The sequence below is a fragment of the Shouchella miscanthi genome (assembly GCF_007725405.1).
In the GTDB taxonomy this organism is placed as follows: domain Bacteria; phylum Bacillota; class Bacilli; order Bacillales; family Bacillaceae_D; genus Shouchella; species Shouchella hunanensis.
Genome location: NZ_CP042163.1, coordinates 1,493,251 through 1,550,921 on the forward strand (window position 1 = coordinate 1,493,251; position 57,671 = coordinate 1,550,921).

Here is a 57,671-nt window from a genome sequence, read left to right on the forward strand (position 1 = left end):
CCTCTAAATATACCACTGAGAGCTATATGAATCGCCTCTAGAACAGTAGATTTCCCAGCTTCATTATTTCCCACTAAAATATTAATACCTTCTTTAAAGTCTAGAGTGAAGGAACCATTAATACATTTGAAATTTTCAATATGAATACTTTTAATCATTAAATCTCTCCTAATAAATGTAATTATAGTACATTATCACTTATTTGAATGGAAAATACAAATTAGATTAGAACTACATCAAGTTTGGGAATAAATTAAACCTTTGAACTATTAATGATTTCTCGTATTGATTTCATAAACTCAGTATAAACTTTATATAAGCTTCGAATGGAAATAATTTAAAAGTTGCGTAAGAATACATTGACAAGCATTATATTAAGTGTTAAATTTTCACTTACTAGGTGGCGCACTATTCACACGCGCAATAATTAATCTTTTTTTTAAACCTCACGTTTTATACTAAATTTAACGAGATCTTGCGCGTATAAAAAGATCTTGTGTATACTCTATAATAGAAAAACAGCATCATATCAACGTTGTTATGCCGGTGTGGCGGAATTGGCAGACGCGCACGACTCAAAATCGTGTTCCTTTGGAGTGTCGGTTCGACCCCGACCACCGGTATCGTGATTTTAGTAGAAAATGCTTGATCTATCAGTCTTTCTAGTAATTACTAGAGGCTGATTTTTTTGTTTATGCTCACAATCACGCCTGAAAAAGCGTATGCGACGAATCGTGCGTTTGGAAATAAGCATACAAGGAATGGCACTTTTATGACGTACTTTTCAAAAGATAACCTAATTTTTCGTTCTTCCTACGACAAGCGGCATAAATTTTAAAATTACAAAAAATTATTAACAATCTGCTTACAATGAGACAAAACTATGATAGACTGCATGTGATAGGGATAATTACGTAGTCAGAAAGAATGGTGACTTGTTTGAGGGGTTGTTTTGGATGAAGAAATTTATCATTTTCCTTTCTATAGTAGGTGTGATGGGACTTATTGGTTTTGGAGGCTTTTATTTTGGGCAGAATGCTCTTGAGCGTATGGCTTCATCAGAGGAGCAACAGGGCAGCGATAGTGGGGACGACACGAATAATCATTCAGGTGAAAGTGACGTTCAAACAGAAGAACTCGTGCTTACTGCTTCTATTGATGAAGATTTACATGATTTATTTCCTAAAGATCTGTCAGAGCGAGCGATGCAAGAGGCGATTCATTACATGTCCCACGGACTTGTAGAAGCAGAGCAAAAGTGGGGAAAAATCCAGCTGACAGAAGAGCGAATTGAATGGTTGCTCGACATTGCTACTGTAAGAGCAGATGAGTTTACCCATGGTAGCCGCTATGAGCAAATTTTATTAAGGTGGCATGAAGGGGATTTTAGTCAAGCTGTTGAAGACCATAACTTCGTTTGGGGACTATGGGGAGGAACGATTGGAAAAGCAACACGTTTGCTTACGCCAGCAGAGGTAGACACATATAATGATAAACATTTTTAATTTAATAAGCCACTGCACATACAAATGTGCGGTGGTTTTTGATTTTTTTTAATTGGCTTCTCTTTATAGTGTTGTTCAAAGGTTTTTTGTAAGAACAATGATGTAATGGAGGGATCAATATGTTTTTTTTACTTGCTTTAATTTGTCAAATGACGTTATTCTTTTTTATCACATTAGGTGCATTGGTTAATAAAATTGAAAACAAAATAGCATTCTATATTTTATGGATTGTTACGGCTATACCGACATTTTATCTAGTTTTTCAATAGGTAAAGGGAGAGACAAACATGAAAAAGGTAAGTCGAGAAGCGGTTACAATTCGATTAGAAGAACAATATGGAATGCTGTCATCTGCAAAACAAGTACAACATTTGTTAAGAGATATCCATTCTCTTCAATCAAGGGTACTACACGATGATTTTGCAGCTTGTGACATCTTTATTGATCTACAAGATGCTATAGAACAAGCCGATTTAACAAAGCGTCAGCGTGACGCGCTATACTATGTTTATATGTGTGATTACACCCAAGTCGAGACGGCAGAGAAAATGGGGATCGCTCAACAAAACGTCAGAGAGTTACTAAAACGTTCGACAGAAAGAATAGCAGATATTTTTTACTACTGGACTCATCATGATTTAGGGTATAGAGGAGGCATTTAGAATGACAGAACAATACCTTCTAGATCGTATGGAAGATTTAAAGATACACGCAAAGACAGGGGCGATGTCTAGACCGGGAAGGTTTAAAGAGATTGAGAAGTTGATTGAAGCTTATTACGACCAACATGAGAAAGTGCCTCCTAGTTATATGCTAGAGAAATTGGCTTCTCTTTGTTTACATGAAGAGCTTAGTAATCGTAATAGTCATAAAATGGCTCACGAGTGTTTTCCGATCCTAACTGATCATCAGCATGCTCGTAGAAATAAGCGGGAGAAAGTGTATCATCAGATTGAATTTAGGCGCTCGCCTATTACAGGCAGCCGATCGGTCTCCTATGTAAGTGAGGACAATAGCCATACAAAAGGAAAACAAGTGTTTTATGTAAGCTAAAAAATTTTTTTGCTAAAATAAGAACGTATGATCGTGTTTTTTGGTTGGGTTCATGCCTTATAAGTGAGGAAGAGGAGAATTCCTTAGAGAATAAGAGAGGAGGCATACAAGTGAATCGAAATAACGTACAAACACAAACATTACAAAAAGGGGAGATTTCAATGTCAGAACAACGTTTACCATTTAACTTACAATTTTTCGCGAAGGAATACAAAGGGGAAGAATTTATTTTTGCAGTGAAGGATAGTCAAGGATTATTACGTCCTTTTAACCAAACAGGAGGTTCTTTTAATCGTTCGTTTGATGAAATTGAACTAGATACAAAAGATAAAACAGGCAGTGATTATGGGAAAGAATCAGTAGAAGTGTCGCTTGAAGGTGTTGTAACAGAAGGCGACCCGTTTATTGACTATATGGACGAAAAGCTTGATAACAAGGAATTTATCGAAATTTATCGTGTGAATAGCCGAAAGAAAACAGCAAAATCGGGTCTATATATGATTACATCTTGGGAGCAAAGTTACAGTAATGGAGAACACGCAACATATACATTAAGCGCTAAGCTAAACGGAAAGCTGAAAAACGAAGATATGGTGGAAACAGAAGCACCGGCTGAAGACGATCAAGAATAGTTTTTAGGTATTTACTAGCAGCTGAAGGTATCTTTTTAGATACCTTCATCAATTCAAAAAAGGGGCGATGGCATCATGTCAACAATTGTACTTCAAGGAAAAGAATATGAATTAAAGTTAACGATGGAAAGTGTGAAATATTTAAATCGTGTGATTCAGGGCGGACCAATGGGGATCATTGGAAAAGCGATGATGGGCGATTTAGAGGCATTTCCACAAATTGTACACGCAGGCTTATTTCATCATGGCAAGGATTTTTCATTAAAAGATGTTGAAGCTGAAATTGAACAAGCGATGATGAGTGAGCAGCTTGATTCTGATGACATTTATAAAATTAGTAATAAGGTTGTGACGGAGAGTTTTTTCTTTCGCAATCAAGCGAAGAAACTAGTAGCGGACAATCCGGAAGCGGCGAAAGCATTGGAGATGTTAAGAGCTTAACGCAATTAAATGGACTGACTTATGTAGAACGCCAACTCGTTACCTGTTGGCGTTATTTGCGGTTAGAGCCCTCTGTTTTTTACGCTTTAACTCCAAGAGAGTTCGTCTTGTTAATGGATGCTGAATTAGAATCGATACATGATGCAATGGAGCGAGAAGCACAAATTGCGTTAATGCATGAACAAGCTAGTCGCAGCAAGCGTCCTAAAGTAGCTGATTTATATAAACGTCCAACTTCAGCAACGAAAGACGATAATTCTATTCAGGCATCAGTCAAAAAAGCAGAAAAAGCTAAAAATTGGCTACAACAATTTACATTTAGAGAAAGGAGGGAAAGGGTTGAATGAGTTAAATAAAGTGATACAGTCTATGAATTCGGAAATTGTTGATTTTACTAATAAGATTACATCCATTGATGGATCCATTACGTCTTTTACTGAATCCATTTCAGACATTGGAAAAGGATTTCAGCAAACCTCTGCAACGCTCCAAAAAAGTGGTGGAGAAGTGACAAGTAGTGTAGGAGAACTTTTTACAGCTGCTAATCAATTAGGTGGTGGCATTTGGGGTGATTCAAGCCCACTTGATGATATTGAACAGAAGGTATCAAGCGTTGCGTACGCCCTAGACCAGGCTAGCAAATTATCCATTCCATTTTCGGACAAACTATCTACTTCTTTTTCAGAAGTGACGGCAGAAGCTTCTCGAATGGTGACAAGTGTACTGCAGTCGACTACAACAACCATTACTTTAATCAATCAACTGGTTGTCAGTTTCACTGCACTAAAAGCAGCAGCAATAAATGTAACAGCCACTCTAATGAAAATAAAACCATTAGCTGCAGTATTTGGGTTCCTTATATCGCCAATCGGCATTGTTGTTGGGTTAATAGCAGCATTAGCAGTTGGTTTTTTGTATTTACAAAATGCAAATGGGTCATTAGGTTCAAGTTTACAAGCAGTATGGGAAAAAATTTCGTCCATCGGAAGCGAGGTTTTTTCAGTAGCCTCATCTATTTTTGATGGATTTATGACTGGAATTGTTGCAAGGTTGCCAGAACTAGTGCAGTCTGGAGCAGCGCTTTTGCAAAGACTCGTTGAGGGAGTAACAACGATGTTGCCTGCTTTGGCTGAAACAGCTATACAGGTAGTTAGCAATATCGTTGAAGGCATTACATCTGCCTTACCAATGTTGATGGAGGCAGGCGTACAAATCATTTCATTATTGATTAGTAATGCTTCAAGGAATCTACCACTTATGTTGGAATTAGGGATTGGAATTTTGACAAGTTTGCTAGACGGAATGGACTCAATGATTGGTACATTAGTTGAAGTGGTTATACAAGTTGTAACTCAACTAGTAGAAGCTATTACAACACAACTGCCATTATTAATTGAATTAGGTATGCAAGTGTTGATGAACTTAGTAGATGGCATTATGAGTTTTGTACCAACGCTACTAGAGACAGTAACCGGCATTATTACTATGCTCGTTGAAATGATCGTTGAACAGCTTCCTCTTATATTGGAATTAGGTATTCAATTACTAACCAACTTAATAGACGGTATTGTATCTTTGTTACCAATGATCATAGAAGTAGCTTTAGGCGTGATCTCTCTTCTTATTGAGACCATTACACAGCAACTTCCACTGCTGATTGAAATGGGCATAAACCTATTGATGAGCTTAGTAGATGGGATTATGACAATGATACCAACGATCATTGAAACCGCCTTGAATCTTGTTCAGACTCTTATTACGACATTAGCTGAACAACTCCCATTACTTTTAACGATGGGGATTGAGATGTTAATGAGTCTCATTGATGGCGTGATCTCCATTTTGCCAATGCTCGTAGCAACTGCTGTAGAAATTATTACAATGGTTTTGACAACTCTTACCCAGCAGCTACCTCTTATTATTCAGATGGGTATTCAGTTACTTGAGAGCTTAATCAAAGGGATTGTCACTATTCTGCCGATGATCATTGAAACGGCATTAGATGTTATTGCTTTAATTATTGAGAGCTTAACACACCAGCTTCCACTGATAATTAATGCTGGAATCACGTTACTGGAAAGTCTTATCAAAGGGATTATGGATCATGTACCGGCTCTCTTACAATCTGTCGTTCAAATTATTATATCTATTATTAGTACACTCGCATCGAACTTCCCTTTAATTTTACAAAGCGGAATTTCTCTTATCGGATCTTTAATTGGCGGATTAACAACAGCCATGCCGATGGTTCTTAGTGCAATTGGAACCATTCTTTCAAGTGTGTTTCAAGCAATCGTAAATGGGTTCCCTCGTATTATGCAGCTTGGAACTCAGCTCGTATCGCGACTTGCTGGTAGTATTTCAACAGCGGTTAGACGTGTTGTAACGGTGGGATCTGATTTAATTCGTGGCCTTTGGAGAGGGATGAATAACGTAAAAGATTGGATTATTGGAAAAATCAGTGGGTTTATGGACAGTGTGGTTGGAAGTCTAAAATCATTTTTTGGAATTAATTCGCCATCAAAATTGTTCAGAGACGAGATTGGTCGTTTTCTTCCTCAAGGTTTAGCGGTTGGAATTGAAGGTGATCTAGGATCAGTGAATCGTGCGATGAATGCAATGACGTCTCTTGTACCTTCTGAAATTGATCCTCCTCACATGGCACCGCTAGAACCCGTTCATCCAAACATGAGTCATTCTTATTCAAATCAGGTGCGTTTCTTTGAGAAAAAGAACAATGGTCGTTCGGTCGAGAACTTGTTAACAGAAGTAGTTGATACGTTACGAGAACAGAAGCAGCTGACGGTTCAAATGGATTCTACTGTTGTTGGTTCACTCGTTGAACCACATATTACAAATGCTCAAGAGAGAAAATCAATGCGGAAAAATAGGTTTTACACATAAGATGGAGGTGAATCGTTACTATGCAATTTACGTTTAATGGGATCAGAAAAAAGTATATTACTGTATTAAGTCATCTGCAGCGACCCGTTCTACCGTCTATCTCTTATACAACGACAGAGCGAGTAGAAGCAGGTGAGCGGGTAACTGGTATGAAAATGGACTCCATTATTCTAGACGTGCCTGTTGTCATCTATCATCGTGATAAAACCATGCAAGAGCTAAAGCTTGAATTGTCTTCATGGTTATATAGTGAGGATGAACAAAAACTCGTGTTCTCCGATACACCTAGCCAATTTTATTTGGCTAGGTTTTTATCCGTAGAACTTGAAGAGTATGAGCACTTCTCGAAAGGAATTATCCAATTTTTGTGTCCAACGCCATACCAATATGCAGGAGAAATTGTTGTTCCAATAACGGAAGAACAAAGAGATATTCATGTTGTAGGGCAAGTACCGGTGTTTTGGACATTACATGCTCGTATTGAAACAAGAACATTTCAGTTTGAAATTCGTAACCAAAATGGTGAAAAATTAATTTTACAGCACCAATTTTTAGAAAATGATGTTATTGAAATTGATGCAGGTAAACGTGCCATTTATTTAAATCGTGACGCACGTATGTCGTTACTGTCATTTGAAAGTAGATGGTTTCCGTTAAGACCAGGTGTAAATACCCTTTCTGTATCGGCCCCATCTACCATTACGTATCAAAATATCTATTTTTAATAAAAGGAGGTGTGAAACATGAAGGACATGTATGTATTAGACCAAAACGATTCTTTGCTTACTACTATTGGCGAGGATAATGGCTTAATTTCCGCTCTTTTTCGAGAAGAATTAAACCAACTGCCTGATCAGCCATTACGTTTAATCGTGGATTCGGCGAGCAGTTCGGCACAGTTTGTTAAGGAAGAAAACCAAGTGGTTTTTCGAGATAAAGAGGGAGAACTTAGGCTCTATGTGATTAAAGAAGTAGATGATCATTTTAGTGGGACTGAGCGCCAGACCTACGCCTTATGTGAACCTGCTTTTATGGAGCTAAAGGAGCACTTCGTAAAAGAGCGCTCTTTTAAAAATGCCAATGCGTCGGTCGTGCTTAATTACGTGTTGAGTGGTACACGCTGGCGTGGTCAAGTCGATATTGATTTAGGGGTTGGATCTATCCCACTTTCTTTCGAGTCATCGGTTGATGCCATCTGGTCTATTTTAAGGTTGTGGGGTGGAGAGTTTAAAGATATTGTCACTTTTTCTGGTAATCAAATTACATCGAGAACAATTAAAATTCTTTCTCGTCGTGGGCAGTATGTAGGGAAGCGTTTTGAAGTTGATCACGATATTCAAGAAATCCAGCGAACGGTTCTTTCTTATCCTGTAACGGCTCTTTATGGACAGGGTGCATCATCAGATGATCAGACAACTGACTTTTCCGAAGTAACCTGGCAAGTAAAAGATGGAGATCCGGCAAATAAGCCAAAAGGACAAGCTTGGATTGGTGATGAACACGCATTAACTAGATACGGTCGTCCTTACGATGGAAAGCTGTTACATCGTGAAGGTATTTATACAAATAGCGATATTGAAGATCCTGAAACGCTTTTGCATGCGACATGGGAACATTTACAACGTGTGAAGCAGCCGGAAGTTCATTATCAGCTCACCGTTCAATTACTTGAGCAACTGAGTGGCTATGAACATGAAAAAGTAAGTCTTGGCGACACGGCGCTAGCCTTTGATCGGATGTTTACTCGACCAATTGAAATCCAAGCACGTGTGATTGCGATTGAGTATGATTTAATGGATGTCAATCGATCTGCAACAGTTGAAATGGGGCAATTTTTGTCTGCCCATAGCTATGACGATCGATTAGACCAAGTCATTCGTGAGATTAATGATAACCGAGGAAAGTGGAATCAAGGAAACAAACCGATCTCACCTGATCGCTTTCCCGATATATTACCAGATGTGCCTGCAAACGTAGAGGCAACAGGTGGATTTCAGACAGTGCAGATATTCTGGGCTTTTAACATCGAGGCTTTTTATGTGCAAGCCTATGAATTATTTGCTAGTGAAGTAAAAGGTTTTCTTCCTTCGCCGGAAACGCTTGTTTATCGAGGCTCGTTAAATGGGTTTAACTTTATCGGAGAAACAAATAAGACGTATTACTTTCGAGTCCGTGCAGTCAATTACCATGGGCGCGCTTCAAATTATTCAGCAGAAGTAGAGGCTTCAACTGCTCGAGTTGTAACCGATGATATTCTTTTTGGTCCCGAACTGGCTAGGAAATTAAGGGAGTTAAATAAAGAAGCTGATATCATTGGAAAGGATGGTATACAGTTTGAGCAAATTGCGAATGATGCATTAGAGCTTATTCAACAAAGAGCAAAGGACTATAGCGATCAGGAAATTGCAGACGTTTATTCCATTCTTACTGAAGAGCTTGAGAAACGAATTGACAGTGCTCAATTTGATCAAGAAGTTCGTCGCATTCATCAAGCAATTAAAGATGGTGAAGATGCCCTAGAAGAAAAAGAAACACAGCTTAAAGAAGAAATCAATCAATTGGGTGAAGAACTAACCTCAATTGAGAAGCATGTTACAACGGAGTTTGAGAAAGTGGATGGACGCCTATCTGCCACTCTGTCAAGAGGTGAGGTCGACGAATTACTGACAGATAAAGTTGACTACACAACGTACAATCAAAAAATGACAACGATAAATGCGTCTCTTGAGGGCATCGATTTCCTTGTAGGTGAAACGAGCGGACAAGTGGACCAATTGACTGGTGAAGTAACAGATTTACGAGATATTAGCTCAGAGTTAAGCTTAAGTGCTGAAGGGTTCTCTACATCGATTCGCCAGTTGCAAAGTGAAAAACGTCCCACCACAAACCTTGCTATCGGCACGTATAAGCCGTTCGTGCACTCGAATTGGACGAATGTCAACAACCAAGTTGTAAGGGTTTATGATGTATCGGATCGTGTTCTTGGAAAAGAAGTAACGATCTCTTGCAAAATAAAGATTAAGGATATAAAGGGCGGTAGTGAGGATTCCTCGAGGCTCACGCTACAGTGGTTTGAAAACAATCCAAACGCTTGGCATACAATCCAATCGATTACGAATTTAAGCGAAAATAGAGAGATTGAGGTTACTCAAACTAGACAAGTAAACGCAAATACAACAACTATACGCCTTCAATTAAGTGCGGATTTTATTGCATCAGGTACTGTTGAAATAGCAGAATTAATGGTTACAGAAGGTAAACGAGCGGCTGCGTGGTCGCCAGCATTTGAAGATCTAATAGATGCAGAATCATACTCTGAGAGGCAAACCTCACTTGACTCTACTTTAGAAGGTATTACTGGGAAAGTAGAGGAAACGACAAGTGATGTAGGAACACTCACACATACAGTGGGTCAGTTCAAACAAGACTTAGAAGGGTTTTCTACATCTATAGGTCAAGTTAGCAAAGATTTAGATGGTAAAGTAGACACTTCTATCTACGAACAACGCGAAACAGCTCTTAATGTTACATTAGACGAGATTACAGGAAAAGTGGAATCAACGAGTAGTGGTCTAGGAACATTGACAAATACAGTGAGTGAATTTAGACAGGATTTAAACGGGTTTTCGACGTCTGTGCGAGAATTGCAAGCACAAGAAATTGGAGGAGAAAACCTTTGGAATAACCCAAACGATTTTAGTTCACTACGTGCTTGGGAAGGCTCCTCGTTAACACTTAACAATCAAAATCAACAGATTAGTGCTTGGAATACTACCGAAGCGACAAGAGTTAGGTCCAGTGGAGGAAATACAGCTCTTAAAGCAGTGATGACAATTCTAAACGCTAACGAAAAAATACCAAACGTACCCTATACAATGTCTGTGTGGATTAGAAATAACGGAAACGCAGTAGTCAATGTCAATTCAAATCAAGGTGGAGTCGATATAGAGCCTAGTGGAGAAAGAAGAGTTTCTTATACTTGGATTGCTAATAGCACTAGCCATATTCAATTTCAGCTCCGTTCATCCGCTAATCTTGATGTTCATATTTGGCGGGGACAATTAGAAAGAGGGAACAAACTAACAGGTTGGAAGCAACCGGCTTCTTTCTTTGTAAATACTGAACGTTATAATCAGCGGCAAACTTCTTTAGATGCAACGTTGGAAGGTATCAGTGGCCGGGTTTCGTCAACTGAAAGTGGCTTAGGTTCCGTTACAACAAGAGTTGGGGAACTTGAGTTGACCGATACAAAATTTCAAACACGCGTTGGTACCATTGAAAAAGAGCAAGATAGTCAAGGGGGGCGTATTTCATCTGCTGAAACAGCCATTCAGCAAAACTCAACAGCTATCGGTCTTCGTGCAACGACGAGCACTGTTAACGGTATTAATGGTCGTTTGACAACTGCAGAAGGTACCATTCGAGTCATGTCTGATCAAATCGATCTACGCGTTAAAAGAGATGGCATCATTTCCGCAATTAATTTATCGCCTGAAAGAGTTAAAATTGATACGCAGTTACTACAAGTTGGTGATTTTACTAACTTAGTAGATAATGGTGACTTTGAAGATGATGTCATTGGTTCTACACCAGCAGGTTGGATCGGCGGTGGTGCAACAGTCTATAACATGAGAAGTTGGAGTATTGATAATGGCTCAACACAAACGATGGGCGCTAAGACTGGCAACACTGGAAACATTGATATCCAACAAGAGCGCCTTATTAAAGTAGTGGCAGGAGATAGCCTTTACGTTGAGTTCGAATCTCGTTTTCACAGTAGTTCAGCTGGAAGAAGACATGCTGGGATTGGGTTTCGCAGGTATGATGCGGGAAAAAATCATTTAGGCTGGACTCAAGTCGCTCAGGCTACTGGCGGTACAACACAATGGCGAAAACTTTCAGGAACATATACGGTTCCAGCAGGAACTGCTTATATACGAATTTGGGTCACAAATAACCGAAATGAATCAACCGATAATATCATGTATGCTGACAACATTGTTGTCAGAAGAATGACCAATACTCAGTTGCTTGTAAATGGTTCTATTACTGCCAATCATATGTCAGCAAATAGTATTACCGCTGCTAATGGTGCGCTTGCTAATGCGTCTATTACAAGAGCGAACTTGCAAAATGCAATTATCCAAAATGCACACATTCAAGATGGAACAATTACTAGTGCTAAGATAGCTAGTTTAGCAGCGGATAAGATTAGCGCAGGTACGGTTACTTCAATAAATATTCGTAGTGCTAATATTCAGGGAAGTACTATTATTTCTCATCAAGGCAATAGAAGTACATCGATAGAAGGTGGAGAACTTCAGGCACGTGGTCGATATACAAGAACATGGTTTGGGAATACAAATTCATCTTGGGTAAACCTTCAATTAAAAGATGGTTATTTTATGGCTCATAATGAGACAAGGCAGAGGAGACTGTATTATTCGGATTTTGGCATTTCAACTTATCTTGAAGGGTTTAACGATGAAGATTCGAATACCGAATACCACGGATCTGGTGTAATAGAATTCTTCTCTCATATGTACAACGGAGGAGAATGGGGCGCTGATAATGTCCGCGGTCTTACCGCATTTAGTAATAGGGGAAATATTGCATTAAAAACAAATACAAGAGATGTCATACTTGATGCAGATCGTGATGTGAAAGTTATAGCGAATCGAGGTACGATTGTTCTGCGACCGAGAGACGGCAACCGTTCAGGGAATAATCATTTTGTTTTTAATGTGAAAAATAACTCTAGCGCTAGCGATACAGATGGTTGGATTGCCTATGGCTCTCCACAGACGAATACGCCATATGCATCCGGACTACGCTTTAAGAAAACTCAATCAGGTAGACCGACTATATGGGCAACGAATGGTAACGGTGATTATAATTCAGGTGTCTTTGAAGCGGATTCTTTTATTGGTGATTTTGAAGCAAGGGAGTCAAGCTCCAATGCATATATGAAAGTAGATGGCTCTCTTCGAGTAACTGATCGCAGAGGTTATAACGGTGGTAATATAAGCTATCGTCCTATTCAAGTACAAGATGTAATTGCCAACTCTATTCGAGTAAATTTAGCTACAGGTGCAAATCGTGATTTGTATCTGGGTTGTTCAACAAATGAAGTTCGTGTTACAAATAATTCAATGTACAACAATAACAATATCGGGTATCGCCCAATTCGTGCCTCTAACTTTCACCAAGGTTCTTCTAGAACGTATAAAGATGATATTCAGAAGTTCAATGAAAGTGGACTTGATCATGTTAAACAACTAGATATAATGACCTTCTTGTTAAAGTCAGATCTAGAAGCAGAGGCTTTTCCTAAAAGAAGAGTTGGTATTATTGCGGAAGACAGTCCTAATGTTGTCACTAAGGATGGCATGGGTGTTGAGAATGATCGGATTGTTTACTACTCAGTACATGCCATCCAAGAACTCGATAAAAAAGTAGAAGACACCCTGGATCGAGTGTCTTTTTTAGAGATTGAAAATCAATTGTTAAAACGAGAAATACATGAATTAAAGGAGCGGTTGCTGTGATTAAGTTTATGAAGAAAGAATTGGATAAAGTAGCGAAGTTTCTACTAGATATAGAGCTTACGGGTGTTGAGAATATTCATAGGATGCGTGTTGTGAATCAGTTGAAAAAACAACATGAAGAAATGGTTTCTGAAGAAATTGAGTTGTTAAAAGCACATGCAGAATTAGATACAAATGGTGAGTTAGTTCGAACGGAAGCTGGTGGCTTTCAATTAAAAGACCAGGACGCGGCAATTGAATTTCGAACGCAGCAAGAAAAGCTATTAAATGAACAATTTGTTATGGCTGATTCTAATCTAAACCAAGCATTGGAAACATTGGAACACGTTGTTATGAATCTTGATAAAAAGCTATCTAATGAAGAGGCGGAAACACACTTTATGATTGCTGAGGCTTTTGAGGAAGCAAAACTGAATCAAAACAAACAAGGAGATGTTGAATAATGGGACAGGTAGAAAAATTAGATGTGCGTGTATCTGGTGTTGATTTCACCTATAATTTTGAGGAAGAGGTTGACGAAGTTCGTCTTCGCTTTAATGTAACGGATCCAACAGGTGATATTAACGCAAATGGTCGGGTAGTGGTATCAATGGATGAATATGTTCAAGATCCACGTTTGCTTGCTTTAGCCGACTTAGCACGAGTAAAACTAATTAAGCGTTTAGAACCGAAAGAAGAGTCGCAGACAGATTAAGTCAGGGGCTTTTTTATACTGCTAAGAAGGAGGGGTTGGCGAAGATGACTGAGCCATCTGCATATGATCTCCTCCGTAAATTAACCGAAGTTGAGATTGCACTTGCGAAAGTAACGCAACAATTAGAAAGTCAGACGAGTGTGTTAGAAGAAGTGCGTAAGGAACTTTCAATGACGAGAGAGAAAGCCGATGCTGCTGAAGAAAAAGCAGAAATTGCATATAGAAAAGCGAAGCAGGCACTAGGGGAGATCAAACAGACTCGAGAAGAAACCTTACGAACGCAAAACGAGCGGAAAGTAGATAGACGTTGGTTTATAGGAACGGTGTTGACGGTAGTAAGCTTAATTATGCCAATTATCATCACGTTCTATTTTCAATAAAAAAGCAATTTTAGACAGACAGGGCTTAGAGCCTTGTCTGTTTCTTTTTTTTGAATCTTTTTTTGCCTAATCCCGTATATAAAGTGAGTGGAGGCGATTCGATGGATTTTTTCATTAAACAGCGGGTTTTTTCATTTCGGGATCAGTTTACAGTGTTCAATAGGGAAAAAAAGCCCGTTTACAAAGTAGACGGGAAGTTTTTCTCTATTGGGGATCAGCTGGCGATTACGACTAGTGAAGGTGTGCCGGTGCTTCAAATTAAGCAGCATGTCTTTTCGCTTATGCCGCGTTATTCGATTGCGAATGATGAAAAAGAATTATGTGTTGTCTCTAAAAAGATGAGTTTCCTTCGTGCGCGCTATGAAATTGAACCACTTGGATGGACGATCGAGGGAAGTCTATTTGATCATCATTATGCGGTTAAAGATGGGACTACAACCATTATGACGGTTGAGAAAGAGTGGTTAAGTTGGGGTGATACATATCATTTGCATGTGGGTGAACCAAGGCATGAAACGATAAGTGTTGCGCTGATGATTGTGCTAGATATGGTCCATCATCAAAAAAGTAAAAACCAATCTGCCCCTTAACTAATAAAAAAACTGGATTACTGACGATTTGAATTATGAATGACCTCTAGCCGCGTTCTTCTTCTATAATAAAGAGGAAGGAGTGATGAGCATGCTTACTGTAAGGATGAATGAGCAAGCGGGTATAGTCGTGGAAGAAATGAATAAACCAGAACCTAAAGGCTTTGAGGTAAGAGTGAACGTCGTAATGTCGAGCTTAAATTTTGCTGATCTAAAAGTCGTTTCTGCAAGTAAGCCAGGTCAGTTAGGAATCGATCTTGTTGGGGTTGTTGACCAAGTAGGGGAACATGTAACGAAGGTACGTGTCGGTGATCGCGTTATAGCGTTTCCGAAGACGAGTGGTCATGCGGAGTATGCGATTGCCAATGAACAGTTAGTATACCGTATTCCAGCTACACTATCATGGGAGCAAGCTGCGGCATCGCCAATTGTTGTGTTTTTAAGCTATTTTCTTACTAAAGAGATTGTACCACTATCGCATGAGGATTCTATTATTGTACATGCGGCATCTGGCGGCGTCGGTACAACGCTTATTCAATTAGCAAAGCGTACAGGATTAAAAACGATTATTGGTACGGTTGGGTCTTTGGATAAAGCGGAAGCAGCTTACCGAGCGGGAGCTAGTCATGTGTGTACCTATCAGTCATTTAAGAATGATACATGGGCTATCACAGAAGGCAAAGGCGTCTCCGTTATCTTTGATAGTATTGCAGGGCATGTAACAGAGGATAGTTTACACGTGCTCGCTCATTTCGGGACGTTGATTCAGTTCGGGAATGCAAGTGGTCAAAAAAGTTATGTATCAAACGAAGATTTACATAAAAGCTGTCGTTCAATAAAAGGATTTAGTTTTGGAACCATGAGAGCGTTTAAACCTGATAGAGTAGAGAAAGCTGCGAGTAAAGTGCTAGATCTTCTTGCAGAAGGTACAGTAAAGACAGAGATTGATCGAGTCTTTTCCCTGACTGAAGCGAAGAATGCATATCGTTATTTTCAAACTCGTAAACACCAAGGAAAGATACTTCTTAAGATGAACCACTAAAAAAACAAGGCACCATAGAAGGATGCCTTGCTCTTATTCGTTGAGCGCTTTTTCTAGCGCATTAACGTTTTGGTACATTAAAGAAAAATAATCTTCCCCATTCTCTTTATCCTCTTCTGTTAGCGACTCTAAAGGATGGATGAGTAGGGCTTCCGCTTCTAAATGATCTTGGACGATCTCTGCTACTCGCGGTGTAATGTTTGGTTCAAAGAAGACGTAGGTGAGTCCAAGTTCTTGAGCTGCTTCAACGGTTTGGATTAATTCGGTTTGTGATGGTTCGCTTGTTGGTGAAATTCCTGCAATGCCAATTTGCTTCAAACCGTAGCGTTGCTGCCAATATCCGTAACCAGCGTGTGATACGATAAAGCTATCTCCCTGTGCAGTTTCAACTAGATCGATAAACGCTTCATCCAGTTCATGAAACTGAGCTTCTAGCGTTTGAAAGTTCTCATTAAAGTATTCTTCTTGCTCTGGTAAAAGCTCAGTTAATGTATCGCGAATGCTTTGAGCAATCTCAATGGATCGAATGGGATCTAACCATACGTGAGGATCTTGATCGCCATGGTGATGGTCATCATGATCATCAATTAGAATGAGAACAGTGTCGCTAGTTGAGATAATCGTATCTTCTTCATCATATTGGATCGCTTTTACTTGCAAGTTATCTTGATCTGCTGTTAGGGTGAATTCAGTGGTAGGCTCTTCTGATGCTTGTTCCCAGTCTTCGTCATCTGTACGTGTATACCAAACCCATTCACCGTCCTCTTCCACTGATAAAGTGAGTGAATCCCCACTGTGATAATGATCTTGAAGGCCATTTAGTTTAGTATCGCCTTCCTCAGCAATCGGAGATGCGTCCGTATGCTCACTGTGATCATGATCGCTATCAATTAAATGGGTTTGAGCACTTCCTTCTAAAACGTGTACAGATTGATTTTCTATAGCAGATAAAATGCTATCTGCAAAGGGCTCCAACTCTGCGCCATTGTAAATAAAGAGGTCTGCTTCTGCTACTTCAATCATTTCTTGTGGCGTTGGTTCATAGGTGTGTGCATCGGCTCCAGCAGGAACGATGTTTTCCACGTTTACAAAATCGCCGCCAATGGCTTTTGTCCAATCTTCATAAGGGAAAATCGATGTCTTTATATGCAATTGATCGCTATCTTCATCCGCTCCTTGATTACTATTGCAAGCAGCTACCATCACTAGTGCTACTAATCCAAGAGAGCGTAAATATGTTTTCTTCATTATATGCTCCTAACCGTAATAATTACGTTTTGTGTAACTTAAAGAATTATATCGCAATCATAATTATTTGTGAAGAGATAAGGCTAAATTCGGCCAAAGGGGGACAGTAAATGAATCGAATTATTGCCCATCGAGGGTTTTCTAGTCTTTATCCTGAAAACACGATGCGTGCGTTTGAAGAGGCCTTCAATAGTGGTTGTCGAATGATTGAATTGGATGTCCAATTAAGTTTGGACAATGTTCCAGTTGTTATACATGATGAGAAAGTAAACCGGGTAACAAATGGCAACGGTTTTGTACATACACTTACCCTTGCGGAATTACGAGAATTGAAAGTGATGGGAACAGAATCCATTCCAACGCTTAAAGAAGTGCTCAAACATTTTAAAGGGAAAGTTCAATTAATCATTGAACTGAAAAATCAAAAGCAGCTGGAAACAAAGATTGAAGAAAGAGTGTTAGCTGATATTATGGAAGTTGGAAGCTTGAAGGATGTGCAGGTAATTTCATTTGATCACGATTGTATTGACCGCCTGAAAAAAGTAGCACCACCTAAGCTGGAGGTTGGCTATATTCAGCGCAAGCCTACGAAAAGACTATTTAAACGAATGGAAAATCAACGTATTTCATCGGTGACGATGAACTATCTATTTTTCTCAAAGCGAGTGGTGAGAAAATGCCAAAGAGAAGGCTATCGACTCGTATTTTACAATGTAACAAAAGTAAAACAGATTCAAAGGTGTTTGCGCTATCCTCACGTTTATGTAACAGTGAAGGCGCTTAACAATTTGCCTCGTCTGTTTAAAGTAACGGACTAAAGGGTATATAGACAAAGATTATTATTGTGGAGGGTATTAACTTGAAAAAAATGACATGGTTGATCGTTGCACCTGCTAGTACACTGATGCTTGTAGCTTGTGGTGGTGACGAAACAGGTGGAGAAGAAAACAGTTCAACAGGAACAAATTCAAATGAAGAGGTTCAGCAAGGGGAATCCTTATCAGTTGAAGAGGTTTTAACAAATACCGAAGAAGCGATGAACAATGTAGATAGCTTTAGAACAGAAATGAGTATGACATACGATATTCGTATGTCAGCGGAAGAAGCAGATGAAACGATGGAATTTGCTGTTGATACAATAATGGACGCTATTTCTGAGCCACTTAGTTTTAAAATGAACACCATGATGACTGCTTCAGAGCTTGGGATGGATGTTAGCACGGATCAGTACTTCGAAGATGGCATCTTTTATATGGAAAATCCATTAGGTGAAGGCTGGTTAATGATGGATATTAGTGATGAGATGGAGTTAGAAGATGAGCTTCAAGTCGATTCACAAGAGCAAATTAATATGTTGAAAGACATGATGACACATATTGAGATGTCAGAGGAAGAGGATTCCTATGTTATTTCTATGGAAGGCGATAATGAAGACTTCCAACAGTTTATCCATTGGTTTATGGAAATGGGTGGCCAAAATGAAGCGGCTATCCCTCAAGAAGAATTAGATACGATGTTCGAGAATATGGAAGTCGAGAATATGACTTACAGCCTTGTTGTAGACAAAGATACATTCTATCAACAGTCAGTCGCTATGAGTGTTGATATGTTAATGGAGGAAGAAGGGGAAACGGCTAATTTTACGATGGACGTTGCTGGAACCTATTCCATGTACAATGAAATTGATTCAATTGATATACCGGATGAAGTCATTGAAAACAGTGTTGATATTGAAGAAATGTTCGGTGGGCTAGAGTTTGATGAAACAGAGGATGACATGTAAGGTCATTATGAGTGTCTAGTGAGCTATAGCTCACTAGACTTTTTTTTATTCTGCATCAGTCGAGCACGTGATAGTGACAGGAGAGTATTCACCAATGACTGTTTGTCCGTGAACAGATACACTACCTTCGTTCGTAAGATCTTTTTCTGTCATAATACCAAGTGCAATTGTGAATTGGTTTAATTTTACTGGTATATTAGTCTCCCGTCTTACTTCTTGCCCGTTTACATAAAAAAGGGCTTCGTCCCTCTGCCGATCGTATCGAATGGTAAATGTATTAAATTCATGAGGTTTAAAATGATCTGTTGCTTCTTTAAATAAGCAGAAGTATTTGGTTTTTCCAGTGTCAGGCACTGTCACACCAGGAAACGGTAAAATGCCATAAACCGATGCGTATTGATCGTCTGTTGCAAAGAAATCAAGTGCTGCACCTGTAGTGAAATCAAGCAAATTAAATGAAACATATCCATCGTATAGATCTCCAGGCTTCGTATCTTTTGTTCGTGCTTTTATCTCTACCTCAATTTCGATCTGTCCTTCTTCAGGAATTTCAACAGGTTCAGCTGAATAATACATATGCTTCGCATTGTCTAAAATCTGAATAGAGTCATGATGGTTGGATAGAGGAGCACGTACATAGAGTGTCCCGTTGCGCACAATGACAACAGCTTCAGGCTCTTGGTATTTCCAGAAAGAGCCGTCTGGTAATGGGAACCCACCTATTTTCCATGTATCCTCGCTGGATAAAATTGTATCAAAATTACCTAAAACCTTTTTCACACAGCATCACTCCTTCTCTAAATTAGCCCGTAAATCAATAACGATCCTATAATAACGATACCGGTTCGCGTGGTTGCTTTTAAGGATGCGCCCATTAATTGTCCGTAGACCGGGCTTTTGTTTGTTGGACCGAGTTTCCTATAGACACTAGCAAGCGGAATGGCAGCGAATAAGGCAACAATTGCGTACCAAGGTAAAACACGAATAACGCTTAAAAGTGGAATGGAGAGAAAAGCGAGTGCAGCCAAACTTTTTGAAAAGATGAGACCATCTTTTTCCCCCCACAAAACAACCAATGTTTTTTTGCCAGCCTCTTGATCTGCGCGCCAGTGGAGGAAATGGTGATTAAACAAAATAAGTGTCGTTAATAGCCCCACTGGTATCGAAAGAAGAAAGACTTCCAAAGGCAATGAACGGGTCATCACAAAATAACTTCCGGTTATTGGAAGTACACCGAAAGCAAGAAAAATGGCGATCTCACTATAGCCTTTGCCTCTATAACCGAATTTTAAAGGCGGTGCTACATAGAAGTAAGCAATGAGTCCACCAGCAATTGCAAACAGCAGTAATTCCCAACCTCGTAAAATAGCTAAAAGAAGTCCCGACACAAACGCAATTACGAACAAAGCCCAAGTGACAAATGTAAATTGACCTTCGCTCACTTTGCCATTCGCCAATAATCGAGAATTAGTCGAAATGGATTCTTCGGATTTTTCGGCTTGCGTATCAACACCATTGCGGAAGTCCCATAAATCATTAATCATATTTGAAAACAAATGAGCTGCTAAAGCGCCAATTAAAGTAAGTAAAAAGAAGAACAGATGAAAAATCCCATCCCAAGCATAAGCAGCAACCGATCCAATCATAACAGGTAAAATCATAACAGGAAGCACTTGAGCTCGAGCGGCTTTAAGCCAAAATGTAAGTGTTTGTATGTTGTTCACCTCCTGCCATTCACGGACAACTAAGCTGTCCAATGATGACTATACACGTTGCTATTTAAATGCACAATAAAAGACGCTTGTAGATTGGTGGTTTGGAAAAACTTACTGATGTGCTATGCTAGTAGAATAAGAAATCGCTTTAATTTCTTTGAAAGAAGGGAACGACTTGGAACATACTGATCTTGTTATTGAAAGAAAAAAGCTACCGTTCTTGTTGCGTATAGGAAAAGTGGTAATGGCCTTAATTGGTTTAACGGGGGTTGTAGCAGGGATTATGATGGCTGCAACACAAGAGGGAAGCATGATACAAGCTTTTTTAATTTTAATGGTATCGATTCTTAGCTTGGGAATTTCCTTGTTGCGAATTCAGACGGTAACCTGTCCTCATTGCCAAGCAACGTCGACGATTCATACGTTAACAGTTGATTTTGAATGCCGTCGTTGTTTAAAGCCTACTGCAATTAAATGGAAGAAGTAACAAAACCGGTGTTTGTAACCGGTTTTTCTTTTTTTAGCAACATTTTCTGTAAAAAACCCCTTTCTATTTATGCGTTTCTTCTTTATAATGTATCCATTAGCAACTAGTAAATACGAATATTATAGCTTACTCGTATAATAGCGGTAATAAGGTCCGCGAGTCTCTACCAGACTGCCATTTAACGGTCTGACTACGAGTGATCCATTTTTGCGCGCTTTTTACATCATGTAGAAGCCGAAAGATCACTCGGAGAAGTCCGTTTATCTTTCGGCTTTTTTCTATTTTAGGAGGATGAAAAATGAAGCAATTAAAGGAAGCAATTATGGAAAGAGGAACGGTTTTATCGACTGGTGTTTTAAAGGTGGATCAATTTCTTAATCACCAAGTTGACACTACATTAATGTCAGAAATCGGGTTGGAATTTGCACGATTATTTGAGAACGATCGCGTAACAAAAGTGATTACGATTGAATCATCAGGTATTGCGCCAAGTTTTATGTGTGCGCATCAGTTACACGTACCACTCATTTTTGCGCGTAAGAAAAAATCGTTAACAATGAATCAAGCAAATGTATACTCTAGCCGTGTTTATTCCTTTACAAAGCAAGAATATTCCGAAGTGACGGTTTCAAAAGAGTTGATTGAAAAAGGAGACCGAGTCCTGTTAATTGATGATTTCTTAGCGAATGGGGAAGCGGCATCTGGTTTAGTGAGTATCGTTGAACAAGCAGGTGCAACCGTTGCAGGCGTAGGGATTGTTATTGAGAAATCATTTCAAGATGGTCGTAAAAAGCTTGAAGAAAGAGGTTTGCGAATTGAATCACTTGCAAGAATTGCTTCTCTAGATGGTTCAACAGTAACATTCATTGATGAAACTGCTTTAGTAAACAACTAACGAAGGGTGGGATGTTTTGTGAACCAGGTACATTATCCGTTATTTAAGAGGCAGGATGTTGATGCGTTCTTTGCACTCTTTCAAAATAATTTGGCAAATTTTGTTGTAATCACCGTCTCTTTGCTGGCGATGGGCTTCTCAACAGACCTCGTCTTTGGGAGGATTATTCCAGGTGTCGCGGTAGCTGTGATTGTAGGAAATCTATACTATGCGCATATGGCGAAGCGTTTAGCGCAAAAAGAGAATCGGAGTGACGTTACAGCGCTCTCTTATGGTGTATCCACACCGGTTATGTTTGTATTTTTGTTTGGGGTGACGGCACCCGCACTCGCGTTAACGAACGACCATGAACTGGCTTGGAAAATTGCGGTTGCTGCTGCTTTCTTATCAGGACTTGTAGAAGCACTTGTTGCTTTCTTTGGGAACTGGGTGCGAAAACATACTCCCCGACCAGCGCTTTTAGGTGCTTTGGCAGGGGTAGCATTTACGTTTGTTGCCGGTGAAATGTTGTTTTCGGTTTTTGAAATTCCAATTATTGGACTTGTGGCCATGGCAGTGATTTTAGTTGGTTTTGTTGCAAAAGTAGGTCTTCCATTTAATATTCCTGCTTCTTTATTAGCAATCATTGTTGGTGTTGTATTAGCTTTTGTACTTGGCTATCAAACCAGTAGTGATTTAACAACAGCACTAAGCAATGTTGGTTTTTACCCTTTCTTGCCTACCCTTGCGGCTTTTGAAGGGATGAGTTATTTGTTTGGTGCACTTATTGGTCTTTTAGGGATTTTAATTCCTATTACGATTTATAATGCGATTGAAACAATGAATAATGTCGATGCAATGTCAGCTGCTGGAGATTCGTATGATGTGAGAGAATGCCAGGCAGTGGACGGAATTGGTGCGATGCTAGGTGCTTGTTTTGGTGGGATGTTCCCAACCACCGTTTACATTGCGACAGTTGGAGCGAAACAGCTTGGAGCTGGGCGTGGTTATAGTATTCTAAATGCAAGTATCTTTGCGTTAGCCTCGATCACAGGATTAATTGGTGCATTTTCCGCTTTAATTCCAATGGCGGCAGTTGCCCCGATTCTCGTATTTGTAGGAATGTCTATGATTGGAAGTACATTTGCTAACAATGCCCGTCGCTACTATCCAGCGATTGCTTTAGCGATGCTTCCTTATATTGCAAATTATATGATGACACGCTTTAATAATGGTGCGCCAGAGGTTGTCGCTGGTATATCGGAAGGAATTGTCCCTCTTGGACAAGGTGCAATGTTCACAGCTATTATTCTCGGTGCCATTACAGTCTTTTTAATTGATAAAGATTTTTATAAGGCAAGTATTTTCTCTCTTATTGGAGCATTACTCTCATTCTTTGGCTTTATGCACGCCCCGTCGCTCGCGCTAAACGCGGCATTTGACTATACGGTGGGGTATGTGATCATCGCATTATTCTTTGTATATACAGGCTATCGTGAAGCAAAGAATACCGATGTTTCGCACGAGAGTGAAAAAGTAGAAAAAGTGGCTTAATAAGCAAACCCTCATAAAAAACAAACCCAGTGACAAAGTCAACTGGGTTTGTTTTGATTAGTGAAATCCTTATTAGCTAGTAATGTTTCGATGGTAACGATGAGAAAAGCTAGTGCAGCTTGAGTAATAATAGGAATGGTAATGGTTGTAGAAATTTTTTCTAAAACATGTACGAGCGGGAACACGAAAATAAATTGAATTGTAATTTCTGCTGTTTTCTGAAGCGGGTAACCGCTTATTTTCGGAACAATCGTGTTGATCATTCCTTTCGTTATGACCTCAATGAAAAAGCTACCAAACACAAACAATAGTACAAACCAAGCTAAAGCCCAAAGCGAATCATATTCTATTCCAAGTAAGTAAAACAGGCTGATTATGCCAAAGTAGTAGACAGCAAAGAAAAACCCAAATACAACAGATAAAAGTAAGCTAATACCTATGATGATGCTAAGGGATGGTTTTCGCATGGTTTATACCTTCTTCATTTACACGGATTCAGTTGCGCGTAGTTCGTTCGTAATTTCAATGGAACGGCTTGAAATAGTAGATGCACTTACATTGTATTTCTCAGCCAAAGCCTTCTGTGTTACGGAAAGAGGTGCGAATTCTTGCAGTGCGTATTCCATTGCAGCTGCGAAAGCTTCAGGCTTCCGTATATTCACTTTTTTCGCTGTTGTAAAAGCATACCATTTCTCTAAAGCCAACTGCTCAATCTCCGGAGAGTGTTGGTCTTTTTTTAATCCCTCTAGCAGAATCGTAGCCGTTTCTTTTACTTGTTCAGAAGACCACTGAAAGTCATCTGCACTTTTCACAACAGCTTCATTCTCTGCTAATAAAGAAGAAAGTAGCTGCGGCCACTTCGCTGTAAAATGATCGTCACTTCCGTTAGATTGGAAAACGTCAATTTTTTGCTTAATATCGGCTGTTTTCACTGGACGGTTACTAATAACCGGACCGATGAAAGTCATACTCGTTTCACCTTTGGCAGGGAATCCAATAATGGTGGAGCCTGGTTCTACCGTTTCGTTATGCTCAGAAGGGATCAGGTGGGTGAGTGTTTCACCGGTAAACAAGTTGCGGCTTTCGCACTCTGTTTCATTCGTTAGGGCTAGTACCTCAAGTACTGCTGGTTTTGTTTCTTTCCACGTCTCAATAATTTGCGCTGTTTGCGGGCGCTTAATTTTTCTTATTTTTGTTTCAAGAAACGTATCATAAATGGTCTGTCCATTATCTTGTATCGGTCTATGGAAAATGAGCCAAACGAGTAACATACTAGATAACGTTTCCGTTACGTTCTCTTCTACGTCTGGATACACATGATGATAGCTCTGTACCCAATTTGTCAGCTCTTTTTGATATCTTGTGAAAGCTGTATAAAGCATTTCCGTTTCTAATTGATGAAGCTCTTGTGTGACGATTGCTTTCGATTCATTTTTTTGCATACAACATTTTTTATATTTCTTTCCACTGCCACAAAGACAAGGATCGTTTCTTTTTAACATACATGTTCCTCCTTACGTCAACTTAACTAGTTTAACAGATTTTACTGATAAAAACAGGGGTTTACCACCGACATTTTTTTGATTGTTCACCTCGGCGATGGATAAGAAGCTATTTCGTCAACGGAGTGGATAGACACAGTTGACCGAACTAAAGGGACAAGGTCTGAAAAATTACCTTTTGACAGATTTCCTTTTGTGTGCTAAATTAATTGAATACTCATACATAAGAAAACACTCTTTATATTGAGAAGTGGAGGGACTGGCCCGACGAAGCTTCAGCAACCTTTCTTTTAGGAAAAGGTGCTAATTCCAGCAAAGGAAACTTTGGAAGATAAGGGGGATGCGGTGATGTCGCATAAACCCTTTTCATTCGAAAAGGGTTTTTTTCAATTTCATAATCAAAACGAATCGGTGTAGCGTTCCGCTGCTTAAAAGGGGAACTTGGTGTAAATCCAAGACGGTCCCGCCACTGTGACGTACAATTGTACGAAGTCAGATTGCCTGCCGAATCGTTCTGCTTAGCTCTACGCGGATCTAGAGAGGAGTGGAAATGTTGCCTTTAAAACTAGCTGTCTTGTCACTAGTGACTTTTTGGTAGATTTCCTATCCCTTTCTCTTGAAAGGGATTTTTTTATGATGAGTACAACTTTTTGAGGAGGCAAAAGAATGAGTAGCGTGAGAAGTTCAAGTTTAGGTTTTCCAAGAATTGGGGAACAACGAGAGTGGAAAAAAAATCTTGAAGCTTATTGGAACCAAAAAATATCAAAAGAGGAATATGGAACGAAGCAAAAAGCGTTGCGCCTTGCAAATGTACAAAAGCAAAAAGATGCTGGACTTGATTTAATTCCTGTAGGCGATTTTACCCACTACGATCATGTGTTAGATACGGCGGTTGCGTTTGGATTGGTACCTGATCGTTTTTCATACGATGGTGGAGAAGTTGATTTAGATACGTATTTTGCAATTGCGCGAGGAAATGATAACGCCGTTGCAGCCGAAATGACAAAGTGGTTTGATACAAATTATCATTATATTGTTCCAGAGCTAAATGGTAGGGAGCCAGAATTAGTTCATAATCGTTGGTTAACGCTCATTGAGGAAGCAAAGAAAGAACTCCATATTGTTGGGAAGCCTGTATTGTTAGGCCCTGTTACGTTTGTGAAACTGTCAAAACAGTATGGCAATCGTTCGTTTGTCGATCATGTCAGAAGCTTATTGCCACTTTATACTACGGTATTAAACGAGCTTGCAGACGCTGGTGTGGAATGGATTCAAGTAGATGAGCCCATTCTAGTTGGAGATGTATCAGAGGAAGAATGGTCCATTATTGAAGAAGCTTATGATTGGTTCGCAAAGTCTGCTCCTAATGCAAAGATATTACTACAAACTTATTTTGAAGGAATTGATTCGTTAGATCGTGCGACAAAGCTAGCTGTTGCTGGTCTCGGGTTAGATTTTGTTTACAGTAATAATTTGGAGCAATTAAAGGGAAATGGCTTTCCGAAAGACAAGACATTAGCTGCAGGGTTAATTGATGGCCGTAACATTTGGCGTACTGACCTGACAGAGACCCATTCAATTGTGGAAGAGATTTTAACTGTTGTTTCCAAAGAGCAGTTAATTGTTCAGCCATCATGCAGTCTTTTACATGTTCCAGTTACGTTAAAGCATGAACAAAAGCTTGCTAGTGACTTGAAAGCGGCACTCTCTTTCGCGGAAGAGAAATTAACGGAATTAGATCATGTCAAAAGTGTCGTGAATAAGCAACAAGGACCTGAACGTTTACAAGCTGGAAAAGAGGCAATTGAAGCGTTAAATCAATCTGCAAGTCGTACAAACAAAGAAGTTCGAGAAGCACTAGAGCGGAGTAAGAAAGAAGATTCAAAACGAAAGGTTCCAGCAGATAAACGGATGGAGCTTCAGCAAGAAGTGTTCAAATTTCCTAGCTTGCCAACAACGACAATTGGCAGCTTTCCTCAATCCCCTGAAGTGCGTAAAACGAGGCTACAGTGGAGACGAGGAGAAATTTCAAACGAAGCGTATGAAACGTTTATTAACGCAGAAATTAAACGCTGGATTGACATTCAAGAGGAAATTGATTTAGACGTACTCGTTCATGGAGAATTCGAGCGTACCGACATGGTTGAGTTTTTTGGTGAAAAGCTTGGTGGATTTGAATTTACATCAAACGGGTGGGTGCAGTCGTACGGATCACGTTGTGTGAAACCACCGATTATTTTCGGTGATGTCTACTTCCAAGAGGCTATGACAGTAAAAGAAACCCTTTACGCTCAATCCTTGACAGAGAAACCGGTAAAAGGGATGCTAACGGGTCCTGTAACGATTTACAATTGGTCATTCCCACGTACGGACTTGAAACCAGGCGATGTTGTAAATCAAATTGCATTAGCTCTTGAAAAGGAAGTGCTTGCCTTAGAAAGTGCTGGTATTACAGTTATTCAAGTAGATGAACCAGCATTAAGAGAGGGATTGCCGTTAAAAAGAAGGAATTGGACAGATTACTTAAATCAATCTGTTGTAGCGTTTCAGCTATCAGTAAAGACGGTTCAACCACAGACGCAAATTCATACCCATATGTGTTATTCGGATTTCCAAGATATTATTCAAGCGATTGATGGATTAGATGCAGATGTCATCTCAATTGAAATGTCTCGAAGTCACGGAGAATTAATTACTGCGTTTGAAGATTACACGTATAGCAAAGGCATTGGTTTAGGCGTATACGATATCCATAGTCCAAGAGTTCCAACAGAGGAAGAAATGGAAACAAGTATTAACCGAGCCCTTCAGGTGCTGGATCAGCGAATCTTTTGGGTAAATCCAGACTGTGGTTTGAAAACGAGAAAAGAACCAGAAACAGTAGAGGCGCTAAAAGCGATGGTAAAAGCTGCGAAGAACAAGCGTAAGGAACTAGTCGTGAAATAAGAAGGATCTCTATATTGGAAAAAGAGGGCTGAGTCGATTGACTCAGCCCCTTTCTTATAAACTGATTTCATTATGTTTATCATCCCAAACAGTTTGAACGTAGTTTGTTTTTACACTACCTTTGCTAAATTGTCTATGCTTTCTCCAAGTAATTATGCATTTAAATTAGTTGAATCGGTTGGTTTATCTCTGTTGCTAGCGCTTCTCGCTCCTTCAATTCCGAGGAAGACACACATGACGAAAAGGATAAAGCAAATGACCGATAGCAAATAGTTTTGCGCCATAAAGTTCGAGTAAAGCATGACAAGAAGAGCACTTGTTGTAACGATAAACATGAATATCATTGGAATGATAACGAACAATGCTTTTGATTTTGTTTTAACAAGCCACATCGTAACGGCTAAGAGTGCTAACGCACCAAGCATTTGATTGGCTGCTCCGAATAAAGGCCAAACGGTTTGCCATGTTCCTGATAAAGCAAGGGCCGTTGCGCCAATTAAACCAGCCACCGTAGCGAAATGTTTGTTTGTTAACAGTTTTACATGAATGCTCTCACCAAGCTCCGATACGGTATAGCGCATTAAGCGTGTGGCGGAGTCTAAAGTAGTCATAAGAAAGGCCGAGGCAGCTAAAGCTGTAAATGTAATACCAGCTTGAACAGGCAGTCCCCACGTACTCATGAATTCACCAATTCCTAATGAAAAAACGCTGATCGGATCATTGTACTGCGCCATCAATGCTGAAAATTCGCCCATTGTTAAGTAGGCAACGGAACCGATCGCAATAATGGCAACAAATGCTTCAAGTAGCATCGACCCGTATGTGACAAAGCGTCCATTTTTTTCGTTGTCCAATTGCTTAGAGGTCGTTCCAGATGACACTAATGAATGGAATCCAGAAATCGCCCCACAAGCAATGGTAATAAATAAAATAGGAAAAAGAAAGCCTAGTTCACTGTTATAAAAACCAGTAAAAGCTGGCATTTGGATAGTTGGTCTTGCAATCAAGAGCCCTAAAAAGGCACCACCAATTAGAAAGTACAGCATAAATGAGTTCAAGTAGTCTCTTGGTTGAAGCAGCAACCATACAGGTAATACAGATGCAAAATACGCGTAAATAATTAAAATAAATGACCATGCCGTCGCGCTTAGCTCAATCGGGAAATTGAGACCAAACCAAATGGAGCCGACCATTGCAATTGAACCAAGGATGGTTGCGAGAACAAGATTCATTCGTACTTGGTTAACAAGTAAGCCAAAAACCATTGCTACTGCAATAAATAAAAGTGATGCTGTTGCTGCGCCAGGAAAGGATACAAATGTATTGGCAACTAATATGACAAACACGCCGATAATTAAAATTAACGTAGCTATTGCAAAGGATAAGAACATTAGCTGTCCCCGTCGACCCATATACTCCTTAATCACTTCTCCAATTGATTTCGCTTTGTGACGAACTGACGCTTGTAATGAAGCATAATCGTGTGTGCCGCCAACAAAAATACTCCCAACTATGATCCAGATAACGGCAGGTAGCCAGCCAAATACAATCGCTGCAATTGGACCAGTGATAGGACCCCCACCAGCAATGGTCGTAAAGTGGTGACCAATAAGAACCGGTGTCTTCGTTGGAATGTATTCCTTCCCATCATAAAGTGTGTGCGCAGGCGTTTGTCTGCTACTGTCTATCTTAAGTCGCCTCTCTAAGTATTTTCCGTATGTGAAATAGGCAACAATTAGCACACCACCACAAAGTAGCATCAATGTAACAAAATTCATTCTAAAACCCCACCTTCTAATTCTCCGTTATTGACTCAATAAATGATTTAATAAACGGGTAGCCTTTCTTATTCATCGTGACTCTCTGATCAGGTAGTGAAAGAACCGCCAGATAGCGTTCGTACCAACCCGATTTTCCCCATTGAATAAATGAAACTTTTCTAGTCTTTTTTGCTTTTCTCTCTACTATAGGATCAGGTGAGTTGGCCGTTAAGAATATGCCGATATAAATGGATGACATATGGCTTGTGCGCTTGCTTTTATGTTGACGTATATACTGATCTAATTCTTGTTTGAATTGTTCGAATTCTTCGATCGAAGCTGTCTTTGCTTCATACAAGAAGATGTGTTGATTATTTTCAACACTCCATACGGTTACATTCTTTGTGAACATATACCGGTCATCACGACGGTAATAGTGCGCACTGAACCGAAGTGGAAGGCTTTCCAGCTTGTCATTTCCGTATACGTCAAATTGATGCTTAAGCGCGTTCTCTAGTTGATTGATAAACCGTTCCGCCTTCGTAATTGACACCTCCTCTTAAAACTTGATTATAAGTGAATGCTTCTAATTATAAGGACGTTCACTTAAAAGTTCAATACTTTCTGTTAATTTAATTTCCACAAACGAACGTTTTAAAAAACGATAGGAGGGAACAAACACCAAAAAGAGAGTTGAAAGGAGTCAAAGAATGAAGCTGTATGTGAACGGCAAATGGATTGGTGAAGAATTGGAACAGCTTGATATTACAAACCCCGCAAACGGAGATGTGGTGGATCAAGTACCAAAAGGTGGGGAAAAAGAAGCTGCGCTTGCTGTAGATGCTGCTGCAAATGCGTTTAAATCATGGTCAACACTGTCAACGTATGAGCGCTGTGAAAAGTTGGAGTTATGGCATCATTATATTCATGAGCAAACGGAAGAACTGGCAGAACTCATGACCCTAGAACAGGGAAAAGCAATTAAAGAGGCTCGCGGTGAAATTGGTTATGCAAATTCCTTCATCAAGTGGTATGCAGAAGAAGGGAAGCGAAATTATGGTGAGACCATCCCTGCATCAACGAGTGATAAACGACTCTTTGCGATTAAACAACCAGTTGGCGTTGTCGCAGCAATCACACCGTGGAATTTTCCAGCGGCGATGATTACACGGAAAATTGCTCCGGCATTAGCAGTAGGCTGTACAGCTGTTATTAAGCCAGCATCACAGACCCCGTTAACTGCTTTGAAGCTAGCAGAACTAGCAGAAAAAGCAGGCATTCCAGCGGGTGTCATCAATGTTGTTGTTGGCTCTTCTAGTGACATCTCTAAAGTGTGGCAGGAAGATAAACGTGTCCGTAAATTAACGTTTACTGGTTCAACCGAAGTTGGGAAAAAGCTAATGAAAGACGCAGCAGAGACAATGAAAAAAGTGTCATTAGAATTAGGTGGTCATGCTCCTGTTATCGTCTTCAAAGATGCGGACCTAGATCGTGCTGTTGAAGATACGGTTGCATCAAAATTTAGAAATGGTGGACAGACGTGTGTCTGCGCCAATCGCATTTACGTAGAAGAGTCTATTGCGGAGACATTTACAGCAAAATTGAAAGATGCAGTTCAGAAGCTCACAGTAGGCGATGGGTTAAATGAAGAAACAGATATAGGTCCGTTAATTGATCAAGATGCGGTCGACAAAGTATTGTCTCATATTGCGGATGCGAAAGAAAAAGGAGCAACGGTCGTTACAGGCGGGAAGAACACAGACGGTCTTTTTATGGAACCGACTGTATTAACAAATGTAACGGATGAAATGGCCTGTATGGTAGAAGAAACATTTGGACCAGTTGCGCCAATCGCTACATTTAAAGAAGAAGAGGAAGCAATTGAGCGAGCAAATGATTCCATTTATGGCCTAGCTGCCTATGTATTTACGAAAGATATTAATCAAGCATTTCGTGTCACAGAAGCTTTGGAATACGGTATTGTTGGATTAAACGATGGTGGTCCTTCCGCTGCTCAAGCGCCATTTGGCGGATTCAAACAGAGTGGGATAGGTCGCGAAGGTGGTAAGCAAGGAATGGAAGAGTATCTTGAAACGAAGTATGTGTCGTTTAAGTTGTAAGAGAGAAAGCCTTGGTTTGTCATTACCAAGGTTTTTTTATTTTCTATTGAACTATTTTTTATCATAGTGTACTATTTAAGTAGAACACCGATACAAAAAGTGGAGGGGACAACTATGGCTGACTTTCCTTTGCAAGTAAAAGGATTAAACAAATCATTTGGGAAAGCTCATATTATTAAAGAGATGAGCTTTCAGTTACAACGAGGACAAATTTATGGTTTCTTAGGACCAAATGGATCTGGAAAGACAACAACGATTCGAATGATCGTATCGTTAATCAAACCAAATTCAGGCGATGTTCTCATTGAAGGGAAGAGTATTCAAACGGATCGAAAAGCGGCTTTAGCTAAAATAGGCGCGATTGTGGAAGATCCAGATTTGTATGGCTATTTAACAGGTCAACAAAATCTTGAGCATTTCGCTAGGTTAAGCAATGAACCCATTTCAAAGGAGCGTATTCAAGAAGTCGTTGCTCTTGTTGAACTTCAAGATGCGATGAAGAAAAAAGTAAAAAATTATTCTCTCGGTATGAAACAACGATTAGGAATTGCGGTTTCACTTTTACATAAGCCTTCGGTTCTTATTTTAGATGAACCAACAAATGGTTTAGATCCTAAAGGCATACGTGATTTGCGCTTCTATCTGCAAAGGTTAGCAAAGGAAGATGGTGTAACCTTACTCGTATCAAGCCATCAGCTGAATGAAATTGAAATGTTATGTGATCGAGCCATCGTCATTAAAAAAGGCGAAGTCGTTGATGAAATTTCGATGAACGAAAGTCAAACAATAGAAAAAACATTAACAGTCAAAATAGAAGCAAAGCCTGTAAAGAAGGCCCTTGAACAGTTAGCACCATTTGGGTTTGTTAAACAAAATGGAGAGACACTTGAGCTTGAAAAACAATCCTATGAGGATATACCAGCAATCATTACTGCATTAGTAAAAGAGCAAATTGAAGTGTTTGGTGTAACGTATCAAAACCGTCTAGAGGACGCATACTTTACGCTTACAGAAGAACAGGAAGAAGGTGTATCTTAATGGGCATTATCTATAATGAATGGTTAAAATCTTGGTATGGTCGCAAAATATGGTTATTTGCTCTTATTATGCTTCTTTTTATTGGTGGTGCTGTAGCGCTCTTCCTATTCACTCAATCACAAATGGATTCTGCAATGACAGCAAATGAGTTTGCTGAAATAAGTGTGTACGCGTTTCCGACTTTTGTAATGTTGTTTGGTGTTGTTCTTATTGCAGGGGCGATTGCCGGAGAATTTTCAAGTGGAACAATTAAACAATTGCTAATTCGTCCAGCTTCTCGTCACAATATATTGTTTGGAAAATGGTTTGGTAACTTGCTTCTAGCAACGTTTATGTATTTTGCCATCGTCCTGCTAGTGATTATCATTGGCTTACTCGTGTTTGACCCGGGCAGTGGTTCAGTTGGAGAGACGTTTAAAACGACACTTGAAATGGCTATTTATCAGCTACCAACGCTTGTTTTCTACATGGCATTTGCTACATTAATTGCCGTCTTAACTAAGAGCACAGCGTTAACGATTATTATCACGTTTGCACCGATGTTTTTTAGTAGCATCATTCAATTATTCATTCATCAGTATGAGTGGTCGAAATGGATTGTCATTTCCCATATAGATGTATTTAGTAATTATTATTCAAATGAGATGATCTTTATGGAGCCACCATTCGAAAGCATGTGGGGATCATTAGCGTTTTTAGGCGCTCATATTGTTGTCATTCTTATTGCGGCTCATCTTGTATTTAAAAAAAGAGATGTGCTTTAATAAAACAGTCAGGCGTTTACTTCGCCTGGCTTATTGCTTTAGAAAGGGGGCTGTGGCATTTGTCTATTCAATTTGATCCGAACAAAGCCATTTACGCCCAAATTGTCGATTCCTTTTATCAACAAATTTGTAGCGCAGAGTTAATGCCAGGAGAAAAATTACCATCTGTTCGTGAGACGGCGCAAACGTTAAAAGTGAATCCGAATACAGTATCCCGAGCGTATCAAGAGATGGATCGTGACCAGGTGACCTACTCTAAGCGGGGACAAGGAACGTTCGTAACGGAAGATCTTGCGATTATTCGAACGCTAAAAGAAGCGTTAGCGAAAAAACAATTAACAGAACTAGTCCACTATATGCGGAAATTAGGTTATACCGATGAAACCATGATTGAGGCACTTACGAAAATAGTAAAGGAGGTGTAAAGGATGTATTCGTTTGAAGTGAAAGGTATACACAAAAACTATGGACGGAAACAAGTATTTACGAATGTATCCTGCCGATTTGATCAAAATCGATTTATCGTGTTGCTAGGATCGAATGGTTCAGGAAAGTCTACGCTACTGAAACTTTGTGCCGGGTTGGCACCTTTCTCTAAAGGAGAAATTCGTCTTGGAGACGCCAGTAGTCGTATTGACCGAGCGCAGAATGCAAGCTATGTAGCAGAAGGAGTTGGCTATCCAGCTTATCAAACTGCAGGAACGATCCTTACTCAACAAAAAAAATTGTATCCTGAATTCAATCAAGAGCAAGCGCTACATTATTGTCATGAAGTGAGCGTGCCGACACAAGTAAAGTGGGGTTCACTATCAACAGGTCAGCGCCACTTACTCGCACTAATTGTCGCAATCTCTACACAAAAACCATTTTTATTTATCGATGAATTGTTAGCGAATTTGGATACGACAAAAAAAGAAGCCATGCAGCGAATTTTAACAGACTTTCTATTGGACAATAATCGGACGATTGTAATGGCTACTCATGCGTATGAAGACGTCGAAATGCTCGCCGATGGTGCAATGTTTATCAAAGAAGATGAAGTGACAACGATACCAGATTTAGAAGGATGGCGACAGGAACATGGCGCCTCGCTCCATGATTTATTCGCAAGGGTGGGAAGAGCATGAAGGAGTTTGTTTTTTTTCTAAAGAGAGATATACGCCTGCTAGTACCTATTAATGTCATTATTGCGATACTGTTTACCATTATGCTCGTCATTGCGGGTATTATTCGTATGCGTCTCGCTGAACCGTTTCAATTGCCTGGTGTAACGGCAGTAACCGTATTGTTGTTTCTTTACCTTGTATTTGCGACATTTTTCATTATTATTGAATCGGTTTGGCGAGAATGGCGCTTAGGAATACAACATCATTGGTATCTTGCTCCAGGTGCTATCTTACTAAAGCTTCTTGCTAAAATAACAGCAAACTTCATATGGTTATTTGTCCAATGTATCTTCGTTGCCCTTTTCATGCTAGTGTTTATTTATTTTGCTGCGGAAAGTCACATTTTACAAACTGTTTTTCAGGAAAGTCGTCTTTTACTAAATTACCCGCTCCAACTAATTTGGTTCACTTTAATAGCTCCGGTTTTAGGCATCATTATGATTCTTTTACCTGTTTATCTTTTTTTAGGAATAAAAACATGGGTGAAGTATGGAGTGCTATTTATTTATGGATTTTTATTTGTCGTTGTCTATCCGTATGTTGCGCTTAAGATCGAGAATCATACTGAACCAGAGAGTGGAATTTTCTTTTTTGTTGAGCTGACGAGCAATGAACAAATGGTAATGGACACAGGGTTACTCTTTATTCTTCTTTTTTGCACGACTTATTTCCTGAAGAAGAGAATTGAGCTTTAAGCATTTGAATGTTTAGGCTCTTACCGATAGAATAGAAAGATCTGATGGAGAAAGTGAAGTGTAGCAGGAAATGAAGTTTAGAAAAGAAGAAGCAATTGTATTGCTTGAACAGCTTGTACAGATTCCAAGCCCTTCTGGATTTACAGAGCAAGCGATGACATTTGTTGAACGATTTTTGGAAGCGAACAAGATTACTTATACGAAGCTACGCAAAGGCGCCATTGTTGCAACGATAGCAGGGGAAAGTGAAGAGAAACAACGGATGCTAACCGCACACTTAGATACACTTGGAGCGATTGTGAAAGAATTAAAACCAAATGGTCGCTTGAAAATTGATTTGATTGGTGGTTTTGCATATCAATCCATTGAGGGAGAATACGTCACTATTCATAAAAGCGACGGCAGCATCGCGACAGGTACGGTCGTGGTGCATCAATCCTCTGTCCATGTATATAAAGAAGCACGAACGATTGAACGAAATCAACAAACGATGGAAGTTCGAGTGGATGAACAGGTTCATACGATTGACGACCTTCGTCAACTTGGATTGGATGTTGGTGATTTTATTAGCTTCTCGCCACGATTTGAAAGGACGTCTTCTGGTTTTATTAAATCGAGACATTTAGACGATAAAGCAAGCGTTAGTTTATTATTAACGCTCCTAAAAGAAGTGAAAACGGAGCAGGTAACGCTTCCTTATACCACTCATTTTCTCTTTTCCAATAATGAAGAGATTGGGTATGGGGGAAATGCAGGCATTCCGGATAATGTTGTCGAATATGTGGCAGTTGACATGGGGGCGATTGGAGACGGGCAACAGTCAGACGAATATACTGCATCCATTTGTGTAAAAGATTCTAGTGGTCCGTATCATTACGGACTGCGTAATCACTTTGTTCAGTTATGTCAAAACCACCAGATTCCGTATAAGCTAGACATATATCCATACTATGGCTCTGATGCATCTGCAGCAATTCGCTCAGGACATGATATTGTTCACGGTCTCATTGGACCGGGTATTGAAGGTTCACACTCAATGGAGCGAACTCATGAACGCTCTCTAGAAGCGACATATCATCTGTTACACGCATACGTTACATCAAACATGTATAAGTAAAAAAGCTGCCTTCTACAGGCAGCTTTTCTTTATGAACGTACATCCGACGTTTGTTTTGTGTAGGCGCGCAACATCCATGCATGCTTTTCAATGGATTCTTTTAAACCAATTAGCATATCCTCCGTCGCATCGTCTTCAAGTGAGCCACATACGTCAATACCAGCTTTTAGCTCATCAGCAATTTTCTCATAATCTCTTACTAGGTCAGCGACCATTTCGTCTGCGCTAATTTGCTTCGTTGCTTCATCAATAGATGTTAGTTTTAAATATTCTTCCATTGTGGCAACAGGTTGTCCTTTTATCGCTAATAAACGCTCAGCTAGTTCATCAACGGTTTCACCTGCTTCATTGTAAAGCTCTTCAAATTTCTCATGTAGGGTGAAAAAGTGAGGTCCTTTTACGTACCAATGATAATTGTGGAGTTTTACATAAAGAACACTCCAGTTCGCTACTTGCTTATTTAAGACTGCTTGAATTTTTTCATGTGCCATGATTTCTTCCTCCTTGCAAACGTTGTGTACAAATACTATACCCGTTCACCCCATTTTTAAACAGAGATCTACAGTAACTCAACCTTAAACGTTCCACCATGTACGTGTGTAAACATTGTACCTGCTGCTTCTAATAGCTGGTTGTAGTTATGAGTAGTAGACGCATGGGAAAAGAAGAAGCACTGTAAAGCATGAATAGTCATTTCGCTTGTATGTGTCTTTTGATTCGTGTGAAAGGGTGAAGCTATTTCTTTTGATTGATCGTAAAGGGCGTTCCCTTTTTTATGAAGGGGCGGGTAAAGCAACTCTGTATCGTGTAACGTAATGGGTAATTGATATTCCAGCATGAAAAAGTGAGTTAAATCAATTCCCGAATGAACGGGTATTAAATAGTCTTCATTTTTTATGGATTGTAAAATCCGACCGTGATGCGTTCTCGTTTCTTCTTGAGGTGAGTCAACTTGGTCAAGTAAGTCAAAATGTAATAACTCTTGATGGAATTGCAGTCGTCCCTTTAGCATAGTGGATGAATCGCTAATATGAATATTTGTGTAGTGGATAACGCCTATTTTCATGATTGTTCCTCCGCCTTAAGCATTTTACTTTCTTATTATGTTTCTGTATGCTAGAAGAAATCAACTGTTTCGTATAAAAAGGAAGAATACAATGGATTATGAACGACTAAAGCAAAAATTAGTAGTGTACAGTCAATCAATAGGTGTAGATAAGCTAAGGATCACAACCGCCGATCCTTTTTTGTCTTTAAAAGACCGGTTAATACAACAGCAAGAACGGGGCTATGCGTCAGGATTTGAACATCCAAATCTTGACGAAAGAGTCGATCCATCTTTAAGTTTAAAAGAAGTTCGCACCATAATTTCGATTGCGGTTGCCTATCCGTCAAAGCTCGCTAATGCCCCAAAAAGTGAGAAAGGAAGCAGACGTGGTTTTTTTTCTCGTTCATCTTGGGGAATCGATTATCATGATGTATTAAATGACCGTTTGAAAAAAATCGAACAATTTCTGTTTGTGGAATGTGGTACCGTTGAAACCGTTCGAATGGTTGACACAGGTGCATTGTCAGACCGAGCAGTAGCGGAACGAGCAGGCATTGGCTGGAGTGCAAAAAATACGTTTATTATTACCCCGGAGCTTGGTAGCTACGTGTTTTTAGGAAATATTTTAACGACACTTCCATTCCCTCCAGATGAGCCAATAGAAGATTTATGCGGATCGTGTCAAAAATGTATTGATGCGTGTCCAACTGGTGCGCTTGTTGAGCCCGGTGTGTTAAACGCACAAGCCTGTCTTTCGTATCAAACGCAAACAAAAGGATTTATGCCAGAAGAGTATCGATCAAAAATTGGAAATCATTTATATGGATGGGACACCTGTCAGCTTGTTTGCCCATATAATAAAAATAAGGATCATCATCAGCATGAAGAGATGAAACCAGACCCAGAGAAAGTGAAGCCGTTACTGTTACCATTATTAACGATGAGCAACAAGACGTTTAAAGCCGAGTTCGGTCATATGGCGGGCTCTTGGCGTGGAAAAAAACCAATTCAGCGAAATGCGATTATTGCGCTTGCTCATTATAAGGAAGAATCCGCTCTTCCTACTTTGCTAGATCTGTTAATAAAGGATCCAAGACCAGTGATTCGTGGAACATCTGCATGGGCAATCGGAAAAATTAGTAAAAGTGAAAAAGAGGAAAAAGCATTGGAAGATGCGAAAAAGAATGAGCAAGATGAGAACGTGCTAAATGAAATTGAAAAAGGTCTTTCCTTTATAAGAGAAAAGAAATAAAAAAGAAAGGCAGGAGTGACATGCGCGTTATAACAAGATTTTATGTGAAAGAGCTAGATACAGCTATTGGACGAATGGCTGTTGTCACGAGTGATAAAGGGTTAGCTCATGTAACATTTGGAGCAGTGAATAAAGTCAATTTAACGGCTCGGTTGATGAGATTTGGGCTAAAGCCAGAGTGGTATGATTTGAAAGAGAATGAATCACTTCTTGTGTGTGATCAGTTAACTGAGTATTTGAATGGAGAGCGACAAGATTTTGATGTGCCGATTGATTTAATAGGTACACCTTTTCAGAAAAAAGTGTGGTCAGCTTTGCGTACAATTGGATACGGTGAAACAAAAAGTTATAAAGACATTGCGGAGATGATTGGTGCTCCAAAAGCAGTACGAGCGGTCGGTGGGGCAAACAATCAAAATCCCCTCCCCATTGTTATTCCTTGTCATCGCGTTATCGGCTCAAATGGAGCAATGGTAGGGTACGGCGGAGGGTTGCCGACGAAAGAACGCTTGCTTGCCTTAGAATCAAAAATGAAGATCTCATAGAAAAAACATGGCAGTTACGCACACTGCCATGTTTTTTTTGACATGTTCAATGCTTTTTTAAATACATATAAGGAAGAGTGGTTGTTAAAGGATACTTTCTGATAGCCTTGTTTGCAGTAAAAAGGAATATTCATTTCTCTCGTTTCGCAAGTGAGTTCGAGGCATTGGCGATGCAACGCTTCTTTCTCAACGCTTTTAAGTAAAAGTTTACTAATTCCTTGCCCTTGATAGGACGGATCAACGCTTAATCGAAAAAAAGAGCACGTTTTTTCATCATGTCGAAAAAAAACACAGCCAACGATGCGATTCTCTTTCATGCAGACAAACGCTTCTTCTTTTTGAGACAGTCGTAAAGCAATGGAAAGTCTTGTTTCATGAAGGGCAGATGCGGTGACCGGGTCATGCTTATATATTTGAAAAGACGATCGAATTAATTGGTGAATGGCTTGGCAGTCAGTCATTACAGCTTTGCGTATCAATGTCGCTCGCTCCGTTTCACTCTAAGATAATCATAATTATACATCCTTATAAATTTTTATTCAATTAATTTTTGAAAGGAATTAACCGTTATGAAAAAAAAATTAGTGAAACTTTTGCATGACAATGTCAAACAATTGAATCAAGCCTTTTTAAATGGACATCAAGCGAGTTGCTTAGATGAAAAAGAACAAGCTGCATTTGAAAAAGACGCCCTTGAAATGAGTGAACGAGGTGCAAAAGTAGTTAGCGCAAAAATAAGTGGAGATATTATGAATGTAATGGCCTATGAACAGCAAACGCAGGTTGAGTATATAACGGTTATAGACCGGCTCTTAAAACAAGGAACTATGATGTTTATGGAAGAGCGAACAATGCGAAGACGAGCACGATTTGAAGGATCTAAACTAGTATCCGATGAAGCTGTACCGGTGCATCCTTTGTCACTACAGGAACGCGGAGAGAAGTGTTCGGGCCAAATTTATCGTGAAGACAGTTCGACGTATAATCGACGGAACGCTGTCCGTTATGCAGAGCAATGGTGGAACGATTATAATCCAGCGTTTGTTCGATTTGAGGATAATTGTACAAATTTTGTGTCTCAGTGTCTTTATGCTGGTGGCGCATCAATGACGAGTAAGGCAAGTAAACAAAGAGGGTGGTGGTATGCAAATGAACAGACGATGAGCTTAAGCTGGTCGGTTGCCCATTCATTTAGATGGTATTTAAGTGGAGCGACAAGTCATTTACGAGGAGAAGAAAAGAAATCGGCGCATGAACTTATTCCAGGTGACGTGATTTGCTACGATTTTAACGGAAATGGTACTTGGAATCATTGTGCGATCGTTGTTGCAAAAGATATAAACAATGAACCTTTAGTAAATGCGCAAACAGTTAATAGTCGTTATCGATTTTGGACTTATCAAAATTCTCCGGCTTACACGGACCAAATTCAATATAAATTTTTTCATATCTCCACTTAAGCAGAAACCGATTCTTTCTGCTTTTTTTCTATGTTTGTCATAGTAGGATTTCCTGTGTAATATAGAGGAGACGCAGAGAATCATATAAGGGTGAGAACAAATGAATGACAAAAAGTATGCTCAAGCTTTGTGGATCGTCGCTTTAGTTCTTGCATTCGCAGCAGTATTCATTCATGAAAATTGCGTATTACTGCTAGGGATTGTAGTATGTGTCGTCTGTTCTACATTTTTTTATGTGAAAAGCAAAAATAAATAGAGGTGCACGAAAATGGGATTGCATATTGTACTATACCAACCAGAAATACCAGCTAACACAGGAAACATTGCTCGCACATGTGCAGGCACAAATACAACACTACATTTAATTCGCCCCCTTGGATTTTCAACAGATGATAAAATGTTGAAGCGGGCAGGTTGCGACTATTGGCCGAACGTAACGATTTATTATTATGATTCAGTTGATGAATTGTTTCAAAAGTATGATCAAGGAGAGTTTTTCTTTATCGAAACAATAGGGACACGAAATTATAGTGACTTTGATTACACCAATAGAGAAGAAGAGTACTTTTTTGTGTTCGGTAAGGAAACAACAGGGTTACCACAAGAGCTTGTGGAGAAGCGACAAGAACGCTGTTTTCGCATTCCACAAACAGATGTGATTCGTTCTCTTAATTTGTCTAATACGGCAGCCATTGTTATTTATGAAGCACTTAGGCAGCAAGGATTTCCAGCATTAACGTAAATACGCTTATTACAGCGGTAAGCTAGCAATAAACGTATTGTATAAGCGAAATAGAACAAAAATAATCGTGAATAAGAAGGTTGACCAAAAGAATAGTTGGAGAAAAATAAAGCCAATTAAACCTGGGATGGTCAAGGATTCGGCGATTCGGTAAACAATGAATAAAATGTAAGCGAAGGACGACGCTACAAAAAGTAGTAGTAACACGATCACAAACGGATTTAGGACAAGTGCAGCGATACTACCTGCAAAGTAAATCCACTGACCGCCTTGTGTCTTCGTCCAAAGGTCGTCGTCTTCCTGCTTTGAAAAAAATAGAAGAGCAAGGGATGTAACCGTGTCGGCTATTAATTTTAAAGCGGCAAAGATCATGAAAAACACTAGTAATAAAACAATTATAAGTCCAATACGAACTTCATTTATGGAAAGAATATCTGCCATTCCAGTTAAAATGCCATTTCGTTCTAACCAATCTAATGCAAAACGTTGACCATATAGAGCAAATGATAAGCTGAAGAAAAAAATACTGATTAATGGTAAATGTCCAGTTAAATATCGATTCATGATAATCTCCTATAGTTGGAAGTCATAGCTAGTAGAAGCGCTTGTCTCATGAACGTAAAGACAAGCGCTTTTTTTTATTCACCTTGGAAATGGTGAATCAGTTCATAAGTATGGAGTTCATTCGCATTGGCAGCAGGCTTTTGCTCTTTTGATGCCGCGTTGCTTTTATGAGCATTTGCAAACGATTCACTTGAAAGCCAGTTCTGATAGTCTTCTTTTGAAGCCCACTTTGTAAAGACAATTTCTTTCTTATGATCTTGTTCGTTTGATAAGAACATAAATTCTAAACAGCCCTTTACGTTAGCCATATTTGTAGAAGCTTTGCCGAATCGTTCGTGAAGCATTTTCTTTTTTTCTGGGCTAACGTGCAACTCGTTCATGACAATATACATAATTGGTCAACTCCTTTTTTAGCATGATTTCGTGTTTTTTGTAAGAGAATGGCTTTTCATTCTGAATGAACTTGGCTATAATAAAAGAGAGCGTTTACGCCCCTTGCAAGGAGGATCATTTTATGAGAACGTTTTTAATGATGAGCGTCTGCGTCGTTTTTCTAATCGCCATTTTTTCTGGAGGTTATGAGGAAAACCCTCATAAACGATAAGACGAAGGAAACCGGGTAACCGGTTTTTTTTGATTTTACCGGACAGCTGCTTCCCATATATTCATAGCAGGTCGGTTTGGTGATAAGTCCTCAACGTATCCAGTGTCTCGTCCTACCCAAACCGTTGCCGTATAGCGATCTGTCATACCTGAAAATGTAAGGTCGCGATAGTCATTTGTCGTCCCAGTTTTCCCACCAATGTAACCATTTGTAGAAAGACGAATCTCTCGTCCAGTACCTGATTGCACAACCTCACTCATCAATGTGCGAATTTTATCATTCGTTTCCTTACTCCACACCTGCTTTTCTTCTTGATCCGGCCATTGATACAGAAGTTGCAGATGTTCATCATACACACCTGTAATGGCTCTTGCTGGAGTGAATAGACCATCATGAGCAAAGGTCTGATAGGCCTGCACCATTTCGTAAACAGACACATCAAGGGTACCTAACGCTAAGGAGATGTCTCGAGGCTCGTCATGCATTTTCTTGAAATGAAATGGCTCAAGATAAGCAATGGCTTCTTCAATGCCAACTGTATCGAGTAACTGTTGAGCAGGTATGTTATATGAGTGTTTAAATGCTTCTCGCAGTGTGACACTACCTGGCAGTACATCATTATAATTGGCGACACAACCAAGTGTGCGCTTGTCTCTTTCTTCTTGAGTGCAAGTCTCGCTTGGGTTGGCGTTCACGACTTGATCAATCGATGTCCCTGTTTCTTCAAAATAAGGAGCAAAATCAATAAGCGGCTTAAAAGCAGAGCCATGAGGTCGAAAAGAGTTAACTGCAAGCATGAAATTTCCACTTTCATATTCACGTCCGTGACTAATAGCGACAATTGTTCGATCATCGTTTCGAACAACAATACTGGCGCCTTCTACATCAGCAGGAAGTTCATGATAGAAGCTTTCTTTGAGTGCATGCTGTCGACTTGGCTCTAGTGCCGTTTCAATTCGAATTCCTTTTTTAAAAAGTTCATTCAATCGTTCCTGTGCCGCTTCTTCATCATAACCCTCTGTAGCCTGAATTAATTCTAAAAATTCATGTTTAACGAAATCCGTATAATCTGGATATAAGTTTCGTAAAGAAGAACGATGAAGCTCAATCGTTTCAGAAATCGCATCACCAAATTCAACCTCGTTTATGTACCCTTCTTCTTTCATTTTCTGTAATACCCATTCTTTTCGCTTATTTGTATTTTCAATTGCAGTAAATGGATCATATACAGTCGGATTGTTAGGAATGCTTGTTAGAAAAGCGACTTGGGCTAATGATAGCTGCTCAGCATGTTCACTAAAATAAAGCTGACTTGCAGCTTCGATCCCATATGCGTGGTTACCGAAGTAAATCGAGTTTAAATACAATTCTAATATCTCTTCTTTAGAGAAACGCTGCTCTAGTTCGTGTGCGTACAATAGTTCACTCACCTTGCGTTGATAGGTTTGAGAATGATCTAGAAAGATGTTGCGCACCATTTGTTGGGTAATAGTACTGGCCCCTTGATCAATCTCACCACTGCTTACATTTGTAATGAGTGCCCGTGCCATTCCAGACGCATCAAAGCCGAGATGTTGGAAAAAACGACGATCTTCAGTAGCGACGAATGCGTGAACAACCGTTTCAGGTACCTGCTCAAATGGTAAATAACTGCGGTTAATACCACCTTCAGAGGAAATCTCTGCAACAATCTGCCCATTGTCCGCATAAATCGTACTGTTTGAAGACAAATAGAGAATTTCCTCATCAATATGAGAACCAACAACTTGACCAATGGTTTGAACATCACTTACTTCTGCAGAGGCAGATCGAAATAAGAATGCACTGCCAATTGCAAATAAACTAATAAAAAACCAGCCAAAAAAAGTTTTCATTGCCATACTCACTTTCTATCTAGCGTATACGTTAGTATACCATTCTTTTTCTGGTGCGGACAGTCTACCTTTCAAGAAAAGAAGCATGTTCATGTGCGGTAACGCATATGGTTAATTAATCTCGCTTACACGAGAATGGAGGTATACAACTTGAATATTTTAAACAAAATTGAACAGTATCGAGATCATGAAGAACGTTTACGCTGGGAAGGAACTTTTGCTGAATACTTGGATCTAATCAAAGAAAAACCATGGGTTGCACAGACTGCTCACTCTCGTGTGTACAATATGATAAAAGACGCTGGTGTGGAAGAGAAAGATGGAAAAAAAGAATATTCCTTTTTTAAAGATTCCATTTATGGATTAGAAGAATCGTTGGAAAAGCTAGTAGAAGAGTATTTCCATTCGGCGGCAAAACGCTTAGACGTCCGCAAGCGAATCCTATTACTAATGGGGCCAGTAAGCGGTGGGAAATCGACACTTGTCACGATGCTAAAGAGAGGCTTAGAAGATTATTCTCGTACAGAAAATGGAGCCGTTTATGCAATTAAGGGCTGCCCAATGAACGAAGACCCTCTTCATTTAATCCCGCTTCATCTAAGAGAAGAGTTCCAAAACGAATTTGGTATTAAGGTAGAAGGAAATTTGTCACCATTAAACATGATGCGTTTAGAGCAAGAGTATAGTGGACGGATTGAAGACGTCATGGTAGAACGAATTTTCTTCTCAGAAGATAAACGAACAGGCATTGGCACATTTTCACCGTCTGATCCGAAATCGCAAGACATTGCTGATTTAACAGGGAGTATCGATTTCTCGACAATTGCCGAATACGGTTCTGAATCAGATCCGCGCGCGTATCGCTTTGATGGTGAACTCAATAAAGCGAATCGTGGCATGATGGAATTCCAAGAGATGTTAAAGTGTGATGAGAAATTTCTCTGGCATCTATTGTCGTTAACACAGGAAGGTAATTTTAAAGCAGGGCGATTTGCGTTAATTTCTGCTGACGAACTTATACTGGCTCATACGAACGAATCAGAATACAAGTCTTTTATATCGAATAAGAAGAATGAAGCCTTGCATTCTCGCATTATTGTGATGAAAATTCCGTACAATTTAAAAGTCTCAGAAGAAGAACGAATTTACAAGAAAATGATTGCAGATAGTGATTTATCTCATGTTCATATTGCGCCTCACGCTCTAAAAGTGGCATCCATCTTTACGATTTTAACACGTTTAAAAACAACTCATAAAGCGGGCGTCGATCTGGTTAAAAAGATGAAGCTTTACGACGGAGAAGCTGTTGAAGGGTTTAATCAACAAGACGTAAAAGAGCTGCAGTCTGAGTTTAATGATGAGGGAATGAGCGGCATTGATCCAAGATACGTCATTAATCGCATCTCTTCAGCGATTATTCGCAAACAGCTAACGTCCATTTCAGCTTTAGATGTATTACGCTCGATTAAAGAGGGCTTAGATCAGCACGCCTCTATATCGAAAGAAGATAAAGAGCGCTATACAGACTATATTACAATTGCTCGAAAAGAATATGATTTAATTGCAAAAGAAGAAGTGCAAAAAGCATTTGTCTATTCGTATGAAGAGTCAGCGAAAACATTAATGGACAATTACTTAGATAATGTAGAGGCTTTTTGTAACAAGAATAAGCTCAGAGATCCCCTTACAGGCGATGAAATGTCTCCTGATGAAAAGCTAATGCGTTCCATTGAGGAGCAAATTGGCATCTCAGAAAATGCGAAAAAAGCATTCCGAGAAGAAATCTTAATTCGCATTTCCGCATATGCAAGAAAAGGGAAACGTTTTGAATACAACTCCCACGAACGTCTGCGCGAAGCGATTCAAAAGAAGCTATTTGCGGATTTGAAAGATATTGTAAAAATAACAACATCCGTCAAAACGCCAGATGAGTCTCAGCTGAAAAAGATGAACGATGTTATTGCTCGTTTAATCGATGAACATGGCTATAACTCAGTATCGGCAAACGAATTATTAAGGTATGTTGGATCTCTTTTAAACCGATAATGAAACAAGAAGGTCTCAAGCAGGCCTTCTTGTTCTTTTTTTCATTTAGTGGTAATTTATGAATAGATGTTGTGAATGTAGAAAGCGGGGAACATTATTGGCTGAAAATAAAGTGAAATCAGAGGCTTGGGGTTGGATCAAAGCGATTGTCATTGCGCTTCTTATCGCGTTTGTCGTTCGAACGTTTATTGTCACAAGCTTTGAGGTTCGAGGGGAATCAATGGTACCTACCGCCCACGATGGAGAACGATTTATCGTTAACCGTCTTGCATATCAGTTTAGCGAACCGGATCGTTTTGATTTAATTGTCTTCCATGCGACTGAGCAGGATAGCTATATTAAACGAGTAGTTGGCTTACCAGGAGATACGATTCGTTTCGAAAACGATCAATTGTTCATTAATGATGAACCGATTGATGAGCCTTTCTTGGATGAAGTGCAGGGATCGCTTACAAACCCATATACAAACGATTACGAGTATGAAGGCATCATTCCAGACAATCATGTTTTTGTCGTTGGTGACAACCGCCCGAATAGCTCTGACAGTCGTGCGTTTGGACCTGTGCATGAAGATGAGATTATTGGTAAAGTTGGTTTACGATTCTGGCCGCTATCTGAATTTGGATTTATGGAATGACGATTCCAGAAAAAAGTACTCTGAGTAGAGTGCTTTTTTTATTTAGAACAGACAGTAGCAGTAGCATCAATAAAAATAAGCAAGCTAGGCACAGCTTTAGCTTGTCCTCTCGCAATTAATTAGCAACTCTTGTGCAAGTGAAACATAGGATAAGTTAAGGCAAGAAATCAATCCAATCTATGTTATGTAAGTAGCAAGTCATTTGTGCAAAAATGTTAATGGCAGGAGGGCAAGAATGGAAAAAAACAATAAGCACCAGTACATTGTCTCTGAGGAAAACTGGTCCCTCCATCGTAAAGGATATCAGGACCAACGTCGTCATCAAGAGAAAGTTCAAGACGCGATTAAAAAGAATTTGCCTGATTTAGTCAGCGAGGAGAATATTGTCCTGTCTAATGGAAAAGATGTCATTCGAATTCCAATACGCTCCCTTGATGAATATAAAATTCGTTACAATTATGATAAGAATAAACACGTTGGGCAAGGAAAAGGAGATAGTAAGGTAGGCGATGTCGTTGCCCGTGATCCGAACGGCGATAAACAAGCTGGAGCAGGGAAGGGGCAAGGGGCAGGTGATCAAGCTGGGGAAGATTACAATGAAGCAGAAGTGTCGATTGCAGAATTAGAAGAAATGATGTTTGCTGAAATGGAATTGCCTCATTTGAAAAAGAAAGAAGAGCAAGAAATTGTCATTGAGAATATTGAGTTTAACGATATTCGCAAGAAAGGATTAATGGGGAATGTGGATAAGAGGCGTACCATTCTTGCGGCAATTAAGCGAAATGCATTAACAGGAAAAGCAGGCATTATGCCAATTTACAACGAAGATTTACGTTTTAAAACGTGGAACGAGACGATTCGACCGGAATCCAAAGCGGTTGTCATTGCAATGATGGATACAAGTGGGTCTATGGGACGTTTTGAGAAATACGTTGCCAGGAGTTTCTTTTTTTGGATGACTCGTTTCTTGCGTACAAAGTATGAAAAAGTAGAAATCGAGTTTATCGCCCATCATACAGAAGCAAAAGTTGTAAATGAAGAAGACTTTTTCTCTAAAGGAGAAAGTGGAGGAACGATTTGTTCGTCAGCCTATCGAAAAGCACTTGAGCTAATTGATGAAAAATACAACCCATCTGCTTACAATATTTATCCGTTTCATTTCTCGGATGGCGATAACTTAACTTCAGATAACGCTCGCTGTCTCAAACTTGTGAAGCAATTAATGGATCGCTCGAATTTGTTCGGTTACGGAGAAATTAATCAATATTCTCGTAATTCGACTTTAATGGGTGCCTACAAAAATGTGGATGATCCACGTTTTATGCACTATATTCTAAAAGAAAAAGGCGATGTTTATCACGCTTTAAAGCATTTCTTTCAGAAAGAAGAAGAAGGTATAAATGCGTAGTAGCTGTTTTTTAGTCAGAATACATTGATAACTGGACGTGAAAGGCTTCTTTCGTCAAATAAGAAAGAAGCCTTTCACTTTATTCGTCGTCAACTTTGGCTTCCTTAGTTGTGTTTAAAGAAAACAGGGGAGAGTCCATCTTCTAATCAAAATGCAAATGACTCCTTTCGTTAAGGGATTCGTCTGATTATCCCTTAGCCGCTTTGATATCTGATCTTGTTGTCATGAACTTCTTTAGTTAGAAAGTATTGTTAAACGATATTATAGCAAAAGAAGAAGAGAGGGTCTGAAAAAACAATTGACTTCTGTGAGTGGACTCCTGTATAATCACCTCTAACTTCATTTGTTCGTAATGCGTAGATTGGAACAAGTAGACAAAAGAACATGTTTAGAGAGTTGGTTTCAGCGGCTGAAAGAACCAACCATCCCTCCTTTTGTTGAATCCTATTCCAGGAGCAGTTGGCAAAACCAATCGTCTCATTGACGTTATCAATGTAAAGTGGGCATGTTTTTGTATGCTAACTAAGGTGGTACCGCGGAGCTCGTCCGTCCTTATTTTTTAAGGATGGATGGGCTCTTTTTTTGGAGGAGGAGAGACGTATGCAAGGAACCATTGTTATTAAAATTGGAAGTAGTAGTCTAACAGCTGAAAACGGTAGACTAGACGTTAAGCAATTAGAAAATCATGTGGAGGCCATGGTGTATTTGTTGAAGCTGAATTACCGTATTGTACTCGTTACATCGGGAGCCGTAGCTGCTGGATTTTCAAGTTTAGGCTTTAAGCGAAAGCCGAAAGGGATTGCTCAGAGACAAGCGGCGGCTTCAGTAGGTCAAAGTTTACTTATGCAGGCGTATATGGATGCGTTCAATCAACACGACTACATTGCCGCACAACTGTTACTTACACGGGCAGATTTTGCTGACCAGCACCGCTTTTCTAATATTTCACAAACTCTCGGCGAATTAGTGAAACGCGGGGCGGTCCCAATCATTAATGAGAACGATTCAACATCGGTTGAAGAGTTGACTTTTGGCGATAACGATCGCTTGTCAGCCCTTGTTAGCGGAATCGTTCACGCAGATATGCTTTGCTTGTTTACCGATGTAAATGGGGTGTATGACGAGAATCCAATTACGAATCCACATGCTAAAAAGTACTCTTTTCTATCTGAAGTACCGGATGCGCTGTTAAAAACAATTGATCAAACGACTTCAGATGTAGGGACTGGGGGAATGTATTCCAAGCTTGCGGCGGCAAAAACAGCGATTGAGTTAGGCACAAACGTCTTTATTGGGAGTGGGACAGGACAGGATAAGTTTGCGGATGTTTTAGTAGGAAAAGGGGATGGAACGTATATTGGTTCTTTTTCGAAAACGTCTATGTCAATGACAAAGCAATACATTCTGTACCATAGTAAGCCAAGAGGTAGCATATATGTGGATAACGGTGCAGCTGAAGCGCTATTGAAACAACACAAAAGTTTATTATCGGCTGGGGTTGTCGAAGTGAACGGATCGTTTACTGTCGGTGAAATTGTTGACGTTAGAAGGGAAAATGACGAAATCATCGGGAAAGGGAAAGTAAACTTTACCTGTGAGGAACTTGAACAGTTAAAAGGAAAAAATAGTGCAGAAATCGCAAAGGTGACAACTCGATCAAAAAAAACGGTCATACATCGAAATTTTTGGGTGGCTATGTAAAAGGGGAGAAACGATGGAAAACGTGGAATGGATTGCAAAAAGGGCAAAAAAAGCAGCACCAACAATAGCTCGAGCGACTCTAGAGGAGCGAAACGAAGCGTTGCTTTTGCTAGCGGAGGCGCTACAAACAAAGAGAGAATATTTGTTAGACGAAAATCAACAAGATATTACAGAGGCGAAACAAAAAGGAACAGCCCAACCTCTCATCGATCGTCTATTACTAACGGAGGAACGAATTGCCGATATGGCGGAGGGAATGCGACAGCTTGTTGCGTTACCAGACCCAATTAACCAAGTACTTGAGACAATGGAACGGCCAAATGGGTTACTCATAGAAAAACGAGCGGTGCCGTTTGGTGTATTTGGAATGATTTACGAGGCACGCCCTAATGTAACCGTCGATGCGTGTGCACTTGCCATTAAAACAGGTAATGGGGTCGTGTTGCGTGGAAGTGGAAGTGCCATGCATTCAAATAAAGCCATTGTGTCGGTTTTAAAAGAGGCATTACGTCAAACATCGATTCATACGGATATCATTCAATTAATCGAAAACCCTTCTCGAGAAGAAGCGAATCGATTTATGAAATTAAAAGGTGACATTGATGTACTGATCCCACGTGGTGGTGCATCACTTATACAAACCGTCGTCAATGAAGCGACGATTCCAGTTATTGAAACCGGAGTTGGAAACTGCCATGTTTACTTGTCTAATGCGGCAAATGTTGAGTTAGCATCGGCTATCATTGTGAATGCGAAAACCCAACGTCCCTCTGTTTGCAACGCTTGTGAAACAGTACTTGTTGAAAGATCTTTTGCAGAACAACATTTGCACACTATAGCAGAAAATTTAAGGCAAAAAGGGGTTCAACTTGTTGGAGACGAAACAGCACAAGCGCTTCATCCCCAGATCGGTGCAGCGACAGAAGAAGACTGGCAGAAAGAGTATCTTGATTTATCTCTCGCTGTTCGGTGTGTTGACGGAATAGAAGAAGCGGTAGCTCATATAGAAAAATATGGAACAAACCATTCAGAAGCGATTGTGACGGAAGATGACAGAGAGAGAGATTTCTTTTTCCAAGCCGTTGATGCAGCTGTTCTTTACCATAATGCTTCAACTCGTTTTACAGACGGCTTCGAATTTGGCTTTGGAGCCGAGATTGGGATTAGCACTCAGAAGCTACATGCGAGAGGACCGATGGGATTACATGCTCTTACAACTTACAAATACACTGTTAAAGGCTCGGGGCAGATTAAAGGGTGATAATGATCAGAGGCAGGCGATGGAGCCTGCTTTTTTATGTCTTATTGGAATGTCGAAGGTTATGAAAGTAGAGAGACTATGATAGCTAAACAGAAATCGACTGGGCATTTCAATAAGATTCGTGTGAAGCCCAGTCGACTGTTGTTATGGTAGTTCCATCCTATTTACCAAACTCAGGACGCTCTTCCTCAAAATCTGGCATTGTTGTGGAGTCGAGAGGGTGATCATGCTGAGTGGCAAAAAAGGTTCCTCCAGAAACATCCTTAACATTATGAACGACAATAAAAGCGTTTGGATCGATCTCATGAACAAGTTTCTTTAAATAGAACAAGCGGTAGGAGCGAACGACAACGTAAATGACTTCCCGCTCTTTTTTCGAATACCCACCGTACCCGTTGAAAATCGTTGCGCTAGATGACATTTGTTTCGTCACTTTTTCAGAAATTAGTTGTGCTTCAGGTGAAATAATGTTGACTGCTTTTTTTGCATCAAACCCTTCAAGAACATAGTCGGTGACTTTCTTACCAACATAAAGAGCAACAATCGTATACATCGTATAAATGGGTCCAATAACAAACACACCACAAACAACAATTACAGCATCTAGGACAAAGTTAGTCCCGGTTAATTCCCACCCAAAACGGTGATTTAACATGCGGGCAATAATGGATGTCCCACCTGTTGAGGAGCCTGCTCGAAAAATAAACCCAAATCCGATACCAGTAATAACCCCAGCAAAAATGGCAGCAAGTAACGGATCCTCAATCGGTTGACCAAGACGCTCTGTTAAAAAAATAAAAAACGATAATAGCGGTACATTGATAATGGATTTGTACACCATATGACGCGGCAATAATTTAAAGCCAATTAGTAAAAGAACGGCGTTCAAAACAAACGTCACAAGTGCAGGGGAGATATTATAAGCAAAATACAAAAGTAACGATAAACCAACAATTCCGCCTTCAGCAAGATTATTTGGCATAGCATACAACGTAATTGATAAGCTGAACAGAAATGTGCCAATAATAAGATAAAGATAATCTTTAACCATCGTATGAGTCTCCTTTCTACAAATGAAAAGAAGCAGTGCAAGCGAATGCCAACTACTTCTTTCCAAGTCTTTCTTCTAATTGTTCTACTAAACCTACAATTTCAGCTGTTCTTGCTTCTCTGTCGGCCGTTTCCTGTGCTTTCTTAAGAGCGTTGTGGAGCTCTTCTCCCTTTAATCCAGCATCCATATCAATTGTCTGACTTAATGCTTCTTCATACTGGCGCAGTGCATCTGCCTCCTGACCGATAATGTCAGTCTCACAGCTACCACCGATGGCAATATTGTGCTCATGCCCAGTAAAGAAACAGTTCTCAATGAATCCACCTGCATGAAGGAGGCGAATGGCACATGTCCCACCATCTTGAATAAACGTTTCTCGTATGGTTGGGGAGCTATTCCGTATATCAATCTGAGCTTCGTAATGTCCGTTAATTTGACAGTGCTCAATAAGACCATAAGATTGTTTCTCAAATCGAATGCCGCTCTCATAGCTATCAATCACTTTCGATTCGTTCATATTTAACTGTGAGCCATTGGACACATACAGTTGTGGATAGGCATCATGATGGTGATAGAAACTACTATTCGTTAAGTGAACGAGGCTTCCATCAATAATATAGAGACCGCTTTGTCGTCCGTTAAATACATCGATATCATCAAGAGTCGCCTCACTAAAATCTGCGACAACGATCTGGTTTAATTCGTTATCGAAGAAACGACAGTGAGCGATTGTGGCACTAGACCGTTCTGTTAACCATAACCCGTAGTGGGCACCTTCGAATACCGAGCTATGCTTCATGCTTAAGCGAGCCTTTTCGCTAAGAGCAATTTGCGGCATAGCATGGTTAAATAGATCCGTTGCTTCAATGTAAACATAACTATTAGCCGTTTGACTAAGAGCAGAGCGTTCACCGTTATGCACTTTGCAATGAAAGAGATAGGCTGATGCATCTTGAATCATAAGCTGATCATGAGTATGGTCTTTTATCGTGCATTGTTCGATCTCGGCTTTACTACCGTTCTCAAGCTTTATTCCAACTTGTCCACTTTCAATCGTTGAATTCTTTAAAAAGAGTTCTCCGCCATGTGCTTCAATTTGCACAGGGGCATTGTCACTGAATTTTGACGATCGGAACGTTAGTGTTGCTTGATCTTGCAAATAGACAGCTCCAGACTGACTTTCGTAAATTTGGCAGCTTTCTAACACAGCCTCACTATTTCCCTGAGCTTTAATTTGCCGTTGGGAAGAGTGGTGTCCATATAATTGGCAATGCTCAACGTAAGAACGGCTTTCTTGATCAAAGTAGAACGCTGTTGTTTCGCCGTTATACAGGTGAGAATGCTTCATAATAAGACGGCCGTTTGATCCAGTGTATACTTGACTTCCGTGTTGCTCGTAAAGTGCACAATATTCAATACGTGCTCGTCCTCTATTGTGTATTCCAATTCCATTATGACGAATTGTAGCATCCGTTAATGATAAGTGACCGTATTCTTTTATTTGAATGGCATATTTCTTAAGTTCATGAAATTGACAATGAATGACATGAGCGTGACCTTGTTCAATTAACAATCCTTTATCAGATTGAGAGAATGAAAGGTTTTTAATGTGAACCGAAGCATTTTTGATTACTTTAAACCTACCTGCAATACGTACGTCTTCAGGTTGATCAGAGAGTCCAATAATGGTCACCGATTTAGATAATTGTAGAGACTCGTGATAAAGACCAGGTTCAATCTCAATCGTGTCTCCATCATTTGCATCTAGTAGAGCCTGTCTAATCGTTTTGTATTTCGACAGCAATTTGCGTGAAACTTGAATTTTCTTCACTACTATTGTCACCTCGAATCTGCCTTTTAGTATACCTGCTTTTCCAAATACTGTCCAAGAGCTTTTCATCATTAGAAGAAAAAAACTTCGGTTTCTTAATTCTATGTTTATCGTTTATGGATTAAGGAAAAAAAGGTAGAGAGAACATAAGGAGGGTTATACATGAACCATTTTGACGATCTTTCAAACGGTATTCCAAAACAAAAGCAACAGAAGCAACCAGGTATAGAATCACAAATGAATCCTTTGCCTACTTATGAAAGCGAGAATTATAAAGGAACGGATAAATTGAAAGGAAAAGTCGCGCTTATTACTGGGGGCGATTCTGGAATCGGTAGAGCTGTAGCAATTGGTTATGCAAAAGAAGGGGCGCACATTGCGATTGTATACTTAGATGAACATGAAGATGCTGAGTTTACAAAAGAAAAAGTGGAGAGCCATGGTGTTAGCTGTATTACGATCTCAGGCGACATTACGGATGAATCTTTTTGTGTCTCCTCTGTTGAACGCTGTGTAGCAGAGTTGGGTGGACTTGATATCTTGGTGAACAATGCTGCTGAACAGCATCCAGTCAATGATTTACGTGAATTGAGTGATGAGCAACTGAAGCGAACTTTTGCAACGAATTTTTACTCGTATGTTTATTTTACAAAAGCGGCTTTAGACTATTTACAAGAAGGTAGTGCGATCATTAATACATCGTCAATTAATGCTTATCGCGGCAATATCTCACTTATTGATTATACGAGCACAAAAGGGGCGATTACAGCATTTACACGTTCGATGGCGCAATCACTAGCAAGTAAAAACATACGTGTGAACAGTATAGCGCCTGGACCAATTTGGACACCTCTTATACCTGCATCGTTTGATGAAGAAAAAGTAGCTCAATTTGGTCAAAATACATTAATGGGGAGACCTGGTCAACCAAGTGAACTGGTGGGGGCTTATGTACTCCTCGCCTCAGAAGATTCGTCATATATGACTGGTCAAGCAATCCATATTAATGGAGGAGACTACATTAGCTCTTAATTGAAACGAATGACCTCCCGTAGCGTATCAAGCATACGTAACGGGAGGTTTTTTTGTTTAACGAGACATACGGGTAACGAAGTGATAGCGGTCACCTCTATAACGTGTATACACCAATTCTAATACACGGTTCGTTGACGTAATGGCTTGTCTACGAATAGCGAGGAGCGGGTCTCCCTCAGAGATGTCAAGTAGATGAGCATCTTCTTTATTTGCTAATACAGAACGGATCGTTTGTTCAGAGTGATCAATCTCATAGCCAAGTTCATGCTCAAAATAAGCATAAAGGGATGAATGCAAAATAGTCTCTGTTAAATGAGGCGCTATATCAGTTGGAATAAAGGCTTGCTCTGTTGCTATCGGAATTTGGTTCGCTAACCGAACGCGAAACACTGAATAAATTTCAGTTCCACTAGCAACTTGCAAAAGATTAGCTATGTCGGCATCCGCTTTTATTCGTTTAAATGAAAGAAGCTTTGATTCAGGAACCATGTTGCGATTAACCATGTCTTCACTAAAGCTTGTTGTTTTTGTTAATGATTGTTCAATATTATGATGCGCAACGAATGTTCCTCTGCCTTTTTCTCGTACGAGCTGTTTTTTTTGAACGAGGTTATTTATACCTTGACGAACGGTCATCCGACTGATTTGATAACGATCAGCAAATTCACGCTCAGAAGGCAGGGCATCACCTGGCTTTAATAGTCCATCTTCAATTTGTTTGTGTATAAGTTCTTCTATTTGGTAATAAATCGGAATAGGAGATTGTTTATCAATCATTATCGTTCCTCCGCAAAAGCATAATTTTCATAATGAAAGTATAGCATAAATTGAATCAAGACAATTGGTATAGACAACTAAACATCTAGATAATATAATGAATTTATAAAGGATGTGAAAAAAGTGGCAGAACTACTTTTAAAAGGCAAGCAAATGGTTTCAGGTATTCCAAATGAGACTAGATGTGAAGGGTTCTTTGTAGCAGTCGAAGCTGGGAAAATCATTGAAGTTGGAACGGGTGATGCCCCACACCTTATAAGAAAAGATACGAAGGTAGTATCGTTATCGGATAATCAATGGCTTGTTCCTGGCTTTGTTGACTTGCACATTCATGGCGGTTATGGCGTTGATGTTATGGACCATTCAGATGAAGGATTACAGCAATTGAAAGATTCTTTAACGAGGGAAGGGACAACGTCATTTCTAGTAACGACAATTACGCAATCGATTCAGTCTATTGAAGAGGTGATTCACCAAGTGGCCGTTCACCCAAATCAAGGAGGGGCTGAAATTGTAGGACTGCATATAGAGGGACCTTTCATAAATGAAGTAAGAAAAGGGGCTCAGCCAGCCCAATATATTGTCGATCCAGCGATTGAACTAATGGAGAAATGGACGAATATCGCGCTAGGGAAAATCAAACAAGTTACGTACGCACCAGAAAAACCAGGTGGTTTAGAGTTAACAACCTATCTTCGTGAGCACGCAATCAATCCATCAATTGGACATTCAGATGCACAATATGACGAGATTGAATTAGCAATCAACAACGGTTTAAATCAAGCAACACATTTATTTAACGGCATGCGTCCATTGCATCACCGAGAACCAGGTGTAGTCGGTACAGCGTTACTAAGAGATGAACTCGATGTAGAGCTCATTGCAGATGGCATTCATATTCATCCACATATGATTCAACTTGCTTGGAAAGTAAAAGGCACCAATCGTTGTCTTCTTATTACCGATTCAATGCGGGCCAAGGGGTTAGCTGATGGAACCTATGACTTAGGCGGGCAGGACGTCCAAGTGAAAGATGGGCAAGCGACACTGGAAGATGGAAGTTTGGCTGGGTCGATTCTACCAATGAATGAAGCGATAACGAATATGATGATTTTTTCAGGGTGCACGTTTGAAGAAGCAATCCAAATGGCAACCTATAATCCAGCGAGAAAAATTAATGTGCTAGATCGGAAAGGGACGATTGAAGTCGGGAAGGACGCTGATTTCGTTATCTGGGAAGACGGTAAGATTGTCTCTACATTTTGCAAAGGTAGCCA

Annotated in this window: 55 protein-coding genes, 1 tRNA gene, 3 riboswitches and 1 other annotated feature (2 of these 60 only partly in view); of the genes, 39 read left to right on the top strand and 17 right to left on the bottom strand. The window is 39.8% G+C overall.

Annotation, left to right across the window (positions count from 1 at the left end; translation table 11 throughout):
• On the bottom strand, positions 1-158 hold the beginning of the coding sequence (locus tag FPV17_RS07440; RefSeq protein WP_144558646.1) for an ATP-dependent nuclease. The gene continues 1,480 nt to the left of window position 1, outside the view; only the first 158 of its 1,638 coding nucleotides appear in the window; its start codon is at positions 156-158; its stop codon lies off the left edge, out of view.
• Between the two features lie 384 nt (positions 159-542).
• On the opposite strand from FPV17_RS07440, the gene FPV17_RS07445 reads away from it, so the two are divergent.
• From FPV17_RS07445 to FPV17_RS07515, 15 genes are all read left to right on the top strand, one after another.
• Positions 543-623, top strand: a tRNA-Leu gene (locus tag FPV17_RS07445).
• A 333-nt stretch (positions 624-956) separates the two neighbouring features.
• A complete protein-coding gene (locus FPV17_RS07450) occupies positions 957-1,505 on the top strand; it encodes a DUF6241 domain-containing protein (protein ID WP_144558647.1) in 549 nt (182 codons plus the stop codon).
• Between the two features lie 287 nt (positions 1,506-1,792).
• Entirely contained in the window at positions 1,793-2,167 is a 375-nt protein-coding gene (locus tag FPV17_RS07455; RefSeq protein ID WP_144558648.1) for a sigma factor-like helix-turn-helix DNA-binding protein, read from the top strand.
• 1 nt (position 2,168) lies between these two features.
• Positions 2,169-2,558: a hypothetical protein gene (locus FPV17_RS07460; RefSeq protein ID WP_052008155.1), complete on the top strand. Its 390-nt coding sequence runs from the start codon at positions 2,169-2,171 to the stop codon at positions 2,556-2,558.
• A gap of 110 nt (positions 2,559-2,668) precedes the next feature.
• Entirely contained in the window at positions 2,669-3,190 is a 522-nt protein-coding gene (locus FPV17_RS07465) for a phage major tail protein, TP901-1 family (RefSeq protein ID WP_246117153.1), read from the top strand.
• A 75-nt stretch (positions 3,191-3,265) separates the two neighbouring features.
• Positions 3,266-3,631, top strand: coding sequence for a tail assembly chaperone (locus FPV17_RS07470; protein ID WP_035396824.1), 366 nt, complete (start codon positions 3,266-3,268; stop codon positions 3,629-3,631).
• A 56-nt stretch (positions 3,632-3,687) separates the two neighbouring features.
• Entirely contained in the window at positions 3,688-3,978 is a 291-nt protein-coding gene (locus FPV17_RS07475) for a phage tail assembly chaperone (protein WP_186370751.1), read from the top strand.
• Positions 3,971-6,535 (top strand): phage tail protein, encoded by a 2,565-nt coding sequence (locus tag FPV17_RS07480; protein WP_144558650.1) that lies wholly within the window; start codon positions 3,971-3,973, stop codon positions 6,533-6,535. Before FPV17_RS07475 ends, FPV17_RS07480 begins: the two co-directional genes overlap by 8 nt.
• Positions 6,536-6,555: 20 nt before the next feature.
• The gene (locus FPV17_RS07485; protein ID WP_144558651.1) at positions 6,556-7,260 is read left to right on the top strand and encodes a distal tail protein Dit; all 705 of its coding nucleotides are present in this window, start codon (positions 6,556-6,558) and stop codon (positions 7,258-7,260) included.
• An 18-nt stretch (positions 7,261-7,278) separates the two neighbouring features.
• Positions 7,279-13,083, top strand: a complete 5,805-nt coding sequence (locus tag FPV17_RS07490; protein ID WP_144558652.1) for a phage tail protein — start codon at positions 7,279-7,281, stop codon at positions 13,081-13,083.
• Positions 13,080-13,526, top strand: coding sequence for a hypothetical protein (locus FPV17_RS07495; RefSeq protein WP_144558653.1), 447 nt, complete (start codon positions 13,080-13,082; stop codon positions 13,524-13,526). Before FPV17_RS07490 ends, FPV17_RS07495 begins: the two co-directional genes overlap by 4 nt.
• A complete protein-coding gene (locus FPV17_RS07500; protein ID WP_035396809.1) occupies positions 13,526-13,777 on the top strand; it encodes a hypothetical protein in 252 nt (83 codons plus the stop codon). Before FPV17_RS07495 ends, FPV17_RS07500 begins: the two co-directional genes overlap by 1 nt.
• A gap of 44 nt (positions 13,778-13,821) precedes the next feature.
• Entirely contained in the window at positions 13,822-14,157 is a 336-nt protein-coding gene (locus FPV17_RS07505; protein WP_144558654.1) for a hypothetical protein, read from the top strand.
• Positions 14,158-14,258: 101 nt separating this feature from the next.
• Positions 14,259-14,747 (top strand): LURP-one-related/scramblase family protein, encoded by a 489-nt coding sequence (locus FPV17_RS07510; RefSeq protein ID WP_144558655.1) that lies wholly within the window; start codon positions 14,259-14,261, stop codon positions 14,745-14,747.
• A gap of 91 nt (positions 14,748-14,838) precedes the next feature.
• Entirely contained in the window at positions 14,839-15,789 is a 951-nt protein-coding gene (locus tag FPV17_RS07515; RefSeq protein ID WP_035396837.1) for a quinone oxidoreductase family protein, read from the top strand.
• 33 nt (positions 15,790-15,822) lie between these two features.
• Here the strand turns inward: FPV17_RS07515 and FPV17_RS07520 are convergent, their stop codons facing one another.
• Positions 15,823-17,037: a metal ABC transporter solute-binding protein, Zn/Mn family gene (locus FPV17_RS07520; RefSeq protein ID WP_060705462.1), complete on the bottom strand. Its 1,215-nt coding sequence runs from the start codon at positions 17,035-17,037 to the stop codon at positions 15,823-15,825.
• Positions 17,038-17,147: 110 nt separating this feature from the next.
• Here FPV17_RS07520 and FPV17_RS07525 point away from each other — a divergent pair, with 110 nt between their 5' ends.
• Both FPV17_RS07525 and FPV17_RS07530 read left to right on the top strand, forming a co-directional pair.
• A complete protein-coding gene (locus FPV17_RS07525) occupies positions 17,148-17,855 on the top strand; it encodes a glycerophosphodiester phosphodiesterase (protein WP_052008148.1) in 708 nt (235 codons plus the stop codon).
• Positions 17,856-17,905: 50 nt separating this feature from the next.
• Complete coding sequence (locus FPV17_RS07530; RefSeq protein ID WP_060705460.1) at positions 17,906-18,820, top strand: DUF6612 family protein; 915 nt, start codon at positions 17,906-17,908, stop codon at positions 18,818-18,820.
• A 45-nt stretch (positions 18,821-18,865) separates the two neighbouring features.
• On the opposite strand, the gene FPV17_RS07535 is transcribed toward FPV17_RS07530, so the two are convergent.
• Together FPV17_RS07535 and FPV17_RS07540 are read right to left on the bottom strand one after the other, a co-directional pair.
• The gene (locus FPV17_RS07535) at positions 18,866-19,600 is read right to left on the bottom strand and encodes a DUF6081 family protein (protein ID WP_035396801.1); all 735 of its coding nucleotides are present in this window, start codon (positions 19,598-19,600) and stop codon (positions 18,866-18,868) included.
• Positions 19,601-19,617: 17 nt separating this feature from the next.
• A complete protein-coding gene (locus FPV17_RS07540) occupies positions 19,618-20,544 on the bottom strand; it encodes a prenyltransferase (RefSeq protein WP_246117154.1) in 927 nt (308 codons plus the stop codon).
• Positions 20,545-20,710: 166 nt separating this feature from the next.
• Here FPV17_RS07540 and FPV17_RS07545 point away from each other — a divergent pair, with 166 nt between their 5' ends.
• The 3 genes from FPV17_RS07545 to FPV17_RS07555 all read left to right on the top strand — a co-directional run bounded on the left by FPV17_RS07545 (position 20,711) and on the right by FPV17_RS07555 (position 23,450).
• Positions 20,711-21,022, top strand: a complete 312-nt coding sequence (locus FPV17_RS07545) for a hypothetical protein (RefSeq protein WP_035396799.1) — start codon at positions 20,711-20,713, stop codon at positions 21,020-21,022.
• 110 nt (positions 21,023-21,132) lie between these two features.
• Positions 21,133-21,235, top strand: a riboswitch (purine riboswitch).
• 85 nt (positions 21,236-21,320) lie between these two features.
• Entirely contained in the window at positions 21,321-21,917 is a 597-nt protein-coding gene (locus FPV17_RS07550) for a xanthine phosphoribosyltransferase (protein ID WP_060705458.1), read from the top strand.
• A gap of 18 nt (positions 21,918-21,935) precedes the next feature.
• A complete protein-coding gene (locus FPV17_RS07555; protein WP_035396797.1) occupies positions 21,936-23,450 on the top strand; it encodes a uracil permease in 1,515 nt (504 codons plus the stop codon).
• 38 nt (positions 23,451-23,488) lie between these two features.
• On the opposite strand, the gene FPV17_RS07560 is transcribed toward FPV17_RS07555, so the two are convergent.
• Together FPV17_RS07560 and FPV17_RS07565 are read right to left on the bottom strand one after the other, a co-directional pair.
• Positions 23,489-23,917, bottom strand: coding sequence for a YrvL family regulatory protein (locus FPV17_RS07560; protein WP_144558656.1), 429 nt, complete (start codon positions 23,915-23,917; stop codon positions 23,489-23,491).
• Between the two features lie 18 nt (positions 23,918-23,935).
• A complete protein-coding gene (locus FPV17_RS07565; protein ID WP_144558657.1) occupies positions 23,936-24,952 on the bottom strand; it encodes an SEC-C domain-containing protein in 1,017 nt (338 codons plus the stop codon).
• Between the two features lie 235 nt (positions 24,953-25,187).
• Positions 25,188-25,290, top strand: a riboswitch (SAM riboswitch).
• Positions 25,291-25,344: 54 nt separating this feature from the next.
• Positions 25,345-25,475: riboswitch (cobalamin riboswitch) on the top strand.
• 143 nt (positions 25,476-25,618) lie between these two features.
• Between FPV17_RS07565 and metE the strand changes: the two genes are divergently transcribed.
• On the top strand, positions 25,619-27,898 hold the full coding sequence (metE, locus tag FPV17_RS07570) for a 5-methyltetrahydropteroyltriglutamate--homocysteine S-methyltransferase (RefSeq protein ID WP_144558658.1): 2,280 nt from the start codon (positions 25,619-25,621) through the stop codon (positions 27,896-27,898).
• A 152-nt stretch (positions 27,899-28,050) separates the two neighbouring features.
• Here the strand turns inward: metE and FPV17_RS07575 are convergent, their stop codons facing one another.
• The gene (locus FPV17_RS07575; protein WP_144558659.1) at positions 28,051-29,676 is read right to left on the bottom strand and encodes a carbon starvation CstA family protein; all 1,626 of its coding nucleotides are present in this window, start codon (positions 29,674-29,676) and stop codon (positions 28,051-28,053) included.
• 16 nt (positions 29,677-29,692) lie between these two features.
• Positions 29,693-30,211 carry a DUF8052 family protein gene (locus FPV17_RS07580; protein WP_035396786.1) on the bottom strand — a complete coding sequence of 173 codons (519 nt, stop codon included), beginning with the start codon at positions 30,209-30,211 and terminating at the stop codon, positions 29,693-29,695.
• 157 nt (positions 30,212-30,368) lie between these two features.
• Between FPV17_RS07580 and FPV17_RS07585 the strand changes: the two genes are divergently transcribed.
• From FPV17_RS07585 to FPV17_RS07615, 7 genes are all read left to right on the top strand, one after another.
• Complete coding sequence (locus tag FPV17_RS07585) at positions 30,369-31,778, top strand: NAD-dependent succinate-semialdehyde dehydrogenase (protein WP_144558660.1); 1,410 nt, start codon at positions 30,369-30,371, stop codon at positions 31,776-31,778.
• Positions 31,779-31,892: 114 nt separating this feature from the next.
• Positions 31,893-32,816, top strand: coding sequence for an ABC transporter ATP-binding protein (locus FPV17_RS07590; RefSeq protein ID WP_144558661.1), 924 nt, complete (start codon positions 31,893-31,895; stop codon positions 32,814-32,816).
• Positions 32,816-33,580 (top strand): ABC transporter permease, encoded by a 765-nt coding sequence (locus tag FPV17_RS07595; protein ID WP_144558662.1) that lies wholly within the window; start codon positions 32,816-32,818, stop codon positions 33,578-33,580. Before FPV17_RS07590 ends, FPV17_RS07595 begins: the two co-directional genes overlap by 1 nt.
• Before the next feature lie 59 nt (positions 33,581-33,639).
• A complete protein-coding gene (locus FPV17_RS07600; RefSeq protein WP_035396780.1) occupies positions 33,640-34,005 on the top strand; it encodes a GntR family transcriptional regulator in 366 nt (121 codons plus the stop codon).
• Positions 34,006-34,008: 3 nt separating this feature from the next.
• Positions 34,009-34,707 (top strand): ATP-binding cassette domain-containing protein, encoded by a 699-nt coding sequence (locus FPV17_RS07605; RefSeq protein WP_035396777.1) that lies wholly within the window; start codon positions 34,009-34,011, stop codon positions 34,705-34,707.
• A complete protein-coding gene (locus FPV17_RS07610) occupies positions 34,704-35,441 on the top strand; it encodes a hypothetical protein (RefSeq protein ID WP_144558663.1) in 738 nt (245 codons plus the stop codon). Before FPV17_RS07605 ends, FPV17_RS07610 begins: the two co-directional genes overlap by 4 nt.
• A 70-nt stretch (positions 35,442-35,511) precedes the next feature.
• Positions 35,512-36,558 carry a M42 family metallopeptidase gene (locus FPV17_RS07615; RefSeq protein WP_035396774.1) on the top strand — a complete coding sequence of 349 codons (1,047 nt, stop codon included), beginning with the start codon at positions 35,512-35,514 and terminating at the stop codon, positions 36,556-36,558.
• 29 nt (positions 36,559-36,587) lie between these two features.
• On the opposite strand, the gene FPV17_RS07620 is transcribed toward FPV17_RS07615, so the two are convergent.
• Positions 36,588-37,049 carry a Dps family protein gene (locus FPV17_RS07620; protein WP_035396773.1) on the bottom strand — a complete coding sequence of 154 codons (462 nt, stop codon included), beginning with the start codon at positions 37,047-37,049 and terminating at the stop codon, positions 36,588-36,590.
• Positions 37,050-37,117: 68 nt separating this feature from the next.
• On the bottom strand, positions 37,118-37,624 hold the full coding sequence (locus tag FPV17_RS07625; RefSeq protein ID WP_060705444.1) for a hypothetical protein: 507 nt from the start codon (positions 37,622-37,624) through the stop codon (positions 37,118-37,120).
• Positions 37,625-37,715: 91 nt separating this feature from the next.
• On the opposite strand from FPV17_RS07625, the gene queG reads away from it, so the two are divergent.
• Positions 37,716-38,858 (top strand): tRNA epoxyqueuosine(34) reductase QueG, encoded by a 1,143-nt coding sequence (queG, locus tag FPV17_RS07630; protein ID WP_144558664.1) that lies wholly within the window; start codon positions 37,716-37,718, stop codon positions 38,856-38,858.
• 20 nt (positions 38,859-38,878) lie between these two features.
• A complete protein-coding gene (locus FPV17_RS07635) occupies positions 38,879-39,403 on the top strand; it encodes a methylated-DNA--[protein]-cysteine S-methyltransferase (RefSeq protein ID WP_144558665.1) in 525 nt (174 codons plus the stop codon).
• A 14-nt stretch (positions 39,404-39,417) separates the two neighbouring features.
• On the opposite strand, the gene FPV17_RS07640 is transcribed toward FPV17_RS07635, so the two are convergent.
• Positions 39,418-39,882, bottom strand: coding sequence for a GNAT family N-acetyltransferase (locus tag FPV17_RS07640; RefSeq protein ID WP_144558666.1), 465 nt, complete (start codon positions 39,880-39,882; stop codon positions 39,418-39,420).
• A 90-nt stretch (positions 39,883-39,972) separates the two neighbouring features.
• Between FPV17_RS07640 and FPV17_RS07645 the strand changes: the two genes are divergently transcribed.
• Together FPV17_RS07645 and trmL are read left to right on the top strand one after the other, a co-directional pair.
• Complete coding sequence (locus FPV17_RS07645; RefSeq protein ID WP_246117155.1) at positions 39,973-40,863, top strand: amidase domain-containing protein; 891 nt, start codon at positions 39,973-39,975, stop codon at positions 40,861-40,863.
• 268 nt (positions 40,864-41,131) lie between these two features.
• The gene (gene trmL / locus FPV17_RS07650; protein ID WP_035396765.1) at positions 41,132-41,605 is read left to right on the top strand and encodes a tRNA (uridine(34)/cytosine(34)/5-carboxymethylaminomethyluridine(34)-2'-O)-methyltransferase TrmL; all 474 of its coding nucleotides are present in this window, start codon (positions 41,132-41,134) and stop codon (positions 41,603-41,605) included.
• A 9-nt stretch (positions 41,606-41,614) separates the two neighbouring features.
• Here trmL and FPV17_RS07655 read toward each other — a convergent pair whose 3' ends face one another.
• The 3 genes from FPV17_RS07655 to FPV17_RS07665 all read right to left on the bottom strand — a co-directional run bounded on the left by FPV17_RS07655 (position 41,615) and on the right by FPV17_RS07665 (position 44,647).
• Complete coding sequence (locus FPV17_RS07655; RefSeq protein WP_246117156.1) at positions 41,615-42,169, bottom strand: DUF5366 family protein; 555 nt, start codon at positions 42,167-42,169, stop codon at positions 41,615-41,617.
• Positions 42,170-42,243: 74 nt separating this feature from the next.
• Complete coding sequence (locus FPV17_RS07660) at positions 42,244-42,561, bottom strand: antibiotic biosynthesis monooxygenase family protein (protein ID WP_144558667.1); 318 nt, start codon at positions 42,559-42,561, stop codon at positions 42,244-42,246.
• 247 nt (positions 42,562-42,808) lie between these two features.
• A complete protein-coding gene (locus FPV17_RS07665; protein WP_186370752.1) occupies positions 42,809-44,647 on the bottom strand; it encodes a transglycosylase domain-containing protein in 1,839 nt (612 codons plus the stop codon).
• A gap of 150 nt (positions 44,648-44,797) precedes the next feature.
• Between FPV17_RS07665 and prkA the strand changes: the two genes are divergently transcribed.
• From prkA to FPV17_RS07690, 5 genes are all read left to right on the top strand, one after another.
• Positions 44,798-46,693 (top strand): PrkA family serine protein kinase, encoded by a 1,896-nt coding sequence (prkA, locus tag FPV17_RS07670; protein WP_144558669.1) that lies wholly within the window; start codon positions 44,798-44,800, stop codon positions 46,691-46,693.
• A 97-nt stretch (positions 46,694-46,790) separates the two neighbouring features.
• Positions 46,791-47,330 carry a signal peptidase I gene (lepB, locus tag FPV17_RS07675; protein WP_035395267.1) on the top strand — a complete coding sequence of 180 codons (540 nt, stop codon included), beginning with the start codon at positions 46,791-46,793 and terminating at the stop codon, positions 47,328-47,330.
• Positions 47,331-47,565: 235 nt separating this feature from the next.
• Positions 47,566-48,738, top strand: coding sequence for a sporulation protein YhbH (gene yhbH, locus FPV17_RS07680; protein ID WP_144558670.1), 1,173 nt, complete (start codon positions 47,566-47,568; stop codon positions 48,736-48,738).
• Between the two features lie 348 nt (positions 48,739-49,086).
• Positions 49,087-49,295, top strand: a binding site (T-box leader).
• A 43-nt stretch (positions 49,296-49,338) separates the two neighbouring features.
• On the top strand, positions 49,339-50,439 hold the full coding sequence (gene proB, locus FPV17_RS07685; protein WP_144558671.1) for a glutamate 5-kinase: 1,101 nt from the start codon (positions 49,339-49,341) through the stop codon (positions 50,437-50,439).
• 13 nt (positions 50,440-50,452) lie between these two features.
• Complete coding sequence (locus tag FPV17_RS07690; RefSeq protein WP_144558672.1) at positions 50,453-51,700, top strand: glutamate-5-semialdehyde dehydrogenase; 1,248 nt, start codon at positions 50,453-50,455, stop codon at positions 51,698-51,700.
• A 160-nt stretch (positions 51,701-51,860) separates the two neighbouring features.
• Here the strand turns inward: FPV17_RS07690 and FPV17_RS07695 are convergent, their stop codons facing one another.
• On the bottom strand, positions 51,861-52,751 hold the full coding sequence (locus tag FPV17_RS07695; RefSeq protein ID WP_081762168.1) for a YitT family protein: 891 nt from the start codon (positions 52,749-52,751) through the stop codon (positions 51,861-51,863).
• 52 nt (positions 52,752-52,803) lie between these two features.
• On the bottom strand, positions 52,804-54,582 hold the full coding sequence (locus tag FPV17_RS07700; protein WP_186370753.1) for a right-handed parallel beta-helix repeat-containing protein: 1,779 nt from the start codon (positions 54,580-54,582) through the stop codon (positions 52,804-52,806).
• Between the two features lie 162 nt (positions 54,583-54,744).
• Here FPV17_RS07700 and FPV17_RS07705 point away from each other — a divergent pair, with 162 nt between their 5' ends.
• The gene (locus FPV17_RS07705) at positions 54,745-55,614 is read left to right on the top strand and encodes an SDR family oxidoreductase (RefSeq protein WP_035395262.1); all 870 of its coding nucleotides are present in this window, start codon (positions 54,745-54,747) and stop codon (positions 55,612-55,614) included.
• 57 nt (positions 55,615-55,671) lie between these two features.
• Here the strand turns inward: FPV17_RS07705 and FPV17_RS07710 are convergent, their stop codons facing one another.
• Positions 55,672-56,394, bottom strand: a complete 723-nt coding sequence (locus FPV17_RS07710) for a GntR family transcriptional regulator (RefSeq protein WP_035395260.1) — start codon at positions 56,392-56,394, stop codon at positions 55,672-55,674.
• Positions 56,395-56,517: 123 nt separating this feature from the next.
• On the opposite strand from FPV17_RS07710, the gene nagA reads away from it, so the two are divergent.
• Positions 56,518-57,671 carry the 5' portion of an N-acetylglucosamine-6-phosphate deacetylase gene (gene nagA, locus FPV17_RS07715; protein ID WP_144558674.1) on the top strand. 10 nt of this gene lie beyond the right edge of the window, so 1,154 of the gene's 1,164 nt are visible here — the first part of the coding sequence; it begins with the start codon at positions 56,518-56,520; its stop codon lies beyond the right edge, outside the window.

What these genes read in the sequence shown, in the direction of transcription:
- FPV17_RS07450 (WP_144558647.1), top strand. Translation starts at nt 957, where the DNA reads ATGAAGAAATTTATCATTTTCCTTTCTATAGTAGGTGTGATGGGACTT.
- FPV17_RS07455 (WP_144558648.1), top strand. Translation starts at nt 1,793, where the DNA reads ATGAAAAAGGTAAGTCGAGAAGCGGTTACAATTCGATTAGAAGAACAA.
- FPV17_RS07460 (WP_052008155.1), top strand. Translation starts at nt 2,169, where the DNA reads ATGACAGAACAATACCTTCTAGATCGTATGGAAGATTTAAAGATACAC.
- FPV17_RS07470 (WP_035396824.1), top strand. Translation starts at nt 3,266, where the DNA reads ATGTCAACAATTGTACTTCAAGGAAAAGAATATGAATTAAAGTTAACG.
- FPV17_RS07485 (WP_144558651.1), top strand. Translation starts at nt 6,556, where the DNA reads ATGCAATTTACGTTTAATGGGATCAGAAAAAAGTATATTACTGTATTA.
- FPV17_RS07490 (WP_144558652.1), top strand. Translation starts at nt 7,279, where the DNA reads ATGAAGGACATGTATGTATTAGACCAAAACGATTCTTTGCTTACTACT.
- FPV17_RS07500 (WP_035396809.1), top strand. Translation starts at nt 13,526, where the DNA reads ATGGGACAGGTAGAAAAATTAGATGTGCGTGTATCTGGTGTTGATTTC.
- FPV17_RS07505 (WP_144558654.1), top strand. Translation starts at nt 13,822, where the DNA reads ATGACTGAGCCATCTGCATATGATCTCCTCCGTAAATTAACCGAAGTT.
- FPV17_RS07510 (WP_144558655.1), top strand. Translation starts at nt 14,259, where the DNA reads ATGGATTTTTTCATTAAACAGCGGGTTTTTTCATTTCGGGATCAGTTT.
- FPV17_RS07515 (WP_035396837.1), top strand. Translation starts at nt 14,839, where the DNA reads ATGCTTACTGTAAGGATGAATGAGCAAGCGGGTATAGTCGTGGAAGAA.
- FPV17_RS07520 (WP_060705462.1), bottom strand. Translation starts at nt 17,037, where the DNA reads ATGAAGAAAACATATTTACGCTCTCTTGGATTAGTAGCACTAGTGATG.
- FPV17_RS07525 (WP_052008148.1), top strand. Translation starts at nt 17,148, where the DNA reads ATGAATCGAATTATTGCCCATCGAGGGTTTTCTAGTCTTTATCCTGAA.
- FPV17_RS07530 (WP_060705460.1), top strand. Translation starts at nt 17,906, where the DNA reads ATGACATGGTTGATCGTTGCACCTGCTAGTACACTGATGCTTGTAGCT.
- FPV17_RS07550 (WP_060705458.1), top strand. Translation starts at nt 21,321, where the DNA reads ATGAAGCAATTAAAGGAAGCAATTATGGAAAGAGGAACGGTTTTATCG.
- FPV17_RS07560 (WP_144558656.1), bottom strand. Translation starts at nt 23,917, where the DNA reads ATGCGAAAACCATCCCTTAGCATCATCATAGGTATTAGCTTACTTTTA.
- FPV17_RS07565 (WP_144558657.1), bottom strand. Translation starts at nt 24,952, where the DNA reads ATGTTAAAAAGAAACGATCCTTGTCTTTGTGGCAGTGGAAAGAAATAT.
- metE (WP_144558658.1), top strand. Translation starts at nt 25,619, where the DNA reads ATGAGTAGCGTGAGAAGTTCAAGTTTAGGTTTTCCAAGAATTGGGGAA.
- FPV17_RS07575 (WP_144558659.1), bottom strand. Translation starts at nt 29,676, where the DNA reads ATGAATTTTGTTACATTGATGCTACTTTGTGGTGGTGTGCTAATTGTT.
- FPV17_RS07585 (WP_144558660.1), top strand. Translation starts at nt 30,369, where the DNA reads ATGAAGCTGTATGTGAACGGCAAATGGATTGGTGAAGAATTGGAACAG.
- FPV17_RS07590 (WP_144558661.1), top strand. Translation starts at nt 31,893, where the DNA reads ATGGCTGACTTTCCTTTGCAAGTAAAAGGATTAAACAAATCATTTGGG.
- FPV17_RS07595 (WP_144558662.1), top strand. Translation starts at nt 32,816, where the DNA reads ATGGGCATTATCTATAATGAATGGTTAAAATCTTGGTATGGTCGCAAA.
- FPV17_RS07605 (WP_035396777.1), top strand. Translation starts at nt 34,009, where the DNA reads ATGTATTCGTTTGAAGTGAAAGGTATACACAAAAACTATGGACGGAAA.
- FPV17_RS07610 (WP_144558663.1), top strand. Translation starts at nt 34,704, where the DNA reads ATGAAGGAGTTTGTTTTTTTTCTAAAGAGAGATATACGCCTGCTAGTA.
- FPV17_RS07615 (WP_035396774.1), top strand. Translation starts at nt 35,512, where the DNA reads ATGAAGTTTAGAAAAGAAGAAGCAATTGTATTGCTTGAACAGCTTGTA.
- FPV17_RS07620 (WP_035396773.1), bottom strand. Translation starts at nt 37,049, where the DNA reads ATGGCACATGAAAAAATTCAAGCAGTCTTAAATAAGCAAGTAGCGAAC.
- FPV17_RS07625 (WP_060705444.1), bottom strand. Translation starts at nt 37,624, where the DNA reads ATGAAAATAGGCGTTATCCACTACACAAATATTCATATTAGCGATTCA.
- queG (WP_144558664.1), top strand. Translation starts at nt 37,716, where the DNA reads ATGGATTATGAACGACTAAAGCAAAAATTAGTAGTGTACAGTCAATCA.
- FPV17_RS07635 (WP_144558665.1), top strand. Translation starts at nt 38,879, where the DNA reads ATGCGCGTTATAACAAGATTTTATGTGAAAGAGCTAGATACAGCTATT.
- FPV17_RS07645 (WP_246117155.1), top strand. Translation starts at nt 39,973, where the DNA reads ATGAAAAAAAAATTAGTGAAACTTTTGCATGACAATGTCAAACAATTG.
- trmL (WP_035396765.1), top strand. Translation starts at nt 41,132, where the DNA reads ATGGGATTGCATATTGTACTATACCAACCAGAAATACCAGCTAACACA.
- FPV17_RS07655 (WP_246117156.1), bottom strand. Translation starts at nt 42,169, where the DNA reads ATGAATCGATATTTAACTGGACATTTACCATTAATCAGTATTTTTTTC.
- FPV17_RS07660 (WP_144558667.1), bottom strand. Translation starts at nt 42,561, where the DNA reads ATGTATATTGTCATGAACGAGTTGCACGTTAGCCCAGAAAAAAAGAAA.
- FPV17_RS07665 (WP_186370752.1), bottom strand. Translation starts at nt 44,647, where the DNA reads ATGAAAACTTTTTTTGGCTGGTTTTTTATTAGTTTATTTGCAATTGGC.
- yhbH (WP_144558670.1), top strand. Translation starts at nt 47,566, where the DNA reads ATGGAAAAAAACAATAAGCACCAGTACATTGTCTCTGAGGAAAACTGG.
- proB (WP_144558671.1), top strand. Translation starts at nt 49,339, where the DNA reads ATGCAAGGAACCATTGTTATTAAAATTGGAAGTAGTAGTCTAACAGCT.
- FPV17_RS07690 (WP_144558672.1), top strand. Translation starts at nt 50,453, where the DNA reads ATGGAAAACGTGGAATGGATTGCAAAAAGGGCAAAAAAAGCAGCACCA.
- FPV17_RS07695 (WP_081762168.1), bottom strand. Translation starts at nt 52,751, where the DNA reads ATGGTTAAAGATTATCTTTATCTTATTATTGGCACATTTCTGTTCAGC.
- FPV17_RS07705 (WP_035395262.1), top strand. Translation starts at nt 54,745, where the DNA reads ATGAACCATTTTGACGATCTTTCAAACGGTATTCCAAAACAAAAGCAA.
- FPV17_RS07710 (WP_035395260.1), bottom strand. Translation starts at nt 56,394, where the DNA reads ATGATTGATAAACAATCTCCTATTCCGATTTATTACCAAATAGAAGAA.